A 57,671-nucleotide genomic window follows, 5' to 3' on the forward strand; every position below is an offset into this window, starting at 1 on the left:
CGGCGCCACCGCGAACTCCGCGAGCAGATTGCACGGCACCGCCACCAGACTCACCCGGGAGGCGATGACGGCGACCACCGGCGCACACACCGCCTGCGCCGCGCCGGCCGCGCCGAGCGCCTCCGCGAGACGCGGCGGACACCCCCGCCGTCGTAGCGCGGCACCCCAGCGCGGGGCCAGCGTCAGCAGCGCGGCGGTGGCCAGGACGGACAGCAGGAACCCGTAACTCCGCGCGAGCCAGGGGTCGTACAGCACCAGCAGCAGGACGACCGTGGCCAGTGCCGGGATCAGGGACCTGCGTCGCCCGGTGCCGATGGCGAGCAGTGCGACGAGTCCGCATGCCGCCGCCCTCACCACGCTGGGCTCCGGTCTGCACACGGTCACGAAGCCGAGCGTGAGCGCGCCGCCGAGCAGAGCGGTCGCCCGCAGCGGGATCCCGAGACGTGGCGCGAGGCCCCGCCGCTCGGAACGGTGCGCGGTGCCGGGCGGGCCGATGAGCAGGGCGAGCAGGATCGTGAAGTTCGCCCCGCTGACAGCTGTCAGGTGCAACAGGTCCGTGGCCTCGAACGCCTCGTGCAACTCGGGCGGCACTCTCGCGGTGTCCCCGACGACGAGCCCGGGCAGCAGCGTGCGTGCGTCCGCGGGCAGCCCGTCGGTCGCCTCCCGCAGCCCGCTCCTGAGTCTCCCCGCGAACCGCTGAGCCGTGGACGGCGCTCCCACGATCTCCGGGCTGTCGTCGTGCCCGACGCGGAGCAGGGCCGCGACCCTGCCTCCGCCGGCGGACGCGGGCGCGAGCCCTCCGTCCACGACCAGCCGCGTACTGGGCAGGAGCGACAGCCAGGGCGACGGTCCGGCGGCCTCGCGGTCCACGTCGGCGAGGACCAGGACAGGCGTCCGCACCCGCGTTCCGGACCCGGACCCCGCGTCCCCGGCCCGCGCCCGGGCGTCGACCCGCAGCACATCGGCGGCGATGACGACGGACGAGGGCGCCGCGTGGTCCCCCTTCACCCGCGGCCGCGTGAGCCTCGGATCGGCCGTCACCTCCAACTCGACCGTCACCCGCGCGTATTGCCGGGCGAGCCCGGGAACAGGCCCACGCGTCAGATCCGCACCGTGCAGCGCGGCTGACGCAGCGGACGCGGCGACACAGAGCAGGACAGCGGCCACGGACATACGACGCGCCGGGGACGACGAGGGCAACGGCCCCGTCCGACCGTGCCCACCCCTCGCCGCCCCGCCCAGCAGCAACAACCCCGCCACCGCCACGCAGACCGACGCCAGGACCGTCACCCAGACCGCCGGAGCGTCCAGGGCCAGCGCCGCCGCGATCCAGGCACCGAGTGCCGGAGGGACGAGGCGGAGGTCGGCCGGGCCCTCCTGCCGGGGATTGGCGTCACCCAGGGACCGGCCCGAGCCCTTACCGGCCACCGCTCCGGCCCGGGTCTCGCCCGACGCCCGTCGCCCCACCGACACCCTTCGCCCCGCCGACGCCCCTCGCCCCACCGGCGGCGCCGCAACTCCCGTGCGCCTCATGGCCGTACGAGATTCTGGAGGTCGGAGAAGCGCCGGTCGCCGATGCCGTTGACCTCGCGTAACTCGTCGACGGAGCGGAAACCCCCGTGCTCGGTGCGGTAGTCGATGATGTGCTGGGCCAGGACGGGGCCGACGCCCGGCAATGTGTCGAGCTGTTCGGCGGTGGCGGTGTTGAGACCGATCGGGCCCGCAGCCGCGGCCCCGGCCCCGGCGGCTCCCGCAGCTCCGGCCCCCGTCCCGCCCGGCGCCGCGGGGGCGCCCACGACCACCTGCTCTCCGTCCGCCAGCAGGCGCGCCCTGTTGATTCCCGTGAGGTCGACGCCCGGGCGGATCCCGCCGGCGGCGCGCAACGCGTCGGCGACCCTGGATCCGGCCGGCAGCCGGTGGATCCCGGGGCTCCGCACCTTCCCGCTGACGTCCACCACGATCTCCGCCCCACCGGTGCCGCCGGAACCGCCGGTGCCGGCCACACCTCCCGGGGTCTGCGCCCCTCCCGCCGGTGCGGACGGACCGGGCCCCGGCTGACCGGCGCCGGACGCACCGGCCCCCTCGCCGGGCGCCGCCGACCGCACCACCTCGGGCGCGCTCACCGGCTGAGCCCGCCCGGCCCAGAAGTGGTGCACGGCGAAACCGGCGGCGACGACCAGCACCACGACCAGAGCGATCACGCTCCGCCGCTCGAGCCCGCACCGCGTCTGCATCCACAGCGGCATCCGCTCACGCACGGCGAACACCGCGCGCTCCCGCCAGGGGGCCGCCGCAGGCCTCTCGACCTCGCCCGCCCCCTCGTCCCGCTCCCCCGCGAAGTCCCCCGCCGCCGCCTCGTCGACATCGGCACCAGCACCAGTACCAGCACCGACCCGAGCCCACCGCGGAGGACGTGAGGACGCGGTGCCGGCCCACCGTGGAAGGGGCGCAGGCGCCGGCCGCACCCACTCCACCGGACCCGGCGAGCCCCGCGGCCCACCCCGCCCCTGCGCGAACAACGCCTCCGCCCGCAACCTCAACGCCTCGGCCGACGCCTGCCGATAGCGCCTCCGCACCCGCCTACGCCGCTGCCACGTCCCCGACCCGGCCCCGGGCGCCCCGTCCCCCGCAGCCGCAAGCGTCTCTGAATGTTCCGCCGCCTCTGAAAAAGCTGATCCAAGTGCCATGTCACGAACGCTAGGCACTTCGCGAAATCGCCGGTGATCTTGCTCAATTCCCGGGGACAACCTGGCAGTTGTGGATAACTCCGTCACCCACAACGCTCAACCCGCAACACTCAGCCCACGACCTGAGGAACCGTCACCTCACCGAGGCGACACAACCGCCCCCAGCAACCCCGGCCCCGTATGCGCCCCGATCACCGCGCCGACCTCACTGACATGCAGGTCCATCAGCCCCGGAACCCCCTCCCGCAGCCGGTCCGCGAACGTCTGCGCCCGGTCCGGTGCCGCGAGATGGTGCACCGCGATGTCGACCTCGCTCGCCCCCGCGCGCTCCGTGACGATCTCCTGGAGCCGGGCGATCGCCTTCGACGAGGTGCGCACCTTCTCGAGCAGTTCGATGCGTCCGCCCTCCAGCTGCAGCAGCGGCTTCACGGCGAGTGCCGAGCCGAGCAGTGCCTGGGCGGCGCCGATACGGCCGCCGCGGCGGAGATAGTCCAGCGTGTCGACGTAGAAGTACGCGGCGGTGGCGGCGGCCCGCTTCTCCGCCGCGGTCACGGCCTCGTCTGCCGTGCCGCCCGCGTCCGCCACCTCGGCGGCGGTGAGCGCGCAGAACCCGAGGGCCATCGCGACCATGCCGGTGTCCACGACTCTGACCGGCACCGGCGCCTCGCGCGCCGCGAGGACCGCGGCGTCGTACGTGCCGGAGAGTTCGGACGACAGATGGAGCGAGACGACGGCGGTCGCGCCCGCCTCGGCCACCTTGCGATAGGTGGCGGCGAAGACCTCGGGGCTCGGCCGGGACGTGGTCACCGGCCGGCGCTTCTGGAGGGCTTCGGCGAGTGAACGTGTGGAGATCTCCGCGCCCTCGTCGAGGGCCTGGTCGCCGAGGACCACGGTCAGGGGGACCGCGGTGATCCCGTGACGCTCCATCGTCCCCTGCGGCAGGTAGGCCGTTGAATCCGTGACGATCGCGACATGGCGGGACATGAGCTGGAGATTACCTGCCCGGGCCGGTGGACGGCAGCCCGGCCCCGGTGGCTCCGGCGCGCGTCAAGTCGTGCTCTCCGGGCGGGCTTTCTTCTGCCAAGGATAGGTGGGGCGCGGGTCGGCCGGGGTGATCGCGGGCCGGTCGGCCTCCTCGGCAGGTCCGCTCTCCGGGGTCTCCGGCCACGTCTGATGCGTGGCGGGGCGCTCCGGGGACGGGGAGTCGGGCCATGACGGCGGCGTCGGCGCGGTCTCGGGCGACGGTTCGGTCGTCCAGTGCCGCAGCGCCCCCGCCTCCACGTCGATCTGCGCGCTCAGGGTCTCCAGGTCGTCGTCCACGAGCCGGTGCGCGCGGTCTCTGGCCGCGCGGCGCAGGGAGTCGGCCGAGCCGGTGATCCGCTCCGTCCGCCGCCGCAGGTCGGGCAGGAGCTCGGCGAGATGCGCCTTGTCCGGCTCGGTCTCCAGCCGCTTCAGGTCCTCGTCCAGCTCATGGCCGTGCACGCTGAGCCGTGCGAAAAGGTCAAGCGACTCCTTGAGCGTGGGGTCGTCGACCACGTGCGCGTGGAGCGCGTCCTGGGTGGATCTCATCGACGTGCGCAGCTTGAGGCGTAGTTGGGCCAGCTCGCCGACGGCGCCCGGCTGGGCGAACGATTTGGCCCGCAGCGTCGTGTCCTCCACCGAACGGCGGGCCTGCGCGACCGTGCGGTCCACTCCGCGCTTGGCGGCTCCGACCACCTTCACCGTCGCGTACACACCGAGGGCCACGAACAGTACGAAGACGAGCGCCACTATTGCGAACACGGCCTCTCCCATGACGCTCCTCCCGACGAGGACAGCGGTCCGTCCGCCTCTTTCACTCTTCCACCGTAAACGGAAAAGGCAGGCCGGAGGTTCCAGCGGAACCCCCAACCTGCCCGTAGGGAACAACCCTGATCCCTGATCCCTGATCCGGCTGACCGGCTAACCGGCTAACCGGCTAACCGGCTAACCGGAGCGGTCGTCGCTCACGCGGGGACGATGTTCACCAGCTTCGGCGCCCGCACGATGACCTTGCGGATGCCGGCCCCGTCCAGCGCGGCGACGACGCGCTCGTCGGCCAGAGCGACCTTCTCCAGCTCCTCGTCGGAGATCGACGGGGACACCTCCAGGCGCGCCTTGACCTTGCCCTTGATCTGCACGACGCAGGTCACGGACTCGTCCACGACGTACGCGGGGTCGGCGACGGGGAAGTCCTGGTGGACGACCGAGTCGGCGTGCCCCAGCTTGCGCCACAGCTCCTCGGCGATGTGCGGGGCCAGCGGCGCGACCAGCAGGACCAGGCGGTCGGCGACGCTGCGCGACAGCGGCCCGCCCACCTTGGTCAGGTGGTTGTTCAGCTCGGTGACCTTGGCGATGGCGGTGTTGAAGCGCATGCCCTCCAGGTCCTGGCGGACGCCGTCGATCGCCTTGTGCAGCGCGCGCAGCGTGTCCTCGTCGGCGTCGCCGTCGACCACGGTGACCTCGCCGGTCGCCTCGTCCACGACGTTGCGCCACAGGCGCTGCAGCAGACGGAACTGGCCCACCACCGCGCGCGTGTCCCACGGCCGCGAGACGTCCAGGGGGCCCATCGCCATCTCGTACAGGCGCAGGGTGTCCGCGCCGTACTCGGCGCAGATCTCGTCCGGCGTGACGGCGTTCTTCAGGGACTTGCCCATCTTGCCCAGCAGACGGGAGACCTTCTCGCCCTCGAAGTAGTACGCGCCGTCGCGCTCCTCGACCTCGGCGGCGGGCACCGCGATACCGCGGCTGTCGCGGTACACGTAGGCCTGGATCATGCCCTGGTTGTACAGCTTGTGGAACGGCTCGGCCGACGAGATGTGGCCCAGGTCGAACAGCATCTTCGACCAGAAGCGGGCGTACAGCAGGTGCAGCACGGCGTGCTCGGCGCCGCCCACGTACAGGTCGACGCCGCCGGTGGGCTGGCCCTCGCGGGGGCCCATCCAGTACTGCTCGATGGCCGGGTCGACCAGCTTCTCGCTGTTGTGGGGGTCCAGGTAGCGCAGCTCGTACCAGCACGAACCCGCCCAGTTGGGCATGGTGTTGGTCTCGCGGCGGTACTTCTTCGGACCGGTGCCGTCGCCCAGGTCCAGGGTGACGTTCACCCACTCCTCGTTGCGCGACAGCGGCGTCTCGGGCTCGGTGTCGGCGTCGTCCGCGTCGAAGGTCCGCGGGGTGTAGTCGTCGACCTCCGGCAGTTCCAGCGGCAGCATCGACTCGGGCAGCGAGTGCGCGACGCCGTCCTCGTCGTAGACGATCGGGAAGGGCTCGCCCCAGTAGCGCTGGCGGCTGAACAGCCAGTCGCGCAGGCGGAAGTTGACGGTGCCGCGGCCGATGCCGGTGCGCTCCAGCCACTCCGTCATCCGGGCCTTGGCGTCGGCGACGCCCAGGCCGTCCACGGAGATCTCGTCGCTCGACGAGTTGACCAGGCGTGCCTCGTAGGAGCTGAACGCGTCGTCCCACGTGGCGGTGTCGGTGCCGCGGTCGTCGGACGGCTGCACGACACAGCGCATGGGCAGCTCGAAGGCGCGCGCGAACGCGAAGTCGCGGCTGTCGTGCGCGGGGACGGCCATGATCGCGCCGGTGCCGTAGCCCATCAGGACGTAGTCGGCGATGAAGACGGGGACCTTCTCGCCGCTGACCGGGTTGGTCGCGTACGCGCCGGTGAAGACGCCGGTCTTGTCCTTGGCCTCGGCCTGCCGCTCGACGTCCGACTTCGAGGCGGCCTGCTTGCGGTAGGCGGCGACGGCCTCGGCGGGGGTCGCGTGGCCACCCGTCCAGACGTCGTGGGTTCCCTCGGGCCAGGCGGCGGGGACGATCCGGTCCACCAGGTCGTGCTCGGGCGCCAGAACCATGTAGGTGGCACCGAACAGGGTGTCCTGGCGGGTGGTGAAGACGGTGATCGCGTCGTCGCCGACGGGGAAGTCGACGCGGGCGCCCTCCGAGCGGCCGATCCAGTTGCGCTGCTGCAGCTTGATCGCCTCGGGCCAGTCCAGGGCGTCCAGGTCGTCCAGCAGGCGGTCCGCGTAGGCGGTGATGCGCATGTTCCACTGGCGCAGCTTGGCCTTGAAGACGGGGTAGTTGCCGCGCTCGGACCGGCCGTCGGCGGTGACTTCCTCGTTGGCCAGCACGGTGCCCAGGCCGGGGCACCAGTTGACGGGCGCCTCGGAGGCGTACGCCAGCCGGTACTCGCTCAGGACGTCGGCCCGCTCGGCGGCGGTCAGCTCGTGCCACGCGCGCGTGGAGCCCGGTACGGCGCGCTCACCGCTCTCGAACTGCGCGATCAGCTGGTCGATCGGGCGGGCCTTCTTCGCCTCGTCGTCGTACCAGGCGTTGAAGATCTGGACGAAGATCCACTGGGTCCACTTGTAGTACTCGGGGTCGATCGTGGCGAACGACCGGCGCTTGTCGTGGCCCAGGCCCAGGCGGCGCAGCTGGGACTTCATGTTGACCATGTTGGCCTCGGTCGACGTGCGCGGGTGGGTGCCCGTCTGCACGGCGTACTGCTCGGCCGGCAGGCCGAACGCGTCGAAGCCCAGGGTGTGCAGGACGTTGTGCCCGTTCATCCGCTGGAAGCGCGCGAAGACGTCCGTGGCGATGTAGCCCAGCGGATGGCCGACGTGCAGGCCCGCACCCGAGGGGTACGGGAACATGTCCATGACGAACTTCTTGGGCCGGGACGCGACCTCGGGGTCACCGGCCAGGTCACCGCTCGGGTTCGGCGCCTCGTACGTGCCGTCGGCGTCCCAGAAGTCCTGCCAGCGTGCCTCGATGTCGGCGGCCATCGCCGCCGTGTAGCGGTGCGGCGCGGCCACCTCGGAAGCGGCAGCGGAATTCGTCTCGCTCATGATCCTCAAAGCTCCATCGATCGTCTCTGCTTACGGCTGACCGCGCTGGTCAAACAAAAATGCCCCTCGCACAGGAGGGGGCGCCGCGCCGATTCCGATCCGCGATTCGTCAGCGGTCGGGACTGATCAGCGCGGCTCGCTAAGCAGAAGGCGTACGGCACGCATGGCGTCAGGGTACCGCAGGGCCCACAGGGGCCGCGACGGGCTTCCACGGCGGGGCGCCGGGCGGCCACGGGAGCCCCATGGGAGTGCCACGGGAAGACCGAGGGCCAAGGGTTACTCCGCGTACCGACTTCTATCGGGGCAACACAAAACCCACACCTCCACTAGATAACAACGAGATAACTCAAACCCCCTACCGGCCGGTATGGACCGACCTAGAGTGCGGCGCGGGACCGCTTTGCCGAGCCATTCGGAGTCGCCCCCATGAACCCTCCACCGCACTCCCCGCCGTACCCCCCGCCGCCCTCCCCACCGAACTCCTGGACCAGCTCCCGGACGCACTCCGGTACGCACTCCGGTACGGGATTCGGGACGGGTTTCGGGACGGGTTTCGGGACGAACTCCCGGCGCCCCGGCCGCAGGATCCGCCCCTCACCGGGCCCCGGCCGGACCGTACGGGGAGCCCTGTGCGCGGCGGCCCTGCTGCTGATACCCCTAGTGGTTCTCGGGGGGAGCGACGCCTTCCGCGCCGCGCTCGACTTCACCACCGGAGTGCTGTCCCTGGTGTCCCTGACAGCGTCCGTCGTCTGGGGCCTGGTCGCCTCCGACCGGCTGTTCCTGACCGTGCGCCGGCGCCTGCTCGCGCAGGCCGTGCACCGGGCCACGGCGGTCGCCTCGATCGGCTTCCTGCTGCTGCACGTCACCGTCAAACTGGCCCTCGGCCATGTGTCCGCGCTCGGCGCGCTGCTCCCCTTCGGACTCGGCGTCACCGGCAGCGCGGGCCTCATCGGCCTCGGCTCGCTGGGCGGCCTCCTCATGGTGACCACCGGCGTCACCGGCGCCCTGCGCAAGACCTTCGCCTCCCCCGCCCGGATCGCCTCCCGCTGGCGCGCCCTGCACATGCTCGCCTACCCCGCCTGGTGCTGCGCGCTGCTCCACGGCCTGTACGCGGGACGCCAGCCGCAGACCTACGTGGTGGTCCTCTACTGCCTGTGCCTGGTCGCCGTGAGCGGCGCGGTCGCCCTGCGCGCGGCGCCCGGCCCCGTCAAGCGCGAGGTCGCCGCCCGCGTCCTCGCCCTGCTGGACACCGGCGCCGGGCCGGGCCGGGGCCCCCGCACCAAGGACGTCACCCCACCACCCTCGTACGAGCCCCCGGCGCGCCCCACGTACGCCCCGCGCCCCGCCACCTCCTCCCACGGCGTCGGCGTCGGCTTCTCAGCCGCCTACCGCGCGGTCTCGGCCCCCATCGCCCCGCCCCCCGTCACCCACGAGCCCCACGAGCATTACGAACCCCCCGCACCCCCCGCACCCCCCGCGCCCCACGAACGCTGGCCGGCCCCGTCCCCGCCACCCCCCGCCCAGGCGCCCCCGTCCCCGTCCGCGTACGACCCCACCCTCGACACCCCCTACGGCAGCACCCCTGGCGTCCAGACCGGGCCCGCCGCCGACACCCTGCCCGGCCCGTTCCAGGCCCCCAGCGCGGGTGAGCCGTGGGGCGCGCCGCCCGGAGGCCCCCAGTGAACACCGCGCTGCCCGACGTCCCCGAGGTCCGCGTCGTCGGGCTCCCCCAGCTCACCTCGGGCTTCGACCTGGTCGAGCGCCTCGACCTGGCCATGCACCTGAAGGTGCACGGCCCGCTCGAACCGATGGGCGGTGAGCAACTGGCCGCGTTGGCCGGGCAGATCGCGCTGCGCGGGCGGGGCGGCGCGGGGTTCCCCTTCGCCGAGAAGCTCCGCGCGGTCGCCCGGTCGGCGATAGGGCGGGGCGTACGTCCCGTCGTCGTGGTCAACGGCAGCGAGGACGAGCCCGCCTGCCGCAAGGACACGGTGCTGATCAACCGCGCCCCGCACCTCGTCCTCGACGGGGCACTCCTGGCCGCCGAGGCGCTCGGCGCCCGCACCCTCGTCGTGGGCGTGACCCGCGACTCCACCGAGGCGTCGACGCGGGCCGCGCTCGCCGAGCGGGGCCTGTCCGACCGCCGTGGCGCCCCGCTACGCGCGCGCGTGCAGCGCAATCCCGTACGTATGGTCACCGGGGAGTCGTCCGCCCTGATCCGCTCGGCGGACGGCGGACCGCCCGTGCCCCCGGGCCGCAAGGCGCGCGCGTCCGACTCCGGCGTGGGCGGCGCGCCCACGCTCCTGTCGAACGCCGAGACGTTCGCGCAGCTCGCGGTCGCCGCCCGCATCGGCGCCGAGCGCTACTGCCGCACCGGCCTGCGCGACGAGCCGGGCACGGTCCTGCTGACCCTCTCCGGAGACGTCGCCCGCCCGATGGTCCTCGAAGCGCCGTCAGGAGTGCCGCTGCGGTACGTACTGCAGCTGGCCGGCGCCCCGCCGCTCCCCCAGGGCGTCCTGACCGGCGGGTACCACGGGAAGTGGCTCGACGCGTACGCGGCGCAGGAGGCGGTGGTCTCCCGCGTGTCCCTGGAGACGGCCGGGGGCGCGCTCGGCGCGGGCGCGATCCTGCCCGTCGGCGCGGACACCTGCCCGCTCGGGGAGGCGCTCCGGGTGGCGCGGTGGCTGGCCTCGGAGAGCGCGGGCCAGTGCGGGCCCTGCTATCTGGGTCTGCCGGCGGCGGCGCGCGGCCTGGAGGACGTCCTGAACGGCGGCGGCCCGACCGCCCTCGAAGCGCTCCAGCAGGTCACCAGGGCGGTGAAGCGGCGCGGGGCGTGCAAGCACCCGGACGGTTCGGCCGCGTTCCTGGAGTCGACGATCGCAGCGTTCAAGGACGATCTCGCCGCGCATGTTCTAGGGGGCGGCTGCGGGCGTCCCGTACGGGGCGTGCTGCCGCTGCACACGCGGGCGCCGCGGGGCGAGTCCCCCAGTGGCCGGCGGCTCGCGGTGGACTGGACGCTGTGCGAGGGCCATGGGCTGTGCGCGGACATCGTGCCGGAGCTGATCCAGCTGGGGCCGGACGGCTATCCGTCCGTGGCGGAGGCTCCGGTGGCGCGCTATGCGGAGGCGCGCGCGGTGCGGGCCGTGCGCCGGTGTCCCGCGCTGGCGCTGCGTATCGAGGACGACCCGGCCGCGGCTCCGGCCCGCCCGCCCCTGCCGCCCGCGCTCCCGCCGGGCCGCGGACGCAGGGCCCTGGGCAGCGGCCGCGGCTGACGACCGGCCAGCGACGCGATCGGCCACCGACGCGACGGACGCGGCTCACGGCCGGCATACGAAAGCGGGCCATCCGATCGGGTGGCCCGCTTTCACTGACTGTCCAACTACTGTGGAGCTAAGGAGAATTGAACTCCTGACCTCCTGCATGCCATGCAGGCGCTCTACCAACTGAGCTATAGCCCCTTGTTTCGTTCCGCCCGGTTTCCCCGGCGGCGACGCCAACATTACCGGGCACCCGGTGCATCACCAAATCGATTCCACCCTGGCCCGATTTACCCGTTTTCAGGCACTCTCACGCCGTGGCGAACGAGTAGAACCGCTTGAGGGTGCAGTGCTCGTCGAGCAGCCGGCCGTAGATCGGTTCGCCCTCCAGCTCCCGATATGTCTCGATCGGGTCGCCCTTTATGATCAGCGCCCGCGCGCACTCCTCGCACCAGTACTGGTAGTCGGGGTTGACCGGCTCCATGTCCCTGACGATGGGCGTGCCGCTGCCGCACCAGTCGCACTTCCTCCTGTGTGACCCCATGTCGCTCAGCTCCAGCTGTGGCCGCAGGCCGGACAGTCGAGGAAGGGGGACAGGCAAGAAGACGGGACTGAGGACAGACAGGAAGGGAGGAAGGGGGAATGGAAGGAAGAAGAAGGAAGGGAACGGGCGGTATCGGCCGGTCTCACTGCCACGCCGAGGGGGCGGTCGGCCGCCTCGGTGATGCGCGCGGGCATCGCGTTCTCCCTCCCGTCGGGCCGACTTCGTCGAACGGATGCGGCCCTCTACCGGCCGTCCGATTCTGCCACGGCCGGAGCGTCACGGTCAGCGACGCATGCGTACCGGTCCGGACACGGCGCCGAGTTCGGCCGCTCCGGCCAGCGCATACGCGCCTCGCGGAGGTGTACGTGCCCAAGACCCGGGCGACTCAAGGCAGTCGGGGAACGTGCGCGGGCAACAAAAAATCCCGCCCTGTCCGGGCGGGATCTTTGTGAAGCCGAGGCTTCCGACTGTGGAGCTAAGGAGAATTGAACTCCTGACCTCCTGCATGCCATGCAGGCGCTCTACCAACTGAGCTATAGCCCCTTGCGTTCTCCCCGCTCTGCGCGGCTGCGAACAAGAAGAACTCTAGCCTGCGACCTGCCGGAAAGTGAAATCCGGCCGTCCTGGCCCCTTCCGGAGGGGTCAGACGTCGTCGCCTAGCACCGGCTCGGGCAGCGTGCCCGCGTTGTGCTCGAGGAGCCGCCAGCCGCGCGCGCCCTGGCCGAGGACGGACCAGCAGCAGTTGGAGAGGCCGCCGAGGCTTTCCCAGTGGCGGGACTCCAGACCGAGGAGGCGGCCGATGGTGGTGCGGATCGTGCCGCCGTGGCTGACCACGACGAGCGTGCCGTCCTGCGGCAGCTTCTCCGCGTGCCGCAGCACGACGGGGGCGGCCCGGTCGGCGACCTCCGTCTCGAGCTCGCCGCCGCCGCGGCGCACCGGCTCACCGCGCTTCCACGCGGCGTACTGGTCACCGTGCCGGGCGATGATCTCGTCGTGCGTGAGGCCCTGCCACTCACCCGCGTAGGTCTCGCGCAGGCCCTCGTCGTGCGTGACGTCGAGGCCCGTGAGCGCGGCCAGCTCGCCGGCCGTGGCGGCGGCCCTGCTGAGGTCGGACGCGACGATGGCGTCCGGCTTCAGCGAGGCGAGCAGCCGGGCCGCCCTGCGGGCCTGCGTGACGCCGGTCTCGGTCAGGCCGATGTCCGTGGAGCCCTGGAAGCGGCGCTCCAGGTTCCACGAGGTCTGGCCGTGCCGCCACAGGATGACGCGCCGCCCGCGGGCCGGGCGGGTGCCGGGACCCGCGGCGGTCAACGCAGCTCTCCGCCCAGCAGGCGAAGCTCCCCGGCCTCCTCCGCGGCCTGCGTCGCCTGGGCGTGCTCCTGCGCCTTGCCACGGGTGGCCTTGGCGTCCTCGGGCAGCTCCACCTCGGGGCAGTCCTTCCACAGGCGCTCGAGGGCGTAGTAGACGCGCTCCTCGCTGTGCTGGACGTGGACGACGATGTCGACGTAGTCGAGCAGGATCCAGCGGGCGTCGCGGTCGCCCTCGCGGCGGACCGGCTTGGCGCCGAGCTCCTTGTTCAGGCGCTCCTCGATCTCGTCGACGATCGACTTGACCTGGCGGTCGTTGGGCGCGGAGGCCAGCAGGAAGGCGTCGGTGATCGACAGCACGTCGCTGACGTCGTACGCGATGATGTCGTGCGCGAGCTTGTCGGCGGCCGCCTGTGCGGCGGCGGTGATGAGCTCGAGGGAACGGTCAGTGGCGGTCACTACAAGGCTTTCCGTCGGTGGGCAGTGATCCCCTGAGGGGATGTTCCAAGGGTCTCACGGTCCGCCGACACCCCTTACGGGATTACCCGGCCCCCTCGGCGACACCGCCGAGGGGGCCGGACCCGTGTCTACTGCCCGCCGGTGTAGTCCTGGCCGAGGACCACGGACACGTCCGCGTTCGCCTCGGTGGTGCCCTTGCGTACCGCGCTCGTCGGCAGGCCCAGGGTCTTGGCGACCTCGACGGCGTCCTGCTTGCGGCCGGCGTCGGAGTACGTGATCTGCGTCGCGGCCTGGGGCACGGCGCCCGATCCGGCGTCGACGAAGGTGTAGCCGCCGTTGATCAGGGTGACCCTGGCCTTCCCCGTGCGGTCCTTGACGCCGGTGGCGTTCTTGATGCCCACCCGTACCGGGGCGCCCTTGCCGGGGTTCTTGACCGTCCCGCCGAGGACATCCTTGACGACGCTGCCGGTGGCCTGTTCGGACAGGGTGCCGTCCTGCTGCACGGGCAGGAGCGCGGTCTTGTAGTCGCCGCCCTTGGCCCGGTCGGCGAGCTTGGCGAGGAACGCGCCGAGGTCCTTGTCACCGAGCGACGGGTCGAGGATCTGGGCGAGGGACTGCACGGTGACGGTGGCGTCGTGCGGGTCGGACGACAGCTTGCCCAGCACGCCCTGCATGACCTGGCCGAACCGCATGAGCTGCGCGGACTCGGCCTCGCCGGGCGCACGGTAGGTGGCGTACGCGACGGCCATCGGGCCGCTGAGCGTCTGCTGCCGCCCCTTCTTGACCAGGGGGGATGTCGCCTTCTTGGACGCCTTCTTGCCGGATTTCGCGGCCGGGTCCGGAACATCGGTGTTCGTGTCGACGTAGATGTTGCCGACGAGCTCGACGAGGTTGTTGAGATACGGGGTGTCGAGCCGCCAGGTGCCTTCGACGTCCGTGCCGAGGACGGTGTCAATGGCGTCGCGCGTGCCGGAGGACCCGTCGTCGCCGACGGACTTGCCGAGCGTCGTCGGGCTGCCGTCGTCGTCCGTCAGGGCAAGGGAGTTGGGGAGCAGGACGGTGGTGCCCTGCTTGGTGGTGGTGTTGTTGACGAGCAGGGCCGTGGAGGTGCCGCCGCCCTTGGTGTTGTGCAGGTGGACGACGATCACGTCGCGGTTCTGCGGTCCTGCCGTGTCGGCGGGGCCCTTGCCGGAGTCGGTGGAGCCGAAGCCGGGCAGTTTGCCCGCGTACCAGAGGTAGCCGACGCCGCCGGTGACGCAGAGCACGAGGACGACGACGAGGGCGACGACGCGGCTGCGGCCTCGGCGGCGGGCCTCCTCGCGGCGTTCGGTGCGCGACTCCGTGAACTTCAGCCAGTCGATGACGTCTTCGGAGTTCTCGTCCGGTTCCTCCACGAAGGAGAACTGCTCGGTGCGGTACTCGGGCGCCGTGTCGCGCTCACGCGCCGGGGGCTCGGTCCGGGGAGCGGCCTGGGCCGGGATGTGCGCGGTCGCCGTCTGCTGCTCGATGCGCTGCTGTTCTATGCGCTGCTGCTCGACCCGCTGCTGCTGTCCCGTTCCGGCGGCCGTCCCGTAGGGGTCGTAGGAGGAGGGCTGCCCCTGCTGCACGGGCGCACCCGCCCCGTAGGGGTCGTACATGTCGTTGTACGAGGGTGCCGGCGGCTGCTGGCCGGTGGCGTACGGGTCGTAGCCGTACCCCTGGCCGCCGTGACCACCCTGGCCGCCCTGGTCCGCCTGGCCGCCCTGGCCCCCCTGGCCGGGGGGCTGCTGCTGATACCCGTACTGGGGAGGCTGCTGGGGCACCTGCCGGTACACGGGCTGCCCGAACTCGTCGTAGCCGACGAGCTCGTACTGGTCGGACGTGTTGGACGCGTCCCCCGAGTAACTGCCCGAGTAACCGTCGTATCGGTCGTTCACCGGTGCCCCTCTCGGCTCACTCGCCGCGGTACAGCTCGCGCTTGTCGATGTAGCGCACCACACCGTCCGGCACCAGATACCAGACGGGGTCACCCGCGGCGACCCGCGCACGGCAGTCCGTGGACGAGATGGCGAGGGCCGGCACCTCGACGAGCGAGACACCGCCCTCCGGCAGACCGGGGTCGATCAGATGGTGCCCCGGCCGGGTGACGCCGATGAAGTGCGCAAGGGAGAACAGTTCTTCCGTGTACCGCCAGGTGAGGATCTGGCCCAGGGCGTCGGCGCCCGTGATGAAGAAGAGGTCCGTGTCCGGATTGAGCGCGTGCAGATCGCGCAGCGTGTCCGTGGTGTACGTCGGTCCGCCGCGGTCGATGTCGATGCGGCTCACCGAGAACTGGGGGTTCTCGGCGGTCGCGATGACCGTCATCAGATAGCGGTCCTCGGCCGGGCTGACGCGGCGGTCCGTCTTCTGCCACGGCTGCCCGGTGGGCACGAACACGACCTCGTCGAGGTGGAACTGCGCGGCGACCTCGCTGGCGGCCACCAGGTGTCCGTGGTGGATCGGGTCAAACGTTCCGCCCATGACGCCGAGGCGCCGCTTGGCGGTGCTGATCCGTGCCCGGTCCGGGCCGCCGGCCGGGCCGTTCACCGGACTTGTCACCATGTCGTGCTGTCCCATTCCGAATTCCCTCCCCGTGCGCCGGACAGGGTAGTAGATTGAGCTTCCGCCTTCGGGCAACGGTCAGGGCTTGGCCGTCATGAGGCTCTTCCCGAGCCGAGTGAGAAGCCGCTCCCCAGAGGAGCGGAGGAGTCACGCGTGCAGAGCCTACTGGGCAGCACGAACAGCGCCGCCTGTGGGGACGAAGCCTCGGGGCTTCACCCCCACAGACGGCGCTTTTGCACGTCAGCGGTCCCGGTTGAAGCGCGTGGTGATCCACAGCAGCAGAAGCAGCACGAACAGCGCGCCGCCGCCGGTGAGGTACGGGCTGAGGCTGGGGTGGTTGCCGCCGTGCTCGCCGCCTTCGGCGGCGAGGGTGGCCAGCTGGGCAGCGGTGCTGTGGAGGCTCATCGTCAGCAGGACCTATCCGGGTGAGACGGGATACGGGATGGGGAAAATCACGCCCATCGTATGCGGGGGTGTCGACGGCGATCACGCCGACTCTGCCGTACGGGCGTCCCACCTGCTCGGAGCTGTCCCGCCGTCAGCCGTCCCGTCAGTCGTCGCTCGAGTCGTCGCGCTTGTAACCGCGCAGCAGGAACCAGCCCATGAAGGCGCTCCCGAGCACGCCGACGACGATGACCGTGCGCAGCAGATTGCCCGCGCCCTGCTGGTCGGAGGCGGCGGCGCTGACCACGTGCGTGAGCCAGGCGGCGCCGGAGGTGTGCTCCATGGTGTTTCGCTCCTTCGGTGTGCTGCCCCGCCACGGTAACTCCGCCTACTGTGGAGACCTCCTCGGGGGCACAACAGAACACGACGGCACACGAACATGGGGGAAGCATGTCCGACGTCAACGACGACCGGCACGAGCACGTACCGAGCAGGCAGCGGCGCCGCTTCGAGGGGATCTCCTCGCGGGCGTACGAGCACCCGGCCGACCGCTCCGCCCTGGTCGCGCTGCGCAAGCTCAGCGGCTTCGACACGGTCTTCAAGGCCCTCAGCGGTCTGCTGCCCGAGCGTAGTCTGCGTCTGCTCTTCCTCTCGGACTCGGTACGGGTCTCCGACGAGCAGTTCGCGCACCTCAACGACATGCTGCGGGACGCCTGTTACATCCTGGACCTGGAGAAGGTCCCGCCGATGTACGTCACGCAGGACCCCAAGCCCAACGCGATGTGTATCGGCCTCGACGAGCCGATCATCGTCGTCACCACCGGCCTCGTGGAGCTCCTCGACGAGGAGGAGATGCGGGCCGTCGTCGGCCACGAGGTGGGCCACGCGCTGTCCGGCCACGCGGTCTACCGGACGATACTGCTGTTCCTGACCAGCCTCGCGCTCCGCGTCGCGTGGATCCCGCTCGGCAACCTCGCGATCATGGCGATCGTCACGGCGCTGCGCGAGTGGTTCCGCAAGTCGGAGCTGTCCGCGGACCGTGCGGGGCTGCTGGTCGGCCAGGACCTCCAGGCGTCGATGCGCGGCCTGATGAAGATCGCGGGCGGCAACCACCTGCACGAGATGAACGTGGACGCGTTCCTCAAGCAGGCCGACGAGTACGAGGCCGCGGGCGACCTGCGCGACTCCGTCCTGAAGATCCTCAACGTGCTGCCGCGTACGCACCCCTTCACCACGGTCCGCGCGGCCGAGCTGAAGAAGTGGGCCGCGACCCGCGACTACCAGCGGATCATGGACGGCCACTACCCGCGCCGCACCGAGGACAAGGACACCTCGGTCACCGACTCGTTCCGCCAGTCGGCCTCGCACTACGCGGACAACGTGCGCGGCTCCAAGGACCCGCTGATGAAGCTGGTCACGGATCTCGCGGGCGGCGCGGGCGACCTGGGCGGCAAGCTGTTCGGGAAGTTCGGCGGCGGCAGCGGGGGCGGGGGCGGCAACGCCGGCAACCACGGGACGCCGGAGGACGAGTAGGTCAGACGGGCCAGACGGGCCAGACGGGCCGGACGGGCGCGTAGGTCGGACGGGTCAGACAGACGGCTGGGCGCTCGGCGCGAGCGCGCCGCACAGCGACACCCCGGCCGCGTCGCCCGTCGCGTACGGGTCGGTGCCGGCCGGGCCGCCCTTCGCCGGCGCCTGCCCCGCGAGCAGCGGGTGCAGGTGGGCGGCCGAGTCCACGGAGCAGGACAGCGGCCCGGCCTGCAGAGAGCTGACGGCCAGCTCGGCCTGGTGCATGCGCAGGTCGTCCCGGTCGAAGCGGAAGTGCAGCTCACGGCGGACCGTGAACAGGGACGCCTTCGCGCCGGCGGCGGCGCCGGCCGGGCGCAGCGCGTAGACGAAGGTGTGGTCGGAGGCGACCTCCAGGGTGTCCGCGTCGGTCTCCGTGGCGCGCAGGGTGCCCTGGACGCGGATCCGGTTGTCGGCGAGCGTGGTCTGCGCCGGGTCGAAGCGGACGAGCCAGCCGGTGGCCGCGTGCCGGCCGTCGGAGGCGGGCCGGGTGAAGCTCCGGTCGAACTGGTCGAGCTGCTGCGGGTCGAGCAGGATCCGCACGGGCCGTACGGCGTTGCGGGTGAGCACGTCGGGGTCGAGCGACGACTCGACGAGGTAGTCCTTGGCGGTGGTCAGTGCGGTGAGGACCTGGCTCTCGGAGAAGTGCGAGGTGCGCCGGACCGCGGGCAGCTGGATGCCTTCGGCCGCGGTCCTGAACTGGGCGGCGGGGCTGTGCGCGAAGAGCTCGGACACCGACGTCGCGCCGGGCACCCGGCCCGGGGGCGCGAGCGGGACGACGGTCATCCGCAGCGGTTCGGCGTGGTGGGCCGCCGCCGGGTGCAGATACGGGTTGCGTACGCCCATGTAGATCGCCGTGCCGAAGGCGACGACGATCAGGACGACCAGGATCACGGCCTGCTTGGAGAAGCCCCGGTGCGCTCCGGGGCGCCGGCGTACGGCGGGCGCGTGGTCGGCGATGCGCTCCTGCGCGGAGAACTCCTGGAGCCGGGCAGCGCGGATGAACGACTCGTCGAAGACGACGGATCGGTACTCGTCCTCTCCACCACTGCCGGGAGCGCCCTCGGGGGTGCCGTCCGGTGGGTCTCCTGGCCCGCCCATACCTTCAGGGTAGGTCTCCGGGAGGTCCGGTAAACGCCCTGGTACACGACAACTTCCGCCGGGTCCCGGGAGCCGCGCCCGCGGCCGGTGCCCGTCCGTGGTCAGGGGGTGCGCGGGACCGCGGAGACCGGTGGCCGGGAGTGGTCGGCGGAGGCGGAGGGGGCGGTCGGGAAACCCTTCTCCAGCTCGGTCGTGGCGGGCGGCGGCACCCGGTCCTGGCGCCCCGACGAGGCGCCGCGGTAGACGGCGGTGAAGGCCAGCGCGACCATGCCGACGCCCATCAGGACGGCGAGCATCCAGGCGACGGGGCGGCGCCAGCGCACCTTGGCCGCGTAGGCGCCGGGGCGCGGGTAGCCGTCGTCGTCGACATCGGGGTCGTAGAGGTCGTCGGCGTCCGGGCCGTGGCCGTGTCCGCCCCTCGCGCCCGGGCCGTATCCGTCGTCGTAGAGGTCGTCGTCCACCGCGGGGCCGCGGGTGCGGGCCCGGCGGGCCTCGGCCTCCTGGGCCTCGGCACGGGCCTGCGCCGCGTCGAGCAGGCGCTCGACGGCGCTGGGTTCGTGGATCCGGGCGGCCCGTACGAAGTCCTCGTCGAAGACCACGGAGGCGAACTCTTCGTCCGCGCCTCCGCGGTCGCGCTCGTCGTCGGGCTCCCAGCCGTCAGGGAACGGCGTGCCCCCCACGTCGTCCGGCACGCGTCCAGAGTAGACCTGGGGGGTCGTTTTGGGCAGTCGGTGGGGGAATTCACCTTGTCCCGCACCGCTGTCCCGCGGCTACCGGATGTGGCCGTCCCCGGTGACGATGTACTTGGTGCTGGTCAGCTCCGGAAGGCCCATGGGCCCCCGAGCATGAAGCTTCTGGGTGGAGATGCCGATCTCCGCGCCGAAGCCGAACTGGCCGCCGTCCGTGAAGCGCGTCGAGGCGTTCACGGCGACCGTCGTGGAGTCGACCAGCTGGGTGAACCGGCGGGCCGCCTGCTGCGAGGTGGTGACGATGGCCTCGGTGTGGCCGGACGACCAGAGGCGGATGTGCTCCACGGCCGCGTCCAGGGAGTGCACGACGGCGGCGGCGATGTCGTACGAGAGGTACTCGGTCTCCCAGTCCTCCGGGGTCGCCTCGACGACGGTGGCCTTGGAGCCCTCCGCGTAGGACAGGATCCGCTCGTCGCCGTGCACGGTGACGCCGGCCTCGGCGAGGGCCTGGAGGGCGCGCGGCACGAAGGCGTCGGCGATGTCCTGGTGGACGAGGAGGGTCTCGGCCGCGTTGCAGACGCTGGGGCGCTGGGCCTTGGAGTTGATCAAAATGTCGACGGCCATGTCGAGGTCGGCGTGCGCGTCGACGTAGACGTGGCAGTTGCCGGTGCCGGTCTCGATGACGGGGACGGTGGAGTTCTCGACGACGTTCTTGATGAGGGACGCGCCGCCGCGCGGGATGAGGACGTCGACGAGGCCGCGCGCCCGCATCAGCTCGGTGACCGAGTCGCGGCTCTCGCCGGGCACGAGCTGGATCGCGTCGGCCGGCAGGCCCGAGCCGCCGACGGCGTCGCGCAGCACGCGCACGAGGGCGGTGTTGGACTCGTACGCGGACGAACTGCCGCGCAGGAGCACGGCGTTGCCCGACTTGAGGCAGAGGGCGGCGGCGTCGACCGTGACGTTGGGCCGGGCCTCGTAGATGATGCCGACGACGCCGAGGGGGACGCGGACCTGGCGCAGGTCGATGCCGTTCGGGAGGGTGTTGCCGCGCACGACCGTGCCGACCGGGTCGGGCAGGGCGACGACGTCGCGCACGTCGGCGGCGATGGCGCGGACCCGCTCGGGGGTGAGCGTGAGGCGGTCGATGATCGACTCGCTGGTGCCGGCCTCACGGGCGCGGGCGATGTCCTTGGCGTTGGCCTCGACGATCTCGGCGGTACGCACTTCGAGGGCGTCGGCGATCGCGGCGAGCGCGTCGTCCTTCGCGGCCCGCGGCAGCGGGGCGATTTCGCTGGCCGCGGCCCTGGCACGGTAGGCCGCCTGGGCTACGGGGGTCATCGAGTCGTACGGCGAGAGCGAGGTCATGCCGGGAAGCGTAATGGGGCGGCGGAGCCGGGTCGGCACATGTCCCGAACCCTGAGATGTGACCTAAAAGGGATGCACGCCCACCGGGGTGGCGGGCAGGGGGCCGTAGCCCTCGGCGATGCGCTGGTGGTACGTGTCGCGGTCGATGACCTCCAGGCCGACGATCTCCCACGGCGGGAGCTGGGAGCTCTGACGGTGTTCGCCCCACAGGCGCAGGGCCACGGCGGCCGCGTCGTGGAGGTCGCGGGCCTCTTCCCAGTAGCGGATCTCGGCGTGGTCGACGGCGTACCGGCTCGTCAGCAGAAAGGGGTGGTCGTGTGCCAGCTGTTCGAGGCCGCGTCGCACCTCGGCGAGGGGTGCGTCGGCGCCGGAGACGCTGAGGGTGACATGCCAGAGGCGGGGGCCTTCCTCCGTCACCGCGCCCTCCTCCCGCCCGCCGGGCTTGTACGACTCCCCGGCCGCGACGCTGGTCAGTGCCCGCTCCGCCGACCCTCGGGACGTGGCCCCCGGGCGCGCTCGCCTCACGACGGCCTCCTTTGCGCAATGGTCGTGCGGAACTTCCTGAATCAAAGTTGAGCAGGCCAAGCGCCCTCGTGGGGCGGTTTTGGGGAAGGTCCCCCGACGAGGGCCCGGCTTTCAGCCGTTTACACGGTTTACGCCCGGTGCGGGCGCCGGATCTTCACCCGCACCGGCCGTCCCGGACTGCGCGAACGGTCAGGCCCGCAGCAGCACCAGGTCGTCCCGGTGCACGACCTCGCGCTCGTAAGCGGCCCCCAGCTCGCGGGCCAGCTCCCGGGTGGAACGGCCGATGAGCTGCGGGATCTCCTTGGCGTCGAAGTTCACCAGGCCGCGTGCGACGGCCCGGCCCGCCCCGTCGCGCAGCTCGACCGGGTCGCCCGCGGCGAACTCGCCCTCGACGGCCGCGATGCCCGCGGGCAGGAGCGACTTGCGGCCCTCGACGACGGCCTTCACCGCCCCGTCGTCCAGCGTGAGCGCGCCCTGCGGCGTGGAGGCGTGCTGGAGCCACAGGAGGCGGTCGGAGCTGCGCCGGCCCGTGCGGTGGAAGTAGGTGCCCGTGTCGCGGGCGGCGAGCGCGTCGGCGGCGTGCACCGCGCTGGTGAGGACGACGGGGATGCCCGCGGCGGCGGCGATCCCGGCCGCCTCCACCTTGGTGACCATGCCGCCGGTGCCGACGCCCGCCTTGCCCGCGCTGCCGATCTTTACGTGCGCGATGTCGGCGGGGCCGCGGACCTCGGAGATCCGTGAGGTGCCGGGCTTGCTGGGGTCGCCGTCGTAGAGGCCGTCGATGTCGGAGAGGAGGACGAGGAGGTCGGCGTTGACGAGGTGGGCGACGAGGGCGGCGAGCCGGTCGTTGTCGCCGAAGCGGATCTCGTCCGTGGCCACGGTGTCGTTCTCGTTCACGACGGGCAGGGCGCCCATGGCGAGGAGCTGGTCGAGGGTGCGTGACGCGTTGCGGTGGTGGGCGCGGCGGGCCATGTCGTCGCTGGTGAGGAGGACCTGGCCGACGCGGACGCCGTAGCGCGCGAAGGACGCGGTGTAGCGGGCCACGAGGAGGCCCTGGCCGACGCTGGCGGCCGCCTGCTGGCGGGCGAGGTCCTTGGGGCGGCGGCGCAGGCCGAGCGGCGCGAGTCCGGCGGCGATGGCGCCGGAGGAGACGAGCACTATCTCCTTCTCGCCGCCGCTGCGGACCTTGGCGAGTACGTCGACGAGGGCGTCGACCCGGTCGGCGTCGAGGCCTCCCTGTGCGGTGGTGAGCGAGGAGGATCCGACCTTGACGACGATCCTGCGGGCTTCCGCCACGCCCTGCCTCATGTCCTGCCCTGCCGCTGACACGTGCGATTCCCCATAAGTGCTGACTGGCCACGGCCCTGATAAGCGCTGACTGACCATGGCCCTCGTCCAGCAATCTACGTGAGGGGCACGGCGCGGCGCCTCCGGGTTCCGAGGGGCGGACGGGCGGGCTGGCGCGATGTGGTGCCGGCTCGGGCCGCGAGGCGGATTCCTGCCCAAAGGTTCCGTGGGCCTTTGCCCCGTTATCCGGTGATAGGTGTCACCCAGGATTGCTAGCGAGGCCGCGAAAGTCATACGGTCAGTGGTCGGCCTTCGTTCAAGAACGCCCGCACCCCCACTATTCTTTGCCCGCCACCCGACCCCCCTGCCAGGAGCCCCGCCCAGTGCCCTCCGCCGGACTCGCCCCCCGCCGCGTCGTGCAGCTCTCCGCACTGTTCGCGATGTTCGCGCTCTACACGGCTCAGCTCGTCAGCGCGTTGATCCCGTACGTCCCGGTATTCGTCGCCGCGAGCGCCGCGGGTCTCGCGCTCGACACGTACCTGCAGTACAAGCAGCCCGGGCTGCTCTCGCTCCTCGGCAAGATCCGCTTCGATGTCACGGTGCGGCAGCTGCTGCGCGACATGCTCATCCTGGTCGGTCTGCTGCGCATCGACGGCATTCAGCCGCTGGCCGAGCAGTCCCCCCTCACCATCGCGCTGCTCGGCGTCTACGCCCTGCACTTCCTGTGCCAGGCCGTGGCGGTCCTCGTCCGGCGCACGCGCGCGCTGCCCATCGTGACGCGGAACATCGACGCGTCCGAGCTGCGGCTTTCCGCGGCGCCGCCGCGGATCCTGTCCCGCCGCCCGGGCCACCGCCTGCTCACCTTCGCCGTCCCCGGCACGATCGGCCTGCTGGCCACCGCGGTCACCACGAACGCCCTGTGGGGCGGCATCGGTCTCGGCGTCTCGATCGTGCTCCTCGGCGGCGGCGCGGCCTACCTGGCCACCTGGCTGCTGCCGAAGAAGCGCGCCCTGAGCGAGCAGAAGGTCATGGCCTGGCTCGACCGCTGGCTGGCCGAGTACCAGCCGACGGTCGCGATGTACTTCTCCGGCGGCACGTCGTCCGCGTACCAGGCGAACATGTGGCTCTCCACGCTCGCCGAGGTCGACGGCAAGCCGCTGATCGTGCTGCGCGAGCGGTTCATGGTCCAGAAGATCGACGCGACCGACGTGCCGATCATCTGCTTCCCGAAGGTCGCCACGATGTTCTCCCTGGAGAACTCGACGCTGAAGGTGATCCTGCACCCGGCGAACGCCGCGAAGACCTCGCAGGTCCTGCGCATCCCGACGATCAAGCACGCCTTCATCAACCACGGCGAGAGCGACAAGCTGTCCTCCTGCAACCCGTACGCGAAGGCGTACGACGAGGTGTGGGTGGCCGGCCCCGCGGCCCGCGAGCGCTACCAGCTCGCCGACATCGGCGTCGAGGACAAGGACGTCGTGGAGGTGGGCCGCCCGCAGCTGTCGCCCATCAAGCGCTCCACCGGCGCCCCGAAGGGGACCCGTGGCGGAGCCACGAATGAACGCTTTACGACCGTCCTGTACGCCCCCACCTGGGAGGGCTGGGACGGCAACCCGGGCAACACGTCCGTGCCGCTCGCCGGCGAGAACATCGTCCGGCACCTGCTCGCCGACGACTCCGTACGCCTGCTCTACAAGCCGCACCCGATGACCGGCTCGGTCGACCCGCGCGCGGGCGCCGCGAACGAGCGCATCAAGGCGATGGTCCGCGAGGCCGCCGCGAAGCGCTCCGGCGAGCGGCCCGGCCCCGAGGCCGCGGCCGAGCTGGCGCGGTGCGCCGCGGCGCTCGACAAGCTGACGTCCACGGCGTTCCGGCCGAGCGTGGACGAGATGGAGCGGATGATGCTCCAGGGCACGCCCGACGGGGACCGGCAGGCAGCGGTGGCCGAGGCGACGGCCGCCTGGGAGGCCGCGTACTGGGCGTCCTTCCCGGAGTGGGAGCACCTGGTCATCACGGACGCCCGGCCGGCGATCTTCACCTGCTTCAACCAGGCCGACGTCCTCATCAGCGATGTCTCCTCGGTCGTCTCGGACTGGCTGACCAGCGAGAAGCCGTACGCCGTCGCCAACACCTCGGGCATGTCCGAGGGCGACTTCCGCGCCGGGTTCCCGACGGTGAGCGCGGCGACGATCCTGACGCCCGAGGCAACTGAGGTACCGGCCCTTCTCGCGGCCGTACGCTCCCCGGAGACGGATTCCCACGCGGAGGCCCGTGCGGAGCTCAAGGAGCACCTCCTGGGCCCCTCGGACCCGCCGTCCCTGGACCGCTTCAACGCCGCGGTCCGCGCCCTGTGCGACCGGGCCGACGAGCGTCGCGTCCGCATGGAGTCCCGCCTCGCCGCGGAGATCCCCGGCCAGCGCGACACGGACACGGACGCGGCGGACGAGTTCGCCGAGGCACTGGAGTCCGAGTCGGAGACGGGCGACTCGATCACGGCATAGCGCTCCGCGCCCGCAACCAGAACATGGGGAAGGCCCCGGGAGATTCTCCCGGGGCCTTCCCCATGTCCAGACGTCGTCCGGTTCGGCACCGCCGACCACCACCGTCGTGGCTTGTCACCTTCGCGGCGGGAGTGAAGGGGCACCAGCCCCCTCCACCCTCGCTCGGCCGCAGGCGGCCTCCCGGGCTTCGGGGCAGCCGCGCCGGACTCCGTCCGTCGGCCCCACCCCCGCCCGACGCCCTAGAACGGCTTGAAGTCGTCGTACTCCTGCTCCGCGTCGTCGCGCTCCGCCTGCTTGTCGCGGCGGCGCTGCGCGGCCGGGCGCGGGGCCTCGAAGCGGTGGTCCTCGCCTCGGCGGCCGAGCATCTCGGCGCCCGACATCATCGTGGGCTCCCAGTCGAAGACGACCGCGTTGTCCTCGGGGCCGATCGCCACGCCGTCGCCCTTGACGGCGCCGGCCTTCATCAGGGCGTCCTCGACGCCGAGGCGGTTGAGGCGGTCGGCGAGGTAGCCGACGGCCTCGTCGATGTTGAAGTCGGTCTGGCGCACCCAGCGCTCCGGCTTCTCGCCGCGCACGCGGAAGAGGCCGTCCTCCTCCTGCACGACGGTGAAGCCCGAGTCGTCGACCGCCTTGGGACGGATGACGATGCGGGTCGCCTCCTGCTTGGGCTTGGCGGCGCGCGCCGCGGCGACCATCTCGGCGAGGGCGAAGGACAGCTCCTTGAGGCCGCGGTGGGCCACCGCCGACACCTCGAAGACGCGGTAGCCGCGGGCCTCCAGGTCGGGGCGGACCAGGTCCGCGAGGTCCTGCCCGTCCGGCACGTCGATCTTGTTGAGGACGACGAGCCGCGGCCGGTCGTCGAGCCCGCCGTACTGCTTCAGCTCCTCCTCGATGATGTCGAGGTCGGAGACGGGGTCACGGTCCGATTCGAGGGTGGCCGTGTCCAGGACGTGGACGAGGACCGAGCAGCGCTCCACGTGCCGCAGGAACTCCAGGCCGAGCCCCTTGCCCTGGCTGGCGCCCGGGATGAGGCCCGGCACGTCGGCGATCGTGTAGACGGTCGAGCCGGCCGTCACGACGCCGAGGTTCGGGACGAGCGTCGTGAACGGGTAGTCGGCGATCTTCGGCTTCGCGGCCGACAGGACCGAGATGAGGGACGACTTGCCCGCGCTCGGGTAGCCGACGAGCGCGATGTCCGCGACGGTCTTGAGCTCGAGGACGACGTCCTGGAGGTCACCGGGCACACCGAGGAGCGCGAAGCCGGGCGCCTTGCGGCGGGCCGAGGCGAGGGCCGCGTTGCCGAGGCCTCCGCGGCCGCCCTGCGCGGCGACGTACGTGGTGCCCTGGCCGACGAGGTCGGCGAGCACGTTGCCCGCCTTGTCGAGGACGACGGTGCCGTCGGGCACGGGCAGGACCAGGTCCTGGCCGTCCTTGCCGGAGCGGTTCCCGCCCTCACCGGGCTTGCCGTTGGTGGCCTTGCGGTGCGGGGAGTGGTGGTAGTCGAGGAGCGTCGTCACGTCCTGGTCGACGACCAGGATGACGTCGCCGCCACGGCCGCCGTTACCGCCGTCCGGCCCGCCGAGGGGCTTGAACTTCTCACGGTGAACGGAGGCACAGCCGTGGCCTCCGTTACCCGCGGCGACATGCAGCTCGACGCGGTCCACGAAGGTGGTCATGGTTGTGCCTCCAGTTACTTCTGGGTGGAATGTCTATCTAGTAACACGCGAAAGGCGGACCTGCTTCCCGTACGGGAAGTGAGGTCCGCCTCCGCAAAAGAACCGATCAGGCGACCGGAACGATGTTCACGACCTTGCGGCCACGGTGCGTACCGAACTCCACCGCGCCGGCGTTCAGCGCGAACAGGGTGTCGTCGCCACCGCGACCGACGCCCGTGCCCGGGTGGAAGTGGGTGCCACGCTGGCGGACCAGGATCTCACCGGCGTTGACGGTCTGACCGCCGAAGCGCTTCACACCGAGCCGCTGAGCGTTGGAGTCGCGACCGTTCCGAGTGGACGATGCGCCCTTCTTGTGTGCCATCTTGTCTCAGTCCCTTACTTCGCAGCCGTGGGGATACCGGTGACCTTGATCGCCGTGTACTGCTGGCGGTGACCCTGGCGACGGCGGTAGCCGGTCTTGTTCTTGTAGCGAAGGATGTCGATCTTCGCGCCCTTGTGGTGGTCCACGACCTCGGCCTGGACCTTGATGCCGGCAAGGACCCACGGGTCGCTCGTCACGGCTTCGCCGTCGACAACGAGCAGGGTCGAGAGCTCGACCGTGTCGCCAACCTTGGCAGTGGAAATCTTGTCAACCTCAACGATGTCGCCGACAGCAACCTTGTGCTGGCGACCACCGCTGCGCACGATGGCGTACACGCGGATCTCTCTCTCGCTCGGAACGGATCCCCTGAAGCCAGCCGCACACACACGCGCCCGAAGGCCCGCGATGTTCCGGATTGGACGAGCGGCCTCCCCCGGCGGAACCGGGAGGTGAGGTGCTCAGGGGTGCGGCGCTCAACAGACGCCGACGGTCAAGGTTACGGGTCACCCGCCGAAAGGGTCAAACCAGCCCCCCTTCCGACGGGTGCTCGCTGCTACGCGGGCGGCTTCTCGCCGTCCGCGGGCAGCGGCTTCACGCCCTTGCAGAGGTCCGTGGCGTCGGCCGCGCCGGGCCAGGCGATGTTCCACACCTTGTTGAAGTGGTCCCGGTAGGCGTCGTGCACGGAGTCGTCGTCGACCTTGACGATCGCCTCGTCGTTCTCGCGCAGCGCGGGGCCCGTGTAGTTCTGCGACCCGGTGAAGGTGATCTTGTTCCGCTTGCCGTCGTACATGCCGTCGATGAGCAGGTACTTCGAGTGGATGATGTACGGCGTCGTGAGCTTCGTGCCGGGGTTCAGCGGGTCCCGGTCGTCGTTGAAGCAGCGCAGCGCGGGACCGCCGGTGGTGTGCAGCCCCTCCCACGTGCCCTTCGTGCCGCCCAGGCTCTTGGCGCTGTCGGTCTCCGCGTACATGAGGCTGACGGCGCAGCCCTGCTTCTTCAGGGAGACCAGCTTGTCCGCGATCTGCTTGCGCGTGACCTTGAAGATCGCGGCGCGGATGACGGTCTTCTTCGCGACGCCGGTGACCGGGTCCTTGTAGGAGCAGGCGACGTTGTTGAGCACCGAGTACATCGTGTCGGACTCGTTGACCGTGCCGGCCCGCGGGAAGAAGTACGCCTTGTAAAGGCCGTTGCTGACGGTGCGGTAGTCCCAGGTCGACCAGCTCTTGCCGGTCATGTCCGTGAAGTAGTCCGAGTACGCCTCGTACATCACGCTGTTGTTCGGCAGCAGCAGCGCGTCGTTGTAGAACTTCGTGTGCGCCGACGGCGTCGAGTTCGACGTGGTCTGCACGACGACGTTCGTGGCGCCCTCGACCGCGGAGAACAGCCAGAACTTGTTGTGCATGATCGACTGCCCGTACTTGGGGTCTCCCAGGCAGGACTTGTGCGCCGGGCACAGCGTCACGAAGGACGAGCTCGTCCTGTTGGTGCCGAGGGCGGTCTTCAGCGTGGCGTACGACGTGTTGGTCGGCCGGTCGCTGACGCTGGACTCGTCGAGCAGGATCTGCACGTTCACGCCGCGGTTCTTGGCGGCCACGAGCGCGTCGACGACCGACGCCTCCCACACGTGGTAGACCGCGACCTTGATCACCGAACCGGGCAGCGCCGAGTTGGTGAGCTCGATCAGCCGGGTGCGGATCGCGTACTGCTGGTCCGTGGTGCCGTTGGGGTCGTTGAAGATCGGTCCCTCGGTCCACGTCGGGACGTCCGCGGTCGCCGTCCCCGTGGACGCGGTGGCCTGGATCCCCGCGGCAGACAGGACGGTGGCGAGCGCCACGACCTGTCTGCCGCCCTTGACCGGCTTCACCGCACGGTGGCGTCCCGTGCCTCTCAGACGCGCGTGCGCCATCACAACCCCTCCCCGTTCCCACGGTGCGCGCGTTCTCCCCGAAGCGCGGTCACGTGGACATCCTTGTTCACTCTTTCGACTCGATGAGTTTTACAGGTAGTTGGCCGGCCTCCAAGAGCGGGGGCGCCCCGGACCGTGCGATCCGGCCTGCGATCAGCACTCTGACACAGCGACGCCCCCGCGCCGCGGAAGGCGGCACGGGGGCGGTCGGTTCCGGTCAGGACCGGGGCGTTCAGGCCTCGTCGGCCGCCGCGGAGACGGACGGCTGAGCCTGCTGCTCGGCCGCGACGGTCTTCTTGGCGGCCGTCTTCTTGGCGGCGGTCTTGGTCGTCGCCTTCTTGGCCGTCGTCTTCTTCGCGGCCGTCTTCTTGGCCGCGGTCTTCTTGGTGGCGGCCTTCTTCGCCGTCGCCTTCTTGGCCGTCTTACGGGCCGTCTTCTTGGCGGCGGGCGCCTCCTCGGCGGCCTCGGGCTCGGCCGTCTCCGGCTCGGCCTTCTCCGCCTCGGCCGGCGTCTCCGTGGCCGACGGGACGACCATGACGGCCGCCTCCTCGGACGCGGTCGGCGCGGTGGCCTTGCGGACGGCGCGACGCCGCGGGCGGGCCGGGGCCGCGCTCTCGACGGGCGCCTCGGCGGGCTCCGTGACCTGAGCGGCCTCGGGCTCCGCGGCCTTCTCCTCGGCCACGACGGGCTCCGGCTCGGGCTTGGCGGGCGCCGCGACGGTCACCTCGGCCTCGGCGGCGGCCGCCGGCGAACCGGCCGGGGCCGTCGCCTTACGGGTCGCCCGACGGCGCGTACGGCCCTTGGGAGCGGCCTCCTCGACCGGGGCGGGCTCCGCCACGACCGGCTCGGCCACGACCTCGGCGGCCACCTCGGCCACGACGGGCTCCGGCTCGGCCTCGGGGGTCACGACCGGAACGGCCTCGGCCTTGGGGGCGCCGGCCGGAGCCGACGACCTGCGGGTCGCACGACGGCGCGAACGGCCACCACGCGCCGCGGCCTCCGCCTCGGCGGGGCTGCTGTACAGCTCCTCGTCGGGGACGAACTCCGGTTCGGCGAGCGCGACGGGCGCCGCGACCTCGGCGGCGACCTCCGCCTCCGTCTCGGCCTCGATCTCGATCTCGGCGGTCACGTGCTCGTGCTCGTGCGGCTGCTCCGCGCCGGCGCCACGGCCGCGCTTCTTGCGCTTGCCGCCGCCACCGATGGCGGTCGGCTGCTCCATGTGGACGATGACACCGCGGCCGTTGCAGTGGACGCAGGTCTCGGAGAAGGACTCCAGGAGGCCCTGGCCGACCCGCTTACGGGTCATCTGGACCAGACCGAGCGAGGTGACCTCGGCCACCTGGTGCTTGGTCCGGTCCCGGCCCAGGCACTCGAGGAGACGCCTGAGCACCAGGTCCCGGTTGGACTCCAGGACCATGTCGATGAAGTCGATGACGACGATGCCGCCCAGGTCGCGCAGCCGCAGCTGGCGCACGATCTCCTCGGCCGCTTCGAGGTTGTTCCTCGTCACGGTCTCTTCGAGGTTGCCGCCCTGGCCGGTGAACTTGCCGGTGTTGACGTCGACGACGATCATCGCCTCGGTCTTGTCGATCACCAGCGAGCCGCCGCTCGGCAGCCAGACCTTGCGGTCCAGCGCCTTGGCGAGCTGCTCGTCGATCCGGTACGTCGCGAAGACGTCGACCTCGGAGGTCCACTTCGACAGGCGGTCACCCAGGTCGGGGGCGACGTGGTTGACGTATCCGTGGATGGTCTCCCACGCGTCGTCACCGCTGACGATGACCTTGGAGAAGTCCTCGTTGAAGATGTCGCGCACGACGCGGACGGTCATGTCCGGCTCGCCGTACAGCAGGCTCGGCGACGACGTCGAGATCTGCTTGGACTTCTTCTGGATGTCCTCCCACTGGGCCTGCAGACGCTCGACGTCGCGGCGCAGCTCGTCCTCGCTCGCGCCCTCGGCGGCGGTGCGCACGATGACGCCCGCGTCCTCGGGGACGATCTTCTTGAGGATGGTCTTCAGACGCGCGCGCTCGGTGTCGGGCAGCTTGCGGCTGATGCCGGTCATCGAGCCCTCGGGCACGTAGACCAGGTAGCGGCCGGGCAGCGAGACCTGGCTGGTCAGGCGGGCGCCCTTGTGGCCGATCGGGTCCTTCGTGACCTGCACGAGGACGGACTGGCCGGACTTGAGGGCGGACTCGATGCGGCGCGGCCCGTTGGCCATGCCGAGCGCCTCGAAGTTGACCTCACCGGCGTAGAGCACGGCGTTGCGGCCCTTGCCGATGTCGATGAAGGCGGCCTCCATGGACGGCAGCACGTTCTGGACCTTGCCCAGGTAGACGTTGCCGACGTACGAGGTGGCCTGCTCCTTGTTCACGTAGTGCTCGACGAGGATGTCGTCCTCGAGCACGCCGATCTGGGTGCGCTCGCCGTTCTGGCGGACGACCATCACGCGCTCGACGGCCTCGCGGCGCGCCAGGAACTCGGCCTCGGTGATGATCGGCACACGGCGGCGGCCCTGCTCGCGGCCCTCGCGGCGGCGCTGCTTCTTCGCCTCCAGACGGGTCGAGCCCTTGATGGACTGCACCTCGTCGGCGCCCGTACCGCGCTCGCGCTCCTCCTGCTTGCGCGGCTCGCGGACCTTCACCACGGTGCGCTCGGGGTCGCTGTCGCCCGGCTCGCCTTCCGTGGACGCGTCACCGGCGCGGCGACGGCGGCGACGGCGGCGACGGCTGCTGGAGCCGGACGGGCCGGCCTCCTCGCGCTCGTCGGCCTCCTCGGCCTCCTCGTCCTCTTCGGCGTGCTCGGCCTCGGCCTCGGTCTCCTCGTCGGACTGCTCGTCCGACTCGGTGTCCGCGGAGTCACCACGACGGCGGCGGCGGCCACCACGGCGCCGGCGGCGCGTGGGGCGGTCGCCCTGCTCTTCGTGGTCCTCGTGGTCCTGGTCGCCCTCCTCGGCGGCCTCGGCCTCTTCGGCCTCGACCGGCTCCTCGGCGGCGGGACGCTGCGGCTCGGCGGCGGGCTGCTCCTCGGCGGCGCGGCCACGGCGGCGGCGACGGCGCGGCGTCTCCTCGGCGATGACGTCCGCGACGGTCACGGTCTCGACGGGAGCCTCGGCCTCGGCCGGCTCCTCCTCCTCGACGGCGGCCTCGGCGGCGGCGGCCGCGGCGGCGCGCTCCGGGGTCTGGAACATCGGCTCGGCGAAGACGGGCGCCTGGAAGACGGCGACGGACGGCCGCGCGGGACGGCGTCCGCCCTTCGCACCCTTGGCCTCGTCGGCGGCGGGCTCGGCGGCGGCGCGCGCGGCGGCCTTCTTGGCGGAGCGCTGCGCGGGCTCGGAGAAGCCGACGGCGGCCTTGCGGGTGGCGCGGCGGCGGGGGCGGCGGGCCCCTTCCGTGTCCTCGTCGGACGCGGCGGGAGCCTCCGTCTTGGCGGCCTCGGCCTTGGGGGTCTCAGCCTTGGGGGCCTCCGCCCTGGGCGCCTCCGCCGCGGCGGGCTCGGCCTGCTCGGCGGCGGACGCGGGCTGCTCGGGGGTACCGGCGGGGGCGGAGACGCGGCGCGTGGCACGGCGACGCGGGCGCCCGGCGGGCGCGGCCTCCGGCTCGGGGGCGGTCTCCTCGGCGGCGGCAGCGGGCGCGGCGGCCGGCTCGGCCGGGGCGCTCTCGGCTGCGTCGGGAGTCTCGGGAGTCTTGGGTGCACCGGCGGGCGCGGAGGCGCGGCGGGTGGCACGGCGACGCGGGCGCCCGGCGGGCGCGGCGTCCTGGGCCTCGGCGGCGGGCTCGGCCTCGTCGGCGACGGGGTCGGCGGAGGCCGTCACGGCCGGGGTGGTGTCGGCGGCGGCACCCGTGGGCGGGCCCGCGGGGCGCGAGGCCGCACGGCGCCGGCGGCGCGGCGGCAGGGTGTCGCTGGGGCTGTTGTTGTCGGATTCCACGGACGACGGGGTCGTCTCGGTGGGTTCGGTCGGCTCGAGCATGCGGGTGGATCTCCCGTCAGGCTCCCGGGCGCCGCGCCTGGTCCGGTGACGTCCGCGGCTCGCGCTTTGTGCGCGGTGCCGCCGTCCGGGGCGCGGGCGCCGCACGGGAGCTCTCTGTCTGTTCTCGCCGGTTCCGTACGCCATGTGTGCGTACGGCCTGGCGAAAGTCCTTGGGTTCGGTGCGCTGCCCGACCCAGGTGGCTCCCGAGTACGAGGGCGGCGCTTCGACGACCGTCCTTACGCGGAACCTGGCACCGGCGCCGTCGCGGCGGCAGCCGTGGCGCTCCCCCCGCTTGCGGGAGATGCGGCCTTCACTGCCTCGCGGTCGGGCGCGAGCGGGTCGGTCACCGTGCCGGTCTCTTCATCGAAAAGCCCCTGCGCCAGCCTGGTCACCGCTGCGGGGACCGGCGGCGCCAGGTCGGCCACAGCTCGGAGACCGGACAGAACGTCGTCGGGTCGAACGGCAGGCGTCACGTGCCGAACAACCAGGCGCAGTATCGCACAGGCCTTGTCGGTCGGCCTATCGGTCCCGTCGTCGTGGACCTGCGAGGCCTCGGCGGCTTCGAGACTCACGACGGCGGCGCGGGCGTCGAACGTCCGCATACCGTTCTTCGTCCTGCGCTGAACCTCGACGGTCTCGGCCGCGATGAACGCGTCCGCGGCCGCCTCGGCCTGTGCGGCCTCCACGCCGTCGAGGCGCAGCTCCCACACGGAGGCGGTGAGCCGGTCGGCGAGACCCGAGGTGCGGGACTCGACGGCCTCGATGATGTCGAGCCCGGTGGGCAGCGACTCGTCGAGGAGCTCGCACAGCGTGTCGGGGTCGCGCGCATCGGTGAGCGCGATCTCCAGGTACTCGGCTTCGCTGCCCGTGCCGGTGGGTGCGGCATTGGCGTACGACACCTTGGGGTGCGGCGTGAACCCCGCCGAGTACGCCATGGGTACCTCGGCGCGGCGCAGGGCACGCTCAAAGGCGCGCTGGAAGTCACGGTGGCTGGTGAACCGGAGGCGGCCACGCTTGGTGTAGCGCAGTCGGATGCGCTGCACCGCGGGTGCGGGCGGTGGGCCTTCGGGCTGTCGCTTGCCCAGTGTCCTAATCCTTAATGAATGCGGTCTTCGTGAGTGCGGTCGTACTGCTACCTAGAGTACGTGTCTGCGGCGTATCAGGTTCCCGCCGGTCCCTCGCCAGCGGTTCGGGCGCCGCCCGCCGGGCCCCGAAGAGCACCCTGCGCACGTCGACCCGGGCCTGCCGCACGCTCTCGCGCGCCGCCGCGAGGATCTGTCGCGCTGCGCGGCCCGCGTCGCCGGCCGCCCGGGCCGCCGGCCGCCAGACCGAGTCCCGTACGAGGTGCCCCAGCGGGGTGCACACGGAGCGGTACGCCCAGCGCACCGGGTCGACGAAGATCCACCGAAGGAGTCGTCCGAGGACCCGCCCGAGCACCCGCCCGACGGCCCGCGACACATGCCCCGCCACCCGCCACGCGTGCCCGAGCGCGTCACCCGCCTCCCGCACGAGGACGCCGAGCACCCGCCCGACGGGCACGAGAACCCAGCGCCACACGGCCGTGGCCACGGCGACGGCGGGCACGACGAAGATCCACCGCACGAGGGAGGCGACGACGACCCAGACCCCGCGCCCCAGCCACGCGACACCCGCCCACGCGCCCCGACCGAGCCATGTCAGGCCCGCGCCGAGCCACGACAGGCCCACGCCGAGCGCTCGGCCCGCGAGGGCGAGGCAGGCGCCAACCAGCTTGAAAACGAAGGCAGTTGCCCGCCCGGCCGGCGCGAGGGCATGCACGTACAGCCACACCGCCGGAACGACGAGGAGGACGCGCAGCAGAGCGGCGACGGCACCACCGAGAGCACCCACCGCGCGCGCCATTCCCCGCGCCAGCCAGGCGATCCCCCGCCCCAGCGGCACGAGCACCCGCGCGTACAGCCACACCCGCGGCCACACGAAAAGCGCCCGGCCCAGCCACGTCAGCGCGACGCCCACGCCCCGAGCGACCGGCGCGAGGACGTAGCGCCACAAAGCCACCCAAGGCCATACGAACAACGCCCGGCCCAGCCACGTCAGCGCCGCGGCCAGCCACATCAGGCCAATCCCCAGGCCTCGCGCGGCCGGTGCGAGTGCCCGTGTCCACAGCCATCTCGCCGGGACGACGAACACCGCGTGGAGGAGGTGGCCGGTCGCGCGCGCCAGCGGGACCAGACCCCTCCGCCACCCGACGCGGCCACCGGCGGCGAGGGCGTCCCAGGTCAGGCGCACCGGCACGACGAGGACCAGGACGACGACGCGTACCGGGATGCGGATCGCGGTCACGAGGCAGCCCTCGGGCGGCCGTTCGCCGGCCACGGGCTCCGCGGGCAGGTCGCGCTCCTCCAGGTCCATGCCTTCTCAGACGCCAACGGGCGGGATACGGATCCGCGTCACGGGAACTTCACGCACACCTCTGGCCCCGGCCACTTCTGTCTCGTATTCATAACGGGTCTGGGCCAAACAGGCCGTGTACAGAAGGACGTTGGAGGACACCCCCGATGAGCTCCAGCTCACCGCACCCCGAGCACAGACCCGAACTCTCCCGCCGCACCCTCATCGGCGGCGCCGCGGCCGCCGGTGTGCTGGCCGCGCTACCCCTGAGCCTGCGCACCGCGCTCGCCGCGCCCGGCAGGCCCGGCACCCTCGAGGACATCCAGCACGTCGTGGTGTTCATGCAGGAGAACCGGTCGTTCGACCACTACTTCGGCACCATGCAGGGGATACGCGGGTTCGGTGACCGCGCCGCTGTGCGTGGCGCCAATGGCAAGCCCGTGTTCCACCAGCCCGACCCGTCACGCCCGGAGGGCTGGCTCGCGCCGTTCGCGATGAACGCCGCGCACACCAGCGCCTACCGGCAGGGCGCCGCCTCCTTCGGGTTCGGCGACTCGATGAACGCCCGCAACGACGGGATCGCCGACGGCTACGTCACCCGGCGCGGCAGCGGCTGGCTCGGCCAGGGCTACTACGAGCCCGCCGACATGCCGTTCTACAACGCGCTCGCCTCGGTCTTCACCATCTGCGACCACTACTACTGCTCGACCGAGACGAGCACCAACCCCAACCGCGAACACCTCATGACCGGCACCAGCGGCGGCACGGTGCGCGACATCGCCGTCGTCGACAACCAGGAGCCCGGCTTCGAGTGGACGACGTACGCCGAGCGCCTGGAGAAGGCGGGGATCTCCTGGAAGACGTACCAGGCGCAGGAGAACTTCGACGACAACGCGCTCGCCTGGTTCAACACCTTCCGCGCGGCCAAGCCCGGTGAGTCGCTGTACGAGCGCGGCATGAAGAAGGTCGGCGATCCGGCGCAGACGAACGACCCGTGGGCGATGGGGGACGCGCTGGTCTCCGCGTTCGCCGAGGACGTGAAGAACGACGCGCTGCCGCAGGTGTCGTGGCTGATCGCGCCCGCCGCGCTGTCCGAGCACGCGAGCTACGCGCCGCCGCACGGCGAGGATCTGACGGCGCGTCTGCTGTCCGCGCTCGCCGACAACCCCGAGGTCTTCGCCAAGACCGCGTTCATCCTCAACTACGACGAGCACGGCGGCTTCTACGACCACCTGCTCGCGCCCGTCCCGCCGGTCGCCGAGGGCCGCGGCCGGTCCACGGTGACGCCGGACGGCGAGGTCGTGGTGCGCGTCAGCAAGGGGACCTCGTCCTTCTACCGGCCCGTCAACCAGCAGGGCCAGTACCGTGTGAAGGGCGCCGACGGGTCGCTGACCTGGTCGGACACGCTGCCCGCCGGTGAGACGAAGGCGGCGGGGCCCTTCCCGCTCGGCCTCGGCATGCGCGTACCGATGATCGTCGTGTCGCCCTGGACGCGGGGCGGCGCCGTGGCGTCGACGGTGTGCGACCACACCTCCGTCATCCAGTTCCTGGAGAAGCGCTTCGGGGTGCAGGAGCCCAACATCAGCGCGTGGCGCCGCGAGGTCACGGGCGACCTCACCGACGTCTTCGACTTCTCCGGCAAGAACCCGTCGTGGCCCGAGCTGCCCGACACCAGCGGCAACCGCCAGAAGGTCACCGACACCGGCAAGCTCCCCGCCCCCACCGTGCCGAATCCCCAGCACCTGCCCGAGCAGCAGCGCGGCACCCGCACCGCCCGCCCCACCCCGTACGACCTGCGGGTGCGGCCCGCCGTGCGCGGCGGCAAGGTGACCCTCGACCTCGCCAACCACGGCCGTCAGGGCGCCGTCCTCGCCGTGTACCCGGAGCCGGGCACCGCGCCCAGGCACTACACCCTGAGCCCGAAGGCCACGCTCTCCGACACCTGGACCCCCGGCGACAACGGCTACGACCTGCGCGTCCACGGCCCGAACGGCGCCCTGTGGCACCTGCGTGGCGACGCGGCCGGCACCTACGAGGCGCAGCTGGACCTCGCCGACGACGGCCTCGCCGCCGAGATCGAGCTCACCAACGACGCCCGCGCCGCCCGTACCTTCCTCGTCGGCGACCTCGCCTACGGCGGCGGCACCCGCGAGATCCGCGTCGCGGCCGGCGCGAGTCGCACCACCCGGGTCACGATCCCCGGCGAGGGCTGGTACGACCTGGCCGTCACGGTCCGCGACGAGCCCGGCTTCCTGCGCCGCCGCGCCGGCCGGGTCCCCGGCCGTCTCGAAGGCGTCACCGACCCGGCGATGGGCCTGCCCGACGCGCTCGGCGTCACCGTCTCCCTCCAGGCCGCGTCCGCCACGATCGACGAGGCGATCCTGGTGCCCGGCAAGACGGCCCGGGTCCGGGCCCGGTTCGACACGACGGCCGCCGTGTCCGCGATCGAGGCGCACCCGGTGGTGCCCAAGGGCTGGGCGGTGAAGGAGGTTTCGGCGCCGCCCGTCTCGCTCGCGGCGGGCGCGTCGGCGACCGCGGAGTGGGAGGTCCAGGTCCCGGACGGCCTGTCGGGCACGGCGGCGTACCGCCTCCTCGTCACGGCCCGGGCGCGCTCCGGCGAACGCTTCGTCCTGGCCGACGGCGAGGTCTCGGCACGCACCGCCCCCACCATGGCGGGCCATCTCCTGGGCGAGGACTTCGAGTCGGTGGCGGACGCGCTGCAGCCGGTCGCGGGTGTCGTCGGCTGGACGGCGACGGCCCCGAAGGGCTGGTCCGTGGTGAACGCGGCCGGTATGCCGCAGGGCACCACGCGCCTCCAGGGCTGGACGTTCCACACGAAGCGGGCCTGGTCCCCGGCGGGCCAGGACCGCGGCAACTTCAGCCGCGCGCTCGGCGTCGTCGCGGTGGCCGACCCGGACGACTGGGACGACACGGGCTCGCCGTCGTCGAAGGGCAAGTTCGACTCGGCCCTGGTCTCCCCCGCGGTCCCGGTGCCCTCCGGCACGCCGAAGCTGTACGTCGCCTTCGACTCGCACTACCGCCAGGAGGCCCCGCAGAAGGCGGCGGTGACGGCACTCTTCGACACGGGCGAGGAGACCCGCCTCCTCTACTACAGCGCCGACGCGACGGGCAACGACAACGCGGGCCATGACGCCGAGAACACCTTCGTGACGAAGGAACTCCCGGTCCCGGCGGGCGCGAAGTCGGTCACCCTGAAGTTCCGCATGTACGACGCGGGCAACAACTGGTACTGGGCGATCGACCACGTCCGCGTGGACAGCAAGCCGATCACGGCCTGAGGAAGCACGAGGGGCCGGAACGCCATCACGGCGTTCCGGCCCCTCGTCCCACTTCGTCGCGCTACTTGTTGACCACCGTGAGCGGCAGCAGCTTCTTGCCCGTCGGGCCGACCTGGATCTCGGTCTGCATCGCGGGACACACGCCGCAGTCGAAGCACGGTGTCCAGCGGCAGTCCTCGACCTCGGTCTCGTCGAGCGAGTCCTGCCAGTCCTCCCAGAGCCAGTCCTTGTCGAGGCCCGAGTCCAGGTGGTCCCAGGGCAGGACCTCCTCGTACGTGCGCTCGCGCGTCGTGTACCAGTCGACGTCGACGCCGAAGTCGGGGAGCGTCTTCTCGGCGCAGGCCATCCAGCGGTCGTAGCTGAAGTGCTCGCGCCAGCCGTCGAAGCGGCCGCCGTCCTCGTAGACCGCGCGGATGACGGAGCCGATGCGGCGGTCGCCGCGGGAGAGCAGGCCCTCGACGATGCCGGGCTTGCCGTCGTGGTAGCGGAAGCCGATGGAGCGGCCGTACTTCTTGTCGCCGCGGATCTTGTCGCGGAGCTTGGTGAGGCGCTCGTCGGTCTGCTCGGCCGAGAGCTGCGGGGCCCACTGGAAGGGGGTGTGGGGCTTGGGGACGAAGCCGCCGATGGAGACCGTGCAGCGGATGTCGTTCTGGCCGGAGACCTCGCGGCCCTTCTGGATCACGTTCATCGCCATGTCGGCGATCTGGAGGACGTCCTCGTCGGTCTCGGTGGGCAGGCCGCACATGAAGTACAGCTTCACCTGACGCCAGCCGTTGCCGTACGCGGTCGCGACGGTGCGGATGAGGTCCTCTTCCGAGACCATCTTGTTGATGACCTTGCGCATGCGCTCGGAGCCGCCCTCGGGGGCGAAGGTCAGGCCGGAGCGGCGGCCGTTGCGCGTGAGCTCGTTCGCCAGGTCGACGTTGAACGCGTCGACGCGGGTGGACGGCAGCGAGAGGCCGATCTTGTCCTCGGTGTACCGGTCGGCGAGGCCCTTCGCGATGTCACCGATCTCGGAGTGGTCCGCGGAGGAGAGGGAGAGGAGGCCGACTTCCTCGAAGCCGGTCGCCTTGAGACCCTTTTCGACCATGTCGCCGATGCCGGTGATGCTTCGCTCCCGCACGGGGCGCGTGATCATGCCGGCCTGGCAGAAACGGCAGCCGCGGGTGCAGCCGCGGAAGATCTCGACGGACATCCGCTCGTGGACGGTCTCGGCGAGCGGGACGAGGGGCTGCTTGGGGTAGGGCCACTCGTCGAGGTCCATGACGGTGTGCTTGGACACGCGCCACGGCACGCCGGACCGGTTCGGGACGACGCGGGCGATGCGGCCGTCCGGGAGGTACTCGACGTCGTAGAACCCGGGGACGTACACGCCGCCCGTCCTCGCGAGGCGGAACAGGACCTCCTCGCGGCCGCCGGGACGCCCCTCGGCCTTCCAGGTGCGGATGATCTCCGTCATGTCGAGGACGGCCTGCTCACCGTCGCCGATGACGGCGCAGTCGATGAACTCGGCGATCGGCTCGGGGTTGAACGCCGCGTGCCCGCCCGCGAGGACGATCGGGTCGTCGATCCCGCGGTCCTTGGCGGAGAGGGGGATGCCGGCGAGGTCCAGAGCCGTGAGCATGTTCGTGTAGCCGAGCTCGGTGGAGAAGCTCAGTCCGAAGACGTCGAACGCCTTGAGCGGGCGGTGCGAGTCCACGGTGAACTGCGGCACCTGGTGCTCGCGCATCAGTGCTTCCATGTCCGGCCACACGCTGTACGTGCGCTCGGCGAGGACGCCCTCGCGCTCGTTGAGCACCTCGTAGAGGATCATGACGCCCTGGTTGGGCAGCCCGACCTCGTAGGCGTCCGGGTACATGAGCGCCCAGCGGACGTCGCAGCTCTCCCACGGCTTGACCGTGGAGTTGAGCTCGCCGCCGACGTACTGGATCGGCTTCTGCACATGCGGGAGCAAAGCTTCGAGCTGTGGGAAAACCGACTCTGCGGCTTCGGCAGGCATACCCGGGACCTTCGTGAGCTGACTGGGGGCACCCCCGGCCGAAGGCTGGGGGCGGGTGACTGTCAAGCCTAACGCGACCAGGAGACAGCCTTCGCCCAGAGCGGAGGAAGCTCCTCCTCGGCGGCCGCCGCGCGAGCCTCCTCGCGCCCGTACAGGAGCCCGTACGTGAAGGCGCTCTCCCCCGCCGAGTGGGCCTGCGTCGCCAGGTCGCGCAGCGCCTCGCGGGCCATGACGCTGTCCTGGTGCTCGCCGAGCAGGGACTGGAGGGCCTTCGCGTGCTTGGCGACGTCCTTGGCCGGGGCGCCGAGGGCGGGGGTGGCGACCTCGGCCGCGTACCGGGCGCGCTTGGCGGCCTTGCGGGCCTCGTGGAGGGCGAGGTCGCGCTCGTGGCCCGGCTCCAGGCCGAGGGCTTCCTCGACGTGGCCGGCGAGCCGCTCGTAATCCCGCCCCACGGCCTTGGCCAGGGCGTTCTTCGGCTGCTTGGCCCGCAGCGGGGGTGTGTCGACGAGCGCGTCGAGGGCGGCGAGGAGCGCGAGGTATCGCTTGCCGTCGAGTACGGCGATCAGCCGGCGCCGTGATCCGGAGCGGCGGGCCCGCGACCAGGTGCGCAGGCGGGTGCGGACGGGGCCCGCGGACACTTCGCGGGGGAGTTCGTCGAGGGCGGCGGTCAGGCGCTCGGTGAGGACTTCCTGGTCGCGGTCGACGCCGAGCTCGCCCGCGAGCCATTTCAGCTCGACGCCGATGGGGCGGGTGACGGAGCGGTCGAGGATCTTGCGGTACGAGCGCAGGGCGCTGCGCAGCCGGCGGGTGGCGACGCGCATCTGGTGGACGGCGTCGGGCAGGTCGCGCCGGACGGCGGGGTCGAGGTCGACGATCGCGTCGCGCTGGGTCCTGACGTAGGCGAGGACGTGGTCGGCGGGGGTCTCGGGGTCGGCCACAGGCTGTGGCTCTCGGGGGCCGATGCCGGTCTCGATGAGTGCGCGCGCGAGTTTCGACGGGGCGGCGGAGCGGCTGGCGCCGGCCTTGCGGAGTTTCTTCTCGACCTTGCCGAGGAACGCGGGGTCGCCGCCGTCCGCGAGCTCGACCTCGATCTCGGTCCAGTCGGCGGCGCCCGGCCGACCGGTGAGCCGTTCGGCGTGGACGCCGTCGACGCTGACCTCGGCGAGCAGCGTGCCGTCGGCGCCGGTGAGGTCGTGGACGTCACGCGCGGAGCGCAGCCGCATCAGGGGGACGAGGTCGGCGTCGCGGACGCGGGAGCGCACGAGGCCGGTGAGGTCGCGGGGGACGTCGTCGGAGAGGGGAGCGCGGATCTCGTCGCGGACGCCTTCGGCGAGGGAGACGGGGAGTTTGAGGTGCCAGCCCGCGTCGGCGCCGCCGGTGCGGCGGCGCAGGGTGATGGCGGCGGCCGCGAGGCGCTGGTCGACGGTGTCGTAGTAGACGGCGTCGAGGTCGACGACCCCTTTGTCGATGACGGCCGCGACCCCGGGGACACCGCTCAGATCGGGCAGCCCGAAGCCTTCGCCGGCTCCGGGCGCCTCGTACTTCCGCTCGATCTCGCGCTTCGTCTCCGCCATAAACCGAATTTAGTCGCGATTCGGGCTCATGGGCAGACCCTCCGGGGGCTACGCCGACATCGGCCGTTGTACGCGGATCGACTGGAGGAGTCCGATCGCCACCCAGACCGCGAACATGGACGATCCGCCGTACGACACGAACGGCAGGGGCAGGCCCGCCACGGGCATGATCCCGAGGGTCATGCCGACGTTCTCGAAGGCCTGAAAGGCGAACCAGGCGATGATCCCGGCGGCGACGATCGTGCCGTACAGCTCGGTCGTCTCGCGGGCGATGCGGCAGGCGCGCCACAGGACGATGCCGAGCAGGAGCAGGATGAGGCCGGCTCCGGCGAAGCCGAGTTCCTCGCCGGCGACGGTGAAGACGAAGTCGGTCTGCTGCTCGGGGACGAACTGGCCGGTGGTCTGCGAGCCGTGGAACAGGCCGGTGCCGGTGAGGCCGCCGGAGCCGATGGCGATGCGGGCCTGGTTGGTGTTGTAGCCGACGCCGGCCGGGTCGAGGGCCGGGTTGGCGAACGCGGCGAAGCGGTTGATCTGGTAGGCGTCGAGGATGCCGAGTTTCCAGACGGCGACCGCGCCGAGCACCCCCGCGCCGAGCAGGCCGAACACCCATCGGTTGGAGGCGCCGGAGGCGAGCAGCACTCCGAGCACGATGATGACCGCGACCATGATCGTGCCGAGGTCGGGCATGAGCAGCACGACGAGCATCGGGACGGCGGCGAGGGCAAGCGCCTGCAGCACCGTGCGGTGGTCGGGGTACTGCTTGTCGCCCGCGTCGACCCGTGAGGCCAGCAGCATCGCCATGCCCAGGATGATCGTGATCTTGGCGAACTCGGCGGGCTGGAGCGACACTCCGCCCGCGGACAGCCAGTTGCGCTGTCCGTTGATCGTGTCGCCGAGCGGGGTCAGCACCAGCAGCATCAGGAAGATCGAGGCACCGTAGAGGATCGGCACGGCCGTGCGCAGGGTGCGATGGCCGAGCCAGATCGTGCCGATCATCAGGGCGACGCCGATGCCGGTGTTCATGAGGTGGCGGATCAGGAAGTAGTACGGGTCGCCCTGGTTGATCACGGTGCGGTTGCGGGTCGCCGAGTAGACGAGCGCCGAGCCGATGAGGGACAGGGCGATCGACGACAGGAGGATGGGCCAGTCGAGGCGGCGCATCACCGAGTCCCTGGCCATGAGCCGGGACAGGGTGGAGCGCTCGGGTCCGTACCCGGAGACGGAGAAGCCGTTGGTGCCGGCCATGGTCGTCAGTCCCGCCTTCCGGTCACGGGGAGGCCGATGACCGCCGCCAGCTGCTGGGGGGACGGGCTCGGGCTCGGGTCGGCGGGCTGGTAGGGCTTGATGGTCGGTGCGTCGATCGAACCGTCCGGCTGGATCCTCGGCAGGTTCTTCTCGGGCGTGGGCAGCAGGGCCTTCTTCTTGTCGACCGCTCCGTCGGGGGTGACGCCGTACATCGCGTTGTAGATCTTGCGGACGGCTTCACCGGAGGCGCCGGAGCCCGTACCGGCCTGGGAGATGGTCATGACGACCGAGTAGTCCTTGGAGTACGTGGCCAGCCATGACGTGGTCTGCTTGCCGTAGACCTCGGCGGTGCCGGTCTTGGCGTGCAGCGGGATCTTGTCCTGGGGCCAGCCGCCGAACTTCCAGGCGGCGGTACCGCGGGTGACGACGCCGGCGAGGGCCTCGTTCATGCCCTTGAGGGTCGCCTTGGTGATCGGGAGCTTGTCCTTGACCCGGGGCTTGATCTCCCTGACCGTCTTGCCGTCGGCGCTGATGATCGCCTTGCCGATGGTCGGGACGTACTCGGTGCCGCCGTTGGCGAGGGCTCCGTAGATCATGGCCTCCTGGATCGGCGTGAGGAGGGTGTCGCCCTGGCCGATGGAGTAGTTGATCGAGTCGCCCTCGCGCATCTTGTTGCCTTCGAGGCAGTTCTCGTAGGCGATCTTCTCGACGTAGGACCCGTCCTTCTTGCCGGTCTTGCACCAGCTGTCCTTGTTGGCCTCCCAGAAGGCCTTCTTCCACCGGCGGTCGGGGACGCGGCCCGTGACCTCGTTGGGAAGGTCGATGCCGGTGGTCTTGCCGAGGCCGAACTGGTGGGCGGCCTTGTAGAAGTAGTCCTTGGTGGGACCCTTCGGGTTGATGCCGCCGTCCCTCTTCCACTCCCGGTCGGCGAGGCCGTAGAAGACGGTGTCGCAGGAGACTTCCAGCGCGCGGCCGAGGGAGATGGGGCCGAAGTTCTCCCCCTCGAAGTTCTTGAACACCTGGCCGCCGACCGAGTAGGAGCTGGTGCAGGGGTAGCCGCCGTCCCACTTGTAGCCGGCTTCGACCGCGGCGGCCGTGGAGATCACCTTGAACGTCGAACCGGGCGCGGACTGGCCCTGAATGGCCCTGTTGAGCAGGGGGTAGTCGGAGTCCTTGCCGGTGAGCTGCTTGTAGTCCTTGGCGGAGATGCCGCCGACCCAGGCGTTCGGGTCGTACGTCGGTGCGGACGCCATGGCGACGACGCGGCCGGTCTTGGCCTCCATGACGACGACCGAGCCGGAGTCGGCCTTGTAGTTCTCGCCGGTGATCTTGTCGAACTGCTGGCGGGCGGCCTTCATCGCCTCGTTGAGCTCGTACTCGGCGACGCCCTGCACGCGCGCGTCGATCGAGGTGACGACGTTGGCGCCGGGCTCGGCCTCGTCGCTCTTGGCGCGGCCGATGACGCGGCCGAGGTTGTCGACCTCGTAGCGGGTGACGCCCGCCTTGCCGCGCAGCTCCTTGTCGTAGGTGCGCTCAAGTCCCGAGCGGCCGACCTGGTCGGAGCGCAGATACGGCGACGACGTGTCCTTGGCCTTCTCGATCTCGGCGTCGGTGACGGGCGAGAGGTAGCCGAGGACCTGCGCGGTGTTGGAGTCGCCGGGGCCCGCGTAGCGGCGGACGGCCTGGGGTTCGGCGGTGATGCCGGGGAAGTCCTCGGAGCGCTCGCGGATCTGGAGGGCCTGCTTGGGCGTGGCCTCGTCCGTGATCGGGATGGGCTGGTAGGGCGAGCCGTTCCAGCAGGGCTGCGGAGTCTTGGCGTCGCAGAGCCGGACCTTCTCCGTGATGTCCTTGGACTTCATGCCGAGGACGTCGGCGAGCTTGGCGAGTACGGCCTTGCCGTCGTCGGGCATCTTCATCAGGTCGGTGCGGGACGCGGAGACGACGAGACGGGTCTCGTTGTCGGCGATCGGCACGCCGCGGGCGTCGAGGATCGAGCCGCGCACGGCGGGGCTGACGACCTGCTGGACGTGGTTGCCGGAGGCCTCCTTGGCGTACTCGGCGCCGTTGCGGATCTGGAGGTACCAGAGGCGGCCGCCGAGGGTGAGCAGGAGGGACAGGACCAGGATCTGGAGGACGATGAGCCGGATCTGGACGCGTGGGGTCCGCCCGGTCTCGGGAATGTTGGTCACGCTGTCTCCCCCTCTCAGTACGTGTACGCGGTGATGTGCCGGGCGGTCACAGTCGCTTGACCCCCTTGATGCGGCCGGCCCGCGAGGACCGCGCCTTGGCGGCCTTCAGGCGGAGTCCGCCGCGCTGGTTGCCGATGCGCAGGCCGGTGCCGGAGGAGAGCCAGCCGGCGGTGACGTCGGCGGCCTTGACCGAGCCGGACGAGGACTCGGCGAGCGGATCGTTGTCGGCGCGTCTGGCGAGGGCGATGATGAACGGCACGGTGAACGGCGCGAGGAGCAGGTCGTAGAGCGCGGCCGTGAACAGCAGGCTGCCGAGGCCGACATGGCGGGCGGCGGTGTCCCCGACGAGGGCGCCGACCATGGCGTAGAGCAGCGTCGAGCCGATGGCGGCGGCGACGACCACGGCCATCGGGCCGGCGGCGGACCTGAGTTGGCCCTTGTCCGGCTTGGCGAGGCCGACGAGGTAGCCGACGACGCACAGGACGAGGGCGTAGCGCCCCGCGGCGTGGTCGGCGGGCGGCGCGAGGTCGGAGAGAAGTCCCGCGCCGAACCCGATGAACGCGCCGCCGACATGGCCGTACACGAGGGCGAGGCCGACGACGGTCAGGAGCACGAGGTCCGGCACGGCGCCGGGCAGCTGGAGCCGGGCGAGTACGCACACCTGGACGACCATGGCGACGACCACGAGGGTGGTCGAGAGCAGCAACCGGTTGAAACGCATGAAGTCCAGCTCCTACTGCTGTGTGCCGTTGGCGGCCGTCGGGGCACCGGACGGTGTGGCCGTCACGGTCACGGTGGGCGTGGGCCTGGGCTTCGCCGGCTTGGGCGGCAGCACCTCGTCGCGCGGATCGGTGCGCGGAGCCTGGACGACCACGCCGACCACGTCGAGCTTGGTGAACCCGACGTACGGCTGTACGTAGATCGTGCGGGTCAGGTCGCCGCCGGACGGGTCGACGCGCACCACGCGCCCCACGGGCACCCCGGGCACGAACGGCTTGTCGGCCTGGGAGCCGAAGGTCACCAGGCGGTCACCCTTCCTGATCTTGGCCTTGCCGTTGAGGAGTTCCACGCGCAGCGGCCGGTCGCCCTGCCCGGAGGCGAAGCCGAGCTCGTCGGTGCGCTCCATCCGGGTGCCGACGGTGAAGTCGGGGTCGTTGGCGAGCAGGACGGTCGCGGTGCCGGGTCCGACGGTCGTGATGCGGCCGACGAGTCCGTCGCCGTTGAGTACGGTCATGTCGCGCTTGAGGCCGTCGTTCGCGCCGGCGTCGATGGTGACGGTCCAGGAGAAGCCCTGGGCCGCTCCTATGGCGATGACCTGGGCGCCCTTGATGCCGTACTGGCCGGCGCCGGCCGTCTTCAGCATGGAGTCGAGCTGGCGGACCTTGCTGCGGTTGCGGTCGTCGCTGCCGAGCTTCGCCTTCAACGCGGCGTTCTCGCGCTCCAGTTCGCTGACGCGGGTGTGCCGCTCACCGGAGTCCTTGACGGCAGCTATGGCGTTGCCGATCGGGTCGACCGCACTGGCGACGCCGTTCTCCACGGGGCCGAAGACCCCGGCGGCGGCCCTGCGGGCACCGTCGACCGGCGAGTCCTCGCCGCCGTGGATGTCCACCGTGATCAATGCGAACGCGATGGCGATCAGCAGCACCAGGAGCAGCCGGCTCTCTCGTGTGTCCCTCACGTGCGGCGGCCGTGCCTTCCTCAATCGGGAATTCTTACGCCTTGCCTCTATATCAACGAGCCGCCGTACGAAGTGGCAGGCACTCGTACGGCGGACCTCGCGTCAGGTCATCTGCGCGGCTGGGCGTCCAGGACCTGCTGGAGCGCCTCGAACTCCTCGACGCACTTGCCCGAGCCGAGCGCCACGCTGTCGAGCGGGTCCTCGGCGATGTGGATCGGCATGCCCGTCTCGCGGCGCAGCCGCTCGTCGAGACCGCGCAGCAGGGCGCCGCCGCCGGTGAGCACGATGCCCCGGTCCATGACGTCGCCCGAGAGCTCGGGCGGGCACTTGTCGAGCGTCGTCTTGACGGCGTCGACGATCGCGTTGACCGGTTCCTCGATCGCCTTGCGCACCTCGGCGGCCGAGATGACGACGGTCTTCGGAAGTCCGGACACGAGGTCGCGCCCGCGGATTTCGGTGTGTTCGTCGGCGTCGAGGTCGTACGCGGAGCCAATCGTGATCTTGATCTGCTCGGCAGTCCGCTCACCGAGAAGGAGCGAGTACTCCTTCTTGATGTGCTGGATGATCGCGTTGTCCAGCTCGTCCCCGGCGACCCGGATGGACTGTGCTGTGACGATTCCGCCGAGCGAGATCACCGCGACCTCGGTGGTGCCGCCGCCGATGTCGACCACCATGTTGCCCGTGGCCTCGTGGACCGGGAGGCCGGAGCCGATGGCCGCGGCCATGGGCTCCTCGATGATGTGCACCTGGCGCGCACCGGCCTGCGAGGAGGCCTCGATGACCGCGCGGCGCTCGACTCCGGTGATGCCGGAGGGCACACACACCACGACACGGGGGCGAGCGAGGTAGCGCCGCTTGTGGATCTTCAGGATGAAGTAGCGGAGCATGCGCTCGGTGATCTCGAAGTCGGCGATCACGCCGTCCTTCAGCGGTCGCACGGCGACGATGTTGCCCGGCGTGCGGCCGATCATCTTCTTGGCTTCGGCGCCGACCGCGAGGATGCCACCGGTGTTGGTGTTGATCGCGACGACGGACGGCTCGTTGAGTACGATCCCGCGACCCCTGACGTACACCAGCGTGTTGGCGGTCCCGAGGTCGACAGCCATGTCACGGCCGATGAACGACATTGAGTTCCCCATCAGGATTCGTCTGGCCTTCCCAAAAGGAGCGTTTGATGGCTTGTCAGGTAGGCGAGGTGGGTGCGAGTGGCGTGGAGGCTTACATCGTAGTCTCGCCTGCACGGACACGGCGCGAGGGTCTTCGCCATTGTCAGCAGATGAACCCCCGCCCCGCTAATGGGGACGTGCCGACGGAGTGTTGCGTTCCCCCAATGGGGGCGCATATGCCAAAAGGCGGCCGGATTTCTCCGGCCGCCCCTGCTTCTTCGGCGCTCCGTGACTGACTCCGCGTCAGAAAAGAACTTTTCCGGTCTCACGGACCGGACAGGAGGACCCGCCGGAAAGTCCTGGAACGAGACCGGGTCCTAGACGAGACCGGGGAAGAAGATCTTCAGCTCGCGGTCGGCCGACTCCTGCGAGTCCGAGGCGTGGATCAGGTTCTCCCGCACGATCGTGCCGAAATCACCACGGATGGAGCCGGGAGCGGCGGCGATCGGGTCGGTCGGACCGGCGAGCTGGCGCACACCCTCGATGACCCGCTCACCCTCGACCACGAGGGCCACCACGGGCCCGGACGCCATGAACGCGACCAGCGGCTCGTAGAAGGGCTTGCCCTTGTGCTCGCCGTAGTGCTGCTCAAGGGTGTCCTGGTCCAGAGTCCGCAGCTCCAGCGCGCTGATCGTCCAGCCGGCCTTGCGCTCGATACGGCCGATGATCTCGCCGACGAGTCCACGGCGGACGGCGTCGGGCTTGAGAAGGACAAGAGTGCGCTCACTCATGGTGCGGCTCCAAAATCTTCGTGGGATGCCCGCACGATACCGGGCACGGCTACGCGGTGTTACCTCCGGCCTCGGCCTGGGACTCCGCCAGGGCCGCCCACCTGGCCTTCGCCTCGTCGATCTTGCGCCCGAAGTGCACGGAGGCCCACCAGAGCCCGGCGAAGCAGAGACCCAGGATGAACATCGTCGGCACGATGAACCCGCTGGCGACGAGCGCCGCCTGAAGCACCCACCCCAGACCGATCCCGCCCCGCCGCCCGAGGGCCCCGCACAGCAGCACGGACAGCAGCATCCCGACGCCGCACACGGTCCACACGACGCCGCCCGACAGATCCTGGTCCTTCATGGCGACGAGCCCGGCGAAACCGATGACGAAGAACTCACCGATCAGGGTCGACGAACACAGCACACGCACGGCGGATCAGCCCTTCCCCAACAGCAGCCGGGCCTCGCCGACCGTGATCACCGACCCGGTCACGAGCACACCGCCGCCCGCGAACTCGCCCTCTTCCTCGGCGAGCGTGATGGCGGCCTCCAGCGCGTCGTCGAGGCGGGGCTCGACCTGCACGCGCTCGTCACCGAAGACCTCGACCGCGAGGGCGGCCAGCTCGTCGGCGTCCATGGCGCGGTGGCTGGAATTCTGCGTGACGACGACCTCGGCGAAGATCGGCTCGAAGGCCTCCAGGACCTCCCGCGCGTTCTTGCCGTCGCTCACGCCGACGACGCCGATGAGACGGCTGAAGTCGAAGACCTCGCTGATGGCCTCGGCGGTGACGCGGGCGCCCGCGGGGTTGTGCGCGGCGTCGAGAACCACGGTGGGCGAGCGGCGGACGACTTCGAGGCGGCCGGGCGACGTGGCGCCGGCGAAGGCCCGCCGGACGGTGTCGACGTCGAGCTGCCGGGCCTGCTGGGAGCCGATCCCGAAGAACGCCTCGACGGCGGCCAGCGCGACCGCCGCGTTGTGCGCCTGGTGGGCGCCGTGCAGCGGGAGGAAGATGCCGTCGTACTCGCCGCCGAGCCCACGAAGGGTCAGCAGCTGTCCGCCGACGGCGACCTGGCGGGAGACGACGCCGAACTCGAGACCTTCGCGGGCCACGGTCGCGTCCACGTCGACGGCCTTCTTCAGGAGCACCTGCGCGGCGTCGACAGGCTGCTGGGCCATGATCACGGTGGCCCCCTCCTTGATGATCCCGGCCTTCTCGGAGGCGATCTCACCAGGAGTGGTGCCGAGCCGGTCCGTGTGATCGAGGTCGATGGGCGTCACCACGGCCACCGACGCGTCGATCACGTTGGTGGCGTCCCAGCTGCCGCCCATGCCGACCTCGACGACGGCGACGTCGACCGGGGCGTCGGCGAAGGCGGCGTAGGCCATCCCCGTGAGCACCTCGAAGAAGGAGAGCCGGAACTCCTCCTTCTGGTCGACCATCTCCACATACGGGGCGATGTCGCGGTAGGTCTCGATGAAGCGGTCGTAGTCGATCGGCGCACCGTCGAGACTGATGCGCTCGGTGATCGACTGGACGTGGGGCGACGTGTACCGCCCGGTCCGCAGCTCGAAGGCGCCAAGGAGCGACTCGATCATGCGGGCCGTGGACGTCTTGCCGTTCGTCCCCGTGATGTGGATCGAGGGGTAGGCGCGCTGCGGCTCGCCGAGTACGTCCATCAGCGCGGCGATCCGCGAGACGGACGGCTCCAGCTTGGTCTCGCCCCACCGGCCAGCCAGCTCGTTCTCCACGTCGCGCAGGGCCTGGGCGACCTCGGGATCCTGCGGCCGCGCCGGCACGCCGTCCCCCTGCGGGGCACCCCCCTGCGTGCGGAGGGTACGGCTGCCGGCCTCGATCACCGCAAGATCGGGGTCACGCTCGGTCTCGGCGTCCACGATGTCGTCGAAGCCGTCGGATTCGCCGCTGTCGCGCGGGGGGAACTCACTCACGTCAGCCAGTCTACGGAGAACCACCGACAGCACCCCCGCCGGGCGGCCCGGCCCGGCCGGAAGAGCTGACCCGAACCGGGGACGCCGCGGCACCCCCCGGCGCGGTGCGCCCCCGCCCCCGTACGGGCGAGGTCCAATCGGACCATGTGGTACGCACACAACCCCGGCCGCCGCGCACGGCAACTCCTCGGAGACGGCGCGGCCCTGCTGTGGACGACACTGTGGGCCGGGGCGGCGCTGACCGCGCACCGGCTCCTGCGGCCGGAGTCCCGGCCGGCCCCGCACCGCCCCCGTATCCCCCTCCTCGGCAGCTCGGTGGACGGCGCGCTGCGGGGCGTCGCCCGGGCGAGCGACCGGATCGTGAGTGCGGCGCCGGCCGAGCAGGCACCGGCGGCCGCGGAGGTGCTCGCGGTCCTGGGCGCGGTGGCGGTCTTCGTGATCCCGGTGGGCCTGATGCTCGCGGTCTGGCTGCCCCGGCGGCTGCGCTGGACCCGCCAGGCGGCCGCGGCGCGGGAACTGGCGGACACGGAGGACGGCCGTGAACTGCTGGCGCTGAGGGCGCTGTTGCGGCCCCTGGACGAACTCGCGGCGACGGCCGCGACGCTCCCGCACATCCCCGCGCCGTCCTCCGATGTCCCCCAGGCCCCGGACCTGGACCCGTGCCTGGACCCGGACGCGGACCTGGACCAGGACCTGCCGCCCGACCTCGGCCCCGGCTCGCTCGCGAAGGGCTGGCGGGAGGCGGACCCGGTGGTCCTGGACGCACTCGCCGGCGCGGAACTCCTGCGTCTGGGGCTACGGGCATAAGGCCCCCGCCCACACCCCGCAAGCACAATGCGAAGGCCCCCGGAACCGAGTCAGGTTCCGGGGGCCTTCATTCGCTCACGCCAGCCGACTGTTCACGTCAGCCGACTGTTCACGTCAGCCGACCGTTCACGCCGGTCGACCGGCGTACACGTCAGCCGCGTGTGAACGTCACGCCTGCGGCAGCCGGTCCAGCTGCTGCTGGATACGGGCGATGTCCTCGTCCGCCTTGGCGAGCCGCCCGCGGATCTTGTCGACGACCGCGTCCGGCGCCTTGGCGAGGAACGCCTCGTTGCCGAGCTTCGCCGTGGCCTGCGCCTTCTCCTTCTCGGCGGAGGCGAGGTCCTTGGCGAGACGCTTGCGCTCGGCCGCCACGTCGATCGTGCCGGACAGGTCGAGCGCGACCTGGGCGCCCGCGACCGGCAGCGTCGCGGTGGCCGAGAAGGCGTCGCCCTCGGGCTGCAGACGCAGCAGCTGACGGATGGCCGCCTCGTGCGGGGCGAACGCCGTCCCGTCGAGGGTGAGCCGGGCCGGCACCCGCTGGCCGGGCTGGAGCCCCTGGTCGGCACGGAAGCGCCGGACCTCGGTGATGACCTGCTGCAGCGCCTCGATCTCACGCTCGGCGGCGGCGTCACGGAAGCCGCTGTCGGCGGGCCAGTCGGCCACGACGACGGACTCGCCACCGGTGAGCGTCGTCCACAGGGTCTCGGTCACGAACGGCACGATCGGGTGGAGGAGCCGCAGCGTGACGTCGAGGACCTCGCCGAGCACGCGACCCGACACCTTGGCCTGCTCGCCGCCGGCCATGAACGTCGTCTTCGACAGCTCGACGTACCAGTCGAAGACCTCGTCCCACGCGAAGTGGTAGAGGGCGTCGGAGAGCTTGGCGAACTGGAAGTCGTCGTAGAGCGCGTCGACTTCGGCGACCGTCTTGTTGAGCCGGGACAGGATCCACCGGTCGGTGGCCGTCATCGCCTCGGGCTCGGGCAGCGGGCCCTCGACCGTCGCGCCGTTCATGAGCGCGAAGCGCGTGGCGTTCCAGATCTTGTTGGCGAAGTTGCGGGAGGCCTGGACCCAGTCCTCGCCGATCGGGACGTCGACGCCCGGGTTGGCACCCCTGGCCAGGGTGAAGCGCAGGGCGTCGGAGCCGTACTTGTCCATCCAGTCCAGCGGGTTGACGGTGTTCCCGAACGACTTCGACATCTTCTTGCCGAACTCGTCGCGGACCATCCCGTGGAACGCGATGGTCTTGAACGGCGGCTGACCGTCCATCGCGTACAGGCCGAACATCATCATGCGGGCGACCCAGAAGAACATCAGGTCGTAGCCCGTGACCAGGACCGAGTTCGGGTAGAACTTCTCGAGGTCCGGGGTCTGTTCGGGCCAGCCCATCGTGGAGAACGGCCACAGGCCGGAGGAGAACCACGTGTCGAGGACGTCGGTGTCCTGCGTCCAGCCGTCACCCGTGGGCGGCTGCTCGTCGGGACCGACGCAGACCAGCTCGCCGTCAGGGCCGTGCCAGACCGGGATGCGGTGTCCCCACCACAGCTGGCGCGAGATGCACCAGTCGTTGAGGTTGTCGACCCAGTCGAAGTACCGCTGCGACATGTCCGCCGGGTGGATGTCGACCCGCCCGTCACGGACCGCGTCGCCCGCGGCCTTGGCGAGCGTCTCGACCTTGACCCACCACTGCAGCGACAGACGCGGCTCGAGCGTCGTCTTGCAGCGCGAGCAGTGGCCGACGGAGTGGAGGTAGGGGCGCTTCTCGGCGACGATCCGGCCGTCGGCGCGCAGGGCGGCGACGATCGCGGAGCGTGCCTCGAAGCGGTCCAGGCCCTGGAAGGGGCCGTGGGCGGTGATCACGCCGCGCTCGTCGAGGACCTCGATGGACTCGAGGCCGTGGCGCTGGCCGATGGCGAAGTCGTTCGGGTCGTGCGCCGGGGTCACCTTGACGGCGCCGGTGCCGAACTCCGGGTCGACGTGCGTGTCGGCGACGACCGGGATGGTCCGGTCGGTCAGCGGCAGCCTGATCTGCTTCCCGATCAGGCGGGCGTAGCGCTCGTCGTCGGGGTGGACGGCGACGGCGGTGTCACCGAGCATCGTCTCCGCGCGGGTGGTGGCGACGACGATGGTGTCATCGCCCTCCCCGTACTTCATGGAGACGAGCTCGCCGTCGTCGTCCTGGTAGTCGACCTCGATGTCGGAGATCGCCGTGAGACAGCGCGGGCACCAGTTGATGATGCGCTCGGCGCGGTAGATCAGGCCGTCGTCGAACATCTTCTTGAAGACGGTCTGGACGGCACGGGACAGGCCCTCGTCCATGGTGAAGCGGTCCCGGCTCCACGCCAGGCCCTCGCCGAGGCGCCGCATCTGGCCGGCGATCTGCCCGCCGGACTCGGCCTTCCACTCCCACACGCGCTCGACGAACGCCTCGCGGCCCAGGTCGTGGCGGGACTTGCCCTCCTTGGCGAGCTCGCGCTCGACGACGTTCTGGGTGGCGATGCCGGCGTGGTCCATGCCCGGCTGCCACAGCGTCTCGAAGCCCTGCATGCGCTTGCGGCGGGTGAGGGCGTCGATCAGCGTGTGCTCGAAGGCGTGGCCGAGGTGGAGCGAGCCGGTGACGTTCGGCGGCGGGATGACGATGGTGTACGCGGGCTTCTCGCTCTTCGCGTCCGCCTCGAAGTACCCACGCTCCACCCAGCGCTCGTACAACGGCCCTTCTACCTCGGCCGGCCCGTACTGGGTCGGCAGTTCGGTGGTGGGCGCTGTCTGCTGCTGAGTGTTCTCGGTCACGGGCTCAGTTTAGAGGCGCGACAGGGGTGCCCCGAAACCGGATTCCCGTGCGACGCGGCCACCCGCGCCCGCCCGTCCGGCACAACCTTTCAACAACATGGCACCGATCCACCCCTGGGTTCCCCACACGCGACCGGCTTCCGTCAGGATGTTCGGAACGCATAAGCATCGGGAGGGAACCCCAGAAATGAGCTACAACCAGCCGGGCCCGTACGGCGGGCAGCAACCTCAGCAGCCCGGACCCTACGGTCAGCCGCAGCAGCCGGGCCCCTACGGCCAGCAGCCGCCGGCCGCCCCCCAGCCCGGCTACGGGTACCCGCAGCAGCCCCCTCAGGGCGTCCCGCCGCAGCAGCCGGGCCCTTACGGCCAGCCCGGCGGTTACAGCCAGCCCCAGCAGCCCGGCCCCTACGGGCAGCAGCCCCAGGCCCCCTACGGCCAGGCTCCCTACGGCCAGGTGCCCCCGCCCCCCGGTGCGCCCGGCGGCGGCAAGAAGAAGACGGGCCTGATCATCGGCGCGGTGGCCGTGGTCGCCGCGATCGGCGTCGGCGCGTACCTGATCTTCAGCGGCGGCGGCGCGTCCGTCGCGGACGACGGCCCGCACAAGCTCATCACGCCGGCGACGGTGATGGGCGACTACAAGCGCATGGGCGAGGACAAGGGCGCCCAGGACGCCACCTCGGGCGACGCCAAGGTCCTCGCGCAGAGCGGGGTCACGAACGCGAAGGCCGTCAGCGCCATCTACTCGACGATCAGCCTGACCCCGGGCGCCGCGCCGTCGGCGGCGGACATCGCCACGTCGAAGGCCGTCTCCTTCATGGGCATCTACGGCAAGGTGAAGGACCCCGAGGCCGCCATCGACTCCACGTTCGCCGGCATGAAGAAGGAGCAGGCGAAGAAGTCGGAGCCGACGATGACCTTCGTCGGCGACCCGCAGACGGTCGAGCCGGACGGTCTCGACGGCGCGGTGATGAAGTGCCAGCAGGCGCAGGCCAAGAACGCCGCGACCCAGAAGGTCGACACGCAGTACATGTGCCTGTGGGCGGACTACAGCACGATCGGCATGGGCGTCCCGGCCGCGGGGGGCAAGGGAACCAGCCTCGACGACTCCGCGAAGGTCACCGCCGACCTGCGCAAGGAAGTCCGCGTCGCTGAGTGATCTCACCCGTACGTGACTGAGGGGCGCCCGGCGATCTGATCGCCGGGCGCCCCTCGGTCTTGCCTGTCGTGCGTGCCGCCTACGCGGACTTCTGCTCCCCCGCGCCCCCGCCCCGCGCGTCACGCGGGATCAGGGTCGGGTTCACGTTCGAGTGGACCGCCTCGGCCGTGATGACGACGCGGGCCACGTCCTTGCGGGAGGGGACCTCGTACATCACGGACTGGAGGACTTCCTCCATGATCGCGCGCAGGCCGCGGGCGCCGGTGCGGCGCAGGATGGCCTGGTCGGCGATGGCCTCCAGGGCCTCGCGCTCGAAGTCCAGCTCCACGCCGTCGAGTTCGAAGAGGCGCTGGTACTGCTTCACCAGGGCGTTGCGCGGCTCCAGGAGGATCTGGAGGAGCGCCTCGCGGTCCAGGTTGTGGACCGAGGTGATGACGGGGAGACGGCCGATGAACTCGGGGATCATCCCGAACTTCACCAGGTCCTCCGGCATGACCTCCTGGAACTGGTCCTTCTCCTCCAGCTCGCGCTTGGAGTGGATCGTCGCGCCGAAGCCGATGCCCTTGGCACCCGCACGGGACTCGATGATCTTCTCCAGGCCGGCGAACGCGCCGCCCACGATGAACAGCACGTTCGTCGTGTCGATCTGGATGAACTCCTGATGGGGGTGCTTACGGCCGCCCTGGGGCGGGACGGAGGCGGTGGTCCCCTCGAGGATCTTGAGCAGGGCCTGCTGGACGCCCTCACCGGAGACATCGCGCGTGATCGACGGGTTCTCGCTCTTACGGGCGACCTTGTCGATCTCGTCGATGTAGATGATCCCGGTCTCGGCCTTCTTGACGTCGTAGTCGGCCGCCTGGATGAGCTTCAGGAGGATGTTCTCGACGTCCTCGCCCACATAGCCCGCCTCCGTCAGCGCCGTCGCGTCGGCGATGGCGAACGGGACGTTCAGCATGCGGGCCAGGGTCTGGGCCAGGAGGGTCTTGCCCGAGCCCGTGGGGCCCAGGAGCAGGATGTTGGACTTCGACAGCTCGATCGCGTCGTCGCGTCCCTGGGCTCCGCCGTTCTCACCGGCCTGAACCCGCTTGTAATGGTTGTACACAGCGACCGAGAGGGCTTTCTTCGCGGCCTCCTGGCCGACGACATACCCCTCGAGGAACTCGTAGATCTCACGAGGCTTGGGAAGTTCTTCCCAGCGGACCTCGCTCGTCTCCGCGAGCTCTTCCTCGATGATCTCGTTGCAGAGGTCGATGCACTCGTCGCAGATGTACACACCGGGGCCTGCGATGAGCTTCTTGACCTGCTTCTGGCTCTTTCCGCAGAACGAGCACTTGAGCAGATCGCCGCCGTCACCGATGCGTGCCACGAGGTGCTTCCCCTTCGCCTGGGAGACGCTCGCGTAAGCGGCTCCTGGTGCCTGTATCCGACGGTACCTTGCCGGGCCCCCCGTTCGGGCCCCCCTTGGCACGGTTCACTTTGACGTGAACCGTGCCAAGGAGCGGCAGACGATACAGCGCTGCGTCACGCCAGGGCGGCGTTGTTCATCTTCCGGGTGGAGACGATCTGGTCGATCAGGCCGTACGCCAGGGCGTCCTCGGCCGTGAGGATCTTGTCGCGCTCGATGTCGTCGCGGATCTTCTCGATCGGCGTCGTGGAGTGCTTGGCCAGCATCTCCTCCAGCTGCTCACGCATGCGGAGGATCTCGTTGGCCG

General features: G+C 71.2%; 44 protein-coding genes and 2 tRNA genes (2 of these 46 cut by a window edge). 7 read left to right on the forward strand and 39 right to left on the reverse strand.

The window, feature by feature from the left end:
* From EOT10_RS29955 to leuS, 5 genes are all read right to left on the reverse strand, one after another.
* Positions 1-1,467, reverse strand: partial view of a ComEC/Rec2 family competence protein gene (locus EOT10_RS29955; protein ID WP_223281292.1) — the 5' portion only. The gene continues 1,107 nt to the left of window position 1, outside the view; the window shows 1,467 of its 2,574 coding nt (coding positions 1-1,467); the start codon lies at positions 1,465-1,467; its stop codon lies beyond the left edge, outside the window.
* 62 nt (positions 1,468-1,529) lie between these two features.
* Positions 1,530-2,687: a ComEA family DNA-binding protein gene (locus EOT10_RS29960; RefSeq protein ID WP_127831500.1), complete on the reverse strand. Its 1,158-nt coding sequence runs from the start codon at positions 2,685-2,687 to the stop codon at positions 1,530-1,532.
* A gap of 138 nt (positions 2,688-2,825) precedes the next feature.
* The gene (locus tag EOT10_RS29965; protein ID WP_127831501.1) at positions 2,826-3,671 is read right to left on the reverse strand and encodes a DegV family protein; all 846 of its coding nucleotides are present in this window, start codon (positions 3,669-3,671) and stop codon (positions 2,826-2,828) included.
* Positions 3,672-3,734: 63 nt separating this feature from the next.
* A complete protein-coding gene (locus EOT10_RS29970; protein WP_127831502.1) occupies positions 3,735-4,481 on the reverse strand; it encodes a hypothetical protein in 747 nt (248 codons plus the stop codon).
* Between the two features lie 191 nt (positions 4,482-4,672).
* Complete coding sequence (gene leuS, locus EOT10_RS29975) at positions 4,673-7,552, reverse strand: leucine--tRNA ligase (protein WP_127831503.1); 2,880 nt, start codon at positions 7,550-7,552, stop codon at positions 4,673-4,675.
* Between the two features lie 426 nt (positions 7,553-7,978).
* Here leuS and EOT10_RS29980 point away from each other — a divergent pair, with 426 nt between their 5' ends.
* Together EOT10_RS29980 and EOT10_RS29985 are read left to right on the forward strand one after the other, a co-directional pair.
* Complete coding sequence (locus tag EOT10_RS29980; RefSeq protein WP_223281294.1) at positions 7,979-9,235, forward strand: cytochrome b/b6 domain-containing protein; 1,257 nt, start codon at positions 7,979-7,981, stop codon at positions 9,233-9,235.
* The gene (locus tag EOT10_RS29985; RefSeq protein ID WP_127831504.1) at positions 9,232-10,821 is read left to right on the forward strand and encodes an NADH-quinone oxidoreductase subunit NuoF family protein; all 1,590 of its coding nucleotides are present in this window, start codon (positions 9,232-9,234) and stop codon (positions 10,819-10,821) included. The genes EOT10_RS29980 and EOT10_RS29985 overlap by 4 nt, the downstream gene beginning before the upstream one ends.
* A 113-nt stretch (positions 10,822-10,934) precedes the next feature.
* Here the strand turns inward: EOT10_RS29985 and EOT10_RS29990 are convergent.
* The 9 genes from EOT10_RS29990 to EOT10_RS41430 form a co-directional block, all read right to left on the reverse strand.
* Positions 10,935-11,007 (reverse strand) — tRNA-Ala (locus EOT10_RS29990).
* Between the two features lie 109 nt (positions 11,008-11,116).
* The gene (locus EOT10_RS29995; RefSeq protein ID WP_127831505.1) at positions 11,117-11,350 is read right to left on the reverse strand and encodes a hypothetical protein; all 234 of its coding nucleotides are present in this window, start codon (positions 11,348-11,350) and stop codon (positions 11,117-11,119) included.
* 470 nt (positions 11,351-11,820) lie between these two features.
* A tRNA-Ala gene (locus EOT10_RS30000) sits at positions 11,821-11,893 on the reverse strand.
* Positions 11,894-11,992: 99 nt separating this feature from the next.
* Complete coding sequence (locus tag EOT10_RS30005) at positions 11,993-12,658, reverse strand: histidine phosphatase family protein (RefSeq protein ID WP_127831506.1); 666 nt, start codon at positions 12,656-12,658, stop codon at positions 11,993-11,995.
* Positions 12,655-13,113, reverse strand: a complete 459-nt coding sequence (gene rsfS / locus EOT10_RS30010; RefSeq protein WP_127831507.1) for a ribosome silencing factor — start codon at positions 13,111-13,113, stop codon at positions 12,655-12,657. The genes EOT10_RS30005 and rsfS overlap by 4 nt, the downstream gene beginning before the upstream one ends.
* 128 nt (positions 13,114-13,241) lie before the next feature.
* The gene (locus tag EOT10_RS30015) at positions 13,242-15,029 is read right to left on the reverse strand and encodes an LCP family protein (RefSeq protein WP_223281295.1); all 1,788 of its coding nucleotides are present in this window, start codon (positions 15,027-15,029) and stop codon (positions 13,242-13,244) included.
* Positions 15,030-15,045: 16 nt separating this feature from the next.
* Positions 15,046-15,708 (reverse strand): nicotinate-nucleotide adenylyltransferase, encoded by a 663-nt coding sequence (gene nadD, locus EOT10_RS30020; RefSeq protein ID WP_127831509.1) that lies wholly within the window; start codon positions 15,706-15,708, stop codon positions 15,046-15,048.
* 225 nt (positions 15,709-15,933) lie between these two features.
* On the reverse strand, positions 15,934-16,098 hold the full coding sequence (locus EOT10_RS41425) for a hypothetical protein (protein WP_189492240.1): 165 nt from the start codon (positions 16,096-16,098) through the stop codon (positions 15,934-15,936).
* A gap of 145 nt (positions 16,099-16,243) precedes the next feature.
* Complete coding sequence (locus tag EOT10_RS41430; RefSeq protein ID WP_189492243.1) at positions 16,244-16,420, reverse strand: hypothetical protein; 177 nt, start codon at positions 16,418-16,420, stop codon at positions 16,244-16,246.
* Between the two features lie 107 nt (positions 16,421-16,527).
* On the opposite strand from EOT10_RS41430, the gene EOT10_RS30025 reads away from it, so the two are divergent.
* The gene (locus EOT10_RS30025; protein ID WP_127831510.1) at positions 16,528-17,610 is read left to right on the forward strand and encodes a M48 family metallopeptidase; all 1,083 of its coding nucleotides are present in this window, start codon (positions 16,528-16,530) and stop codon (positions 17,608-17,610) included.
* Between the two features lie 54 nt (positions 17,611-17,664).
* On the opposite strand, the gene EOT10_RS30030 is transcribed toward EOT10_RS30025, so the two are convergent.
* The 5 genes from EOT10_RS30030 to proB form a co-directional block, all read right to left on the reverse strand.
* Positions 17,665-18,744, reverse strand: coding sequence for an SCO2583 family membrane protein (locus tag EOT10_RS30030; RefSeq protein WP_127831511.1), 1,080 nt, complete (start codon positions 18,742-18,744; stop codon positions 17,665-17,667).
* A gap of 101 nt (positions 18,745-18,845) precedes the next feature.
* On the reverse strand, positions 18,846-19,436 hold the full coding sequence (locus EOT10_RS30035; protein ID WP_127831512.1) for an SCO2584 family spore wall biosynthesis protein: 591 nt from the start codon (positions 19,434-19,436) through the stop codon (positions 18,846-18,848).
* Positions 19,437-19,514: 78 nt separating this feature from the next.
* Positions 19,515-20,798: a glutamate-5-semialdehyde dehydrogenase gene (locus tag EOT10_RS30040; RefSeq protein WP_127831513.1), complete on the reverse strand. Its 1,284-nt coding sequence runs from the start codon at positions 20,796-20,798 to the stop codon at positions 19,515-19,517.
* Positions 20,799-20,861: 63 nt separating this feature from the next.
* Positions 20,862-21,323, reverse strand: a complete 462-nt coding sequence (locus tag EOT10_RS30045) for a DUF8830 family protein (protein WP_127831514.1) — start codon at positions 21,321-21,323, stop codon at positions 20,862-20,864.
* Positions 21,324-21,512: 189 nt separating this feature from the next.
* Positions 21,513-22,619 carry a glutamate 5-kinase gene (proB, locus tag EOT10_RS30050; protein ID WP_127831582.1) on the reverse strand — a complete coding sequence of 369 codons (1,107 nt, stop codon included), beginning with the start codon at positions 22,617-22,619 and terminating at the stop codon, positions 21,513-21,515.
* A gap of 374 nt (positions 22,620-22,993) precedes the next feature.
* Here proB and EOT10_RS30055 point away from each other — a divergent pair, with 374 nt between their 5' ends.
* Positions 22,994-25,111 carry a hypothetical protein gene (locus EOT10_RS30055; RefSeq protein WP_127831515.1) on the forward strand — a complete coding sequence of 706 codons (2,118 nt, stop codon included), beginning with the start codon at positions 22,994-22,996 and terminating at the stop codon, positions 25,109-25,111.
* A 239-nt stretch (positions 25,112-25,350) separates the two neighbouring features.
* Here the strand turns inward: EOT10_RS30055 and obgE are convergent, their stop codons facing one another.
* From obgE to EOT10_RS30090, 7 genes are all read right to left on the reverse strand, one after another.
* Complete coding sequence (obgE, locus tag EOT10_RS30060; RefSeq protein ID WP_127831516.1) at positions 25,351-26,787, reverse strand: GTPase ObgE; 1,437 nt, start codon at positions 26,785-26,787, stop codon at positions 25,351-25,353.
* Positions 26,788-26,893: 106 nt separating this feature from the next.
* A complete protein-coding gene (gene rpmA, locus EOT10_RS30065) occupies positions 26,894-27,148 on the reverse strand; it encodes a 50S ribosomal protein L27 (RefSeq protein WP_100594223.1) in 255 nt (84 codons plus the stop codon).
* A gap of 14 nt (positions 27,149-27,162) precedes the next feature.
* Positions 27,163-27,483: a 50S ribosomal protein L21 gene (gene rplU / locus EOT10_RS30070; protein WP_127831517.1), complete on the reverse strand. Its 321-nt coding sequence runs from the start codon at positions 27,481-27,483 to the stop codon at positions 27,163-27,165.
* A 218-nt stretch (positions 27,484-27,701) separates the two neighbouring features.
* The gene (locus tag EOT10_RS30075; protein ID WP_127831518.1) at positions 27,702-29,054 is read right to left on the reverse strand and encodes a phospholipase D-like domain-containing protein; all 1,353 of its coding nucleotides are present in this window, start codon (positions 29,052-29,054) and stop codon (positions 27,702-27,704) included.
* A gap of 232 nt (positions 29,055-29,286) precedes the next feature.
* Positions 29,287-33,021 (reverse strand): Rne/Rng family ribonuclease, encoded by a 3,735-nt coding sequence (locus EOT10_RS30080; protein ID WP_127831519.1) that lies wholly within the window; start codon positions 33,019-33,021, stop codon positions 29,287-29,289.
* 237 nt (positions 33,022-33,258) lie between these two features.
* Positions 33,259-34,065 carry a TIGR03936 family radical SAM-associated protein gene (locus EOT10_RS30085; protein ID WP_127831520.1) on the reverse strand — a complete coding sequence of 269 codons (807 nt, stop codon included), beginning with the start codon at positions 34,063-34,065 and terminating at the stop codon, positions 33,259-33,261.
* A 46-nt stretch (positions 34,066-34,111) separates the two neighbouring features.
* Entirely contained in the window at positions 34,112-35,413 is a 1,302-nt protein-coding gene (locus tag EOT10_RS30090; RefSeq protein ID WP_127831521.1) for a hypothetical protein, read from the reverse strand.
* 146 nt (positions 35,414-35,559) lie between these two features.
* Between EOT10_RS30090 and EOT10_RS30095 the strand changes: the two genes are divergently transcribed.
* A complete protein-coding gene (locus EOT10_RS30095; protein ID WP_127831522.1) occupies positions 35,560-38,691 on the forward strand; it encodes a phosphocholine-specific phospholipase C in 3,132 nt (1,043 codons plus the stop codon).
* Between the two features lie 61 nt (positions 38,692-38,752).
* Here EOT10_RS30095 and EOT10_RS30100 read toward each other — a convergent pair whose 3' ends face one another.
* From EOT10_RS30100 to folC, 10 genes are all read right to left on the reverse strand, one after another.
* Positions 38,753-40,690 (reverse strand): TIGR03960 family B12-binding radical SAM protein, encoded by a 1,938-nt coding sequence (locus tag EOT10_RS30100; protein ID WP_127831523.1) that lies wholly within the window; start codon positions 40,688-40,690, stop codon positions 38,753-38,755.
* A 68-nt stretch (positions 40,691-40,758) separates the two neighbouring features.
* Positions 40,759-42,264, reverse strand: coding sequence for a CYTH and CHAD domain-containing protein (locus EOT10_RS30105; protein WP_127831524.1), 1,506 nt, complete (start codon positions 42,262-42,264; stop codon positions 40,759-40,761).
* Positions 42,265-42,312: 48 nt separating this feature from the next.
* The gene (rodA, locus tag EOT10_RS30110; RefSeq protein WP_127831525.1) at positions 42,313-43,509 is read right to left on the reverse strand and encodes a rod shape-determining protein RodA; all 1,197 of its coding nucleotides are present in this window, start codon (positions 43,507-43,509) and stop codon (positions 42,313-42,315) included.
* Positions 43,510-43,514: 5 nt separating this feature from the next.
* Positions 43,515-45,698, reverse strand: a complete 2,184-nt coding sequence (mrdA, locus tag EOT10_RS30115; protein WP_127831526.1) for a penicillin-binding protein 2 — start codon at positions 45,696-45,698, stop codon at positions 43,515-43,517.
* Positions 45,699-45,744: 46 nt separating this feature from the next.
* The gene (mreD, locus tag EOT10_RS30120) at positions 45,745-46,419 is read right to left on the reverse strand and encodes a rod shape-determining protein MreD (protein WP_127831527.1); all 675 of its coding nucleotides are present in this window, start codon (positions 46,417-46,419) and stop codon (positions 45,745-45,747) included.
* A gap of 12 nt (positions 46,420-46,431) precedes the next feature.
* Positions 46,432-47,376, reverse strand: coding sequence for a rod shape-determining protein MreC (mreC, locus tag EOT10_RS30125; RefSeq protein WP_127831528.1), 945 nt, complete (start codon positions 47,374-47,376; stop codon positions 46,432-46,434).
* Positions 47,377-47,483: 107 nt separating this feature from the next.
* The gene (locus EOT10_RS30130; protein ID WP_028802628.1) at positions 47,484-48,503 is read right to left on the reverse strand and encodes a rod shape-determining protein; all 1,020 of its coding nucleotides are present in this window, start codon (positions 48,501-48,503) and stop codon (positions 47,484-47,486) included.
* A gap of 356 nt (positions 48,504-48,859) precedes the next feature.
* Positions 48,860-49,273 (reverse strand): nucleoside-diphosphate kinase, encoded by a 414-nt coding sequence (gene ndk / locus EOT10_RS30135; RefSeq protein ID WP_127831529.1) that lies wholly within the window; start codon positions 49,271-49,273, stop codon positions 48,860-48,862.
* A 49-nt stretch (positions 49,274-49,322) separates the two neighbouring features.
* Positions 49,323-49,688 carry a DUF4233 domain-containing protein gene (locus EOT10_RS30140; protein WP_127831530.1) on the reverse strand — a complete coding sequence of 122 codons (366 nt, stop codon included), beginning with the start codon at positions 49,686-49,688 and terminating at the stop codon, positions 49,323-49,325.
* A gap of 6 nt (positions 49,689-49,694) precedes the next feature.
* Positions 49,695-51,206, reverse strand: a complete 1,512-nt coding sequence (gene folC / locus EOT10_RS30145) for a bifunctional tetrahydrofolate synthase/dihydrofolate synthase (protein ID WP_127831531.1) — start codon at positions 51,204-51,206, stop codon at positions 49,695-49,697.
* A gap of 144 nt (positions 51,207-51,350) precedes the next feature.
* On the opposite strand from folC, the gene EOT10_RS30150 reads away from it, so the two are divergent.
* Positions 51,351-52,013, forward strand: a complete 663-nt coding sequence (locus EOT10_RS30150) for a hypothetical protein (protein ID WP_127831532.1) — start codon at positions 51,351-51,353, stop codon at positions 52,011-52,013.
* A 168-nt stretch (positions 52,014-52,181) separates the two neighbouring features.
* Here the strand turns inward: EOT10_RS30150 and EOT10_RS30155 are convergent, their stop codons facing one another.
* Entirely contained in the window at positions 52,182-54,803 is a 2,622-nt protein-coding gene (locus tag EOT10_RS30155; protein WP_127831533.1) for a valine--tRNA ligase, read from the reverse strand.
* 187 nt (positions 54,804-54,990) lie between these two features.
* On the opposite strand from EOT10_RS30155, the gene EOT10_RS30160 reads away from it, so the two are divergent.
* Positions 54,991-55,959: a hypothetical protein gene (locus tag EOT10_RS30160; RefSeq protein WP_127831534.1), complete on the forward strand. Its 969-nt coding sequence runs from the start codon at positions 54,991-54,993 to the stop codon at positions 55,957-55,959.
* A 79-nt stretch (positions 55,960-56,038) separates the two neighbouring features.
* Here the strand turns inward: EOT10_RS30160 and clpX are convergent, their stop codons facing one another.
* Together clpX and EOT10_RS30170 are read right to left on the reverse strand one after the other, a co-directional pair.
* Complete coding sequence (clpX, locus tag EOT10_RS30165) at positions 56,039-57,325, reverse strand: ATP-dependent Clp protease ATP-binding subunit ClpX (RefSeq protein WP_127831535.1); 1,287 nt, start codon at positions 57,323-57,325, stop codon at positions 56,039-56,041.
* Positions 57,326-57,480: 155 nt separating this feature from the next.
* Positions 57,481-57,671, reverse strand: partial view of an ATP-dependent Clp protease proteolytic subunit gene (locus EOT10_RS30170; protein ID WP_127831536.1) — the 3' portion only. 469 nt of this gene lie beyond the right edge of the window; 191 of the gene's 660 nt are visible here — the last part of the coding sequence; the start codon falls outside the window, past its right edge; its stop codon occupies positions 57,481-57,483.

This window comes from Streptomyces antnestii (assembly GCF_004005495.1).
GTDB lineage: Bacteria > Actinomycetota > Actinomycetes > Streptomycetales > Streptomycetaceae > Streptomyces > Streptomyces antnestii.

Coding starts and splice junctions, on each gene's coding strand:
- EOT10_RS29960 (WP_127831500.1), bottom strand. CDS start 2,687: ATGGCACTTGGATCAGCTTTTTCAGAGGCGGCGGAACATTCAGAGACG.
- EOT10_RS29965 (WP_127831501.1), bottom strand. CDS start 3,671: ATGTCCCGCCATGTCGCGATCGTCACGGATTCAACGGCCTACCTGCCG.
- EOT10_RS29970 (WP_127831502.1), bottom strand. CDS start 4,481: ATGGGAGAGGCCGTGTTCGCAATAGTGGCGCTCGTCTTCGTACTGTTC.
- leuS (WP_127831503.1), bottom strand. CDS start 7,552: ATGAGCGAGACGAATTCCGCTGCCGCTTCCGAGGTGGCCGCGCCGCAC.
- EOT10_RS29980 (WP_223281294.1), top strand. CDS start 7,979: ATGAACCCTCCACCGCACTCCCCGCCGTACCCCCCGCCGCCCTCCCCA.
- EOT10_RS29995 (WP_127831505.1), bottom strand. CDS start 11,350: ATGGGGTCACACAGGAGGAAGTGCGACTGGTGCGGCAGCGGCACGCCC.
- nadD (WP_127831509.1), bottom strand. CDS start 15,708: ATGGGACAGCACGACATGGTGACAAGTCCGGTGAACGGCCCGGCCGGC.
- EOT10_RS41425 (WP_189492240.1), bottom strand. CDS start 16,098: ATGAGCCTCCACAGCACCGCTGCCCAGCTGGCCACCCTCGCCGCCGAA.
- EOT10_RS41430 (WP_189492243.1), bottom strand. CDS start 16,420: ATGGAGCACACCTCCGGCGCCGCCTGGCTCACGCACGTGGTCAGCGCC.
- EOT10_RS30025 (WP_127831510.1), top strand. CDS start 16,528: ATGTCCGACGTCAACGACGACCGGCACGAGCACGTACCGAGCAGGCAG.
- EOT10_RS30030 (WP_127831511.1), bottom strand. CDS start 18,744: ATGGGCGGGCCAGGAGACCCACCGGACGGCACCCCCGAGGGCGCTCCC.
- EOT10_RS30040 (WP_127831513.1), bottom strand. CDS start 20,798: ATGACCTCGCTCTCGCCGTACGACTCGATGACCCCCGTAGCCCAGGCG.
- obgE (WP_127831516.1), bottom strand. CDS start 26,787: ATGACCACCTTCGTGGACCGCGTCGAGCTGCATGTCGCCGCGGGTAAC.
- rpmA (WP_100594223.1), bottom strand. CDS start 27,148: ATGGCACACAAGAAGGGCGCATCGTCCACTCGGAACGGTCGCGACTCC.
- EOT10_RS30075 (WP_127831518.1), bottom strand. CDS start 29,054: ATGGCGCACGCGCGTCTGAGAGGCACGGGACGCCACCGTGCGGTGAAG.
- EOT10_RS30080 (WP_127831519.1), bottom strand. CDS start 33,021: ATGCTCGAGCCGACCGAACCCACCGAGACGACCCCGTCGTCCGTGGAA.
- EOT10_RS30090 (WP_127831521.1), bottom strand. CDS start 35,413: ATGGACCTGGAGGAGCGCGACCTGCCCGCGGAGCCCGTGGCCGGCGAA.
- EOT10_RS30095 (WP_127831522.1), top strand. CDS start 35,560: ATGAGCTCCAGCTCACCGCACCCCGAGCACAGACCCGAACTCTCCCGC.
- EOT10_RS30100 (WP_127831523.1), bottom strand. CDS start 40,690: ATGCCTGCCGAAGCCGCAGAGTCGGTTTTCCCACAGCTCGAAGCTTTG.
- EOT10_RS30105 (WP_127831524.1), bottom strand. CDS start 42,264: ATGGCGGAGACGAAGCGCGAGATCGAGCGGAAGTACGAGGCGCCCGGA.
- rodA (WP_127831525.1), bottom strand. CDS start 43,509: ATGGCCGGCACCAACGGCTTCTCCGTCTCCGGGTACGGACCCGAGCGC.
- mreD (WP_127831527.1), bottom strand. CDS start 46,419: ATGCGTTTCAACCGGTTGCTGCTCTCGACCACCCTCGTGGTCGTCGCC.
- EOT10_RS30130 (WP_028802628.1), bottom strand. CDS start 48,503: ATGTCGTTCATCGGCCGTGACATGGCTGTCGACCTCGGGACCGCCAAC.
- ndk (WP_127831529.1), bottom strand. CDS start 49,273: ATGAGTGAGCGCACTCTTGTCCTTCTCAAGCCCGACGCCGTCCGCCGT.
- EOT10_RS30150 (WP_127831532.1), top strand. CDS start 51,351: ATGTGGTACGCACACAACCCCGGCCGCCGCGCACGGCAACTCCTCGGA.
- EOT10_RS30160 (WP_127831534.1), top strand. CDS start 54,991: ATGAGCTACAACCAGCCGGGCCCGTACGGCGGGCAGCAACCTCAGCAG.